This is a genomic window from Bacillus timonensis (assembly GCF_004799755.1).
Classification (GTDB): Bacteria; Bacillota; Bacilli; order Bacillales; family Bacillaceae_L; genus Ferdinandcohnia; species Ferdinandcohnia timonensis_A.
Genome location: NZ_SLUB01000015.1, coordinates 1 through 57671, shown reverse-complemented (window position 1 = coordinate 57671; position 57671 = coordinate 1). Strand labels below are relative to the sequence as shown.

At 38.2% G+C, this 57671-nt stretch carries 45 protein-coding genes and 1 riboswitch (1 of these 46 running past the window's edge); of the genes, 32 read left to right on the top strand and 13 right to left on the bottom strand.

What is annotated here, in order from left to right; translation table 11 throughout:
* The 19 genes from E1I69_RS10575 to E1I69_RS10480 all read left to right on the top strand — a co-directional run.
* Positions 1 to 1265: the 3' portion of a S9 family peptidase gene (locus E1I69_RS10575; RefSeq protein ID WP_136379578.1), read on the top strand. The gene continues 727 nt to the left of window position 1, outside the view; 1265 of the gene's 1992 nt are visible here — the last part of the coding sequence; its start codon lies beyond the left edge, outside the window; it ends in the stop codon at positions 1263 to 1265.
* A 150-nt stretch (positions 1266 to 1415) separates the two neighbouring features.
* Positions 1416 to 2042: a TVP38/TMEM64 family protein gene (locus tag E1I69_RS10570; protein WP_136379577.1), complete on the top strand. Its 627-nt coding sequence runs from the start codon at positions 1416 to 1418 to the stop codon at positions 2040 to 2042.
* 27 nt (positions 2043 to 2069) lie between these two features.
* The gene (lepB, locus tag E1I69_RS10565; RefSeq protein WP_136379576.1) at positions 2070 to 2630 is read left to right on the top strand and encodes a signal peptidase I; all 561 of its coding nucleotides are present in this window, start codon (positions 2070 to 2072) and stop codon (positions 2628 to 2630) included.
* A gap of 153 nt (positions 2631 to 2783) precedes the next feature.
* Positions 2784 to 6020: a BTAD domain-containing putative transcriptional regulator gene (locus E1I69_RS10560; protein WP_136379575.1), complete on the top strand. Its 3237-nt coding sequence runs from the start codon at positions 2784 to 2786 to the stop codon at positions 6018 to 6020.
* A gap of 117 nt (positions 6021 to 6137) precedes the next feature.
* A complete protein-coding gene (locus E1I69_RS10555) occupies positions 6138 to 6743 on the top strand; it encodes a TetR/AcrR family transcriptional regulator (protein ID WP_242634576.1) in 606 nt (201 codons plus the stop codon).
* A 15-nt stretch (positions 6744 to 6758) separates the two neighbouring features.
* Positions 6759 to 8240: an o-succinylbenzoate--CoA ligase gene (locus tag E1I69_RS10550; RefSeq protein WP_136379573.1), complete on the top strand. Its 1482-nt coding sequence runs from the start codon at positions 6759 to 6761 to the stop codon at positions 8238 to 8240.
* Positions 8241 to 8256: 16 nt separating this feature from the next.
* Positions 8257 to 9264 carry a 3-oxoacyl-ACP synthase gene (locus E1I69_RS10545; protein ID WP_136379572.1) on the top strand — a complete coding sequence of 336 codons (1008 nt, stop codon included), beginning with the start codon at positions 8257 to 8259 and terminating at the stop codon, positions 9262 to 9264.
* 84 nt (positions 9265 to 9348) lie between these two features.
* Positions 9349 to 10629 (top strand): substrate-binding domain-containing protein, encoded by a 1281-nt coding sequence (locus tag E1I69_RS10540; protein WP_431731875.1) that lies wholly within the window; start codon positions 9349 to 9351, stop codon positions 10627 to 10629.
* Between the two features lie 71 nt (positions 10630 to 10700).
* Positions 10701 to 11468 (top strand): ABC transporter ATP-binding protein, encoded by a 768-nt coding sequence (locus E1I69_RS10535; RefSeq protein ID WP_136379571.1) that lies wholly within the window; start codon positions 10701 to 10703, stop codon positions 11466 to 11468.
* Positions 11452 to 12159, top strand: coding sequence for an ABC transporter ATP-binding protein (locus E1I69_RS10530; protein WP_136379570.1), 708 nt, complete (start codon positions 11452 to 11454; stop codon positions 12157 to 12159). Before E1I69_RS10535 ends, E1I69_RS10530 begins: the two co-directional genes overlap by 17 nt.
* A gap of 176 nt (positions 12160 to 12335) precedes the next feature.
* Positions 12336 to 13196: a branched-chain amino acid ABC transporter permease gene (locus tag E1I69_RS10525; RefSeq protein WP_136379569.1), complete on the top strand. Its 861-nt coding sequence runs from the start codon at positions 12336 to 12338 to the stop codon at positions 13194 to 13196.
* 4 nt (positions 13197 to 13200) lie between these two features.
* Positions 13201 to 14208 (top strand): branched-chain amino acid ABC transporter permease, encoded by a 1008-nt coding sequence (locus tag E1I69_RS10520; RefSeq protein ID WP_136379568.1) that lies wholly within the window; start codon positions 13201 to 13203, stop codon positions 14206 to 14208.
* Positions 14209 to 14220: 12 nt separating this feature from the next.
* Complete coding sequence (locus tag E1I69_RS10515; RefSeq protein WP_136379567.1) at positions 14221 to 14400, top strand: hypothetical protein; 180 nt, start codon at positions 14221 to 14223, stop codon at positions 14398 to 14400.
* Between the two features lie 6 nt (positions 14401 to 14406).
* The gene (locus tag E1I69_RS10510; protein WP_136379566.1) at positions 14407 to 15438 is read left to right on the top strand and encodes a 3-oxoacyl-ACP synthase; all 1032 of its coding nucleotides are present in this window, start codon (positions 14407 to 14409) and stop codon (positions 15436 to 15438) included.
* Positions 15420 to 16331 (top strand): intracellular short-chain-length polyhydroxyalkanoate depolymerase, encoded by a 912-nt coding sequence (gene phaZ, locus E1I69_RS10505; RefSeq protein WP_136379565.1) that lies wholly within the window; start codon positions 15420 to 15422, stop codon positions 16329 to 16331. Before E1I69_RS10510 ends, phaZ begins: the two co-directional genes overlap by 19 nt.
* Positions 16328 to 17065 (top strand): 3-oxoacyl-ACP reductase FabG, encoded by a 738-nt coding sequence (fabG, locus tag E1I69_RS10500; protein WP_136379564.1) that lies wholly within the window; start codon positions 16328 to 16330, stop codon positions 17063 to 17065. The genes phaZ and fabG overlap by 4 nt, the downstream gene beginning before the upstream one ends.
* Positions 17066 to 17193: 128 nt before the next feature.
* Positions 17194 to 18696, top strand: coding sequence for an acyl-CoA synthetase (locus tag E1I69_RS10495; RefSeq protein ID WP_136379563.1), 1503 nt, complete (start codon positions 17194 to 17196; stop codon positions 18694 to 18696).
* A 293-nt stretch (positions 18697 to 18989) separates the two neighbouring features.
* Positions 18990 to 23945: a 5'-nucleotidase C-terminal domain-containing protein gene (locus E1I69_RS24930; RefSeq protein ID WP_242634575.1), complete on the top strand. Its 4956-nt coding sequence runs from the start codon at positions 18990 to 18992 to the stop codon at positions 23943 to 23945.
* Positions 23946 to 24095: 150 nt separating this feature from the next.
* Positions 24096 to 24635 carry a GNAT family N-acetyltransferase gene (locus E1I69_RS10480; protein WP_136379562.1) on the top strand — a complete coding sequence of 180 codons (540 nt, stop codon included), beginning with the start codon at positions 24096 to 24098 and terminating at the stop codon, positions 24633 to 24635.
* Positions 24636 to 24672: 37 nt separating this feature from the next.
* Here E1I69_RS10480 and E1I69_RS10475 read toward each other — a convergent pair whose 3' ends face one another.
* Positions 24673 to 25083: a VOC family protein gene (locus tag E1I69_RS10475; protein ID WP_136379561.1), complete on the bottom strand. Its 411-nt coding sequence runs from the start codon at positions 25081 to 25083 to the stop codon at positions 24673 to 24675.
* A 151-nt stretch (positions 25084 to 25234) separates the two neighbouring features.
* On the opposite strand from E1I69_RS10475, the gene E1I69_RS10470 reads away from it, so the two are divergent.
* From E1I69_RS10470 to E1I69_RS10455, 4 genes are all read left to right on the top strand, one after another.
* Positions 25235 to 25744: a GNAT family N-acetyltransferase gene (locus E1I69_RS10470; RefSeq protein ID WP_136379560.1), complete on the top strand. Its 510-nt coding sequence runs from the start codon at positions 25235 to 25237 to the stop codon at positions 25742 to 25744.
* 98 nt (positions 25745 to 25842) lie between these two features.
* A riboswitch (cobalamin riboswitch) is annotated at positions 25843 to 26022 on the top strand.
* A gap of 255 nt (positions 26023 to 26277) precedes the next feature.
* Entirely contained in the window at positions 26278 to 28458 is a 2181-nt protein-coding gene (locus tag E1I69_RS10465) for a ribonucleoside-diphosphate reductase subunit alpha (protein ID WP_431731874.1), read from the top strand.
* A gap of 15 nt (positions 28459 to 28473) precedes the next feature.
* The gene (locus tag E1I69_RS10460; protein ID WP_136379559.1) at positions 28474 to 29520 is read left to right on the top strand and encodes a ribonucleotide-diphosphate reductase subunit beta; all 1047 of its coding nucleotides are present in this window, start codon (positions 28474 to 28476) and stop codon (positions 29518 to 29520) included.
* A gap of 2 nt (positions 29521 to 29522) precedes the next feature.
* Positions 29523 to 29978 (top strand): flavodoxin domain-containing protein, encoded by a 456-nt coding sequence (locus tag E1I69_RS10455; RefSeq protein WP_136379558.1) that lies wholly within the window; start codon positions 29523 to 29525, stop codon positions 29976 to 29978.
* Between the two features lie 29 nt (positions 29979 to 30007).
* Here E1I69_RS10455 and E1I69_RS10450 read toward each other — a convergent pair whose 3' ends face one another.
* From E1I69_RS10450 to E1I69_RS10440, 3 genes are all read right to left on the bottom strand, one after another.
* Positions 30008 to 31138 carry an MFS transporter gene (locus tag E1I69_RS10450; RefSeq protein WP_161974878.1) on the bottom strand — a complete coding sequence of 377 codons (1131 nt, stop codon included), beginning with the start codon at positions 31136 to 31138 and terminating at the stop codon, positions 30008 to 30010.
* Between the two features lie 173 nt (positions 31139 to 31311).
* Complete coding sequence (locus E1I69_RS10445) at positions 31312 to 31734, bottom strand: universal stress protein (RefSeq protein WP_136379556.1); 423 nt, start codon at positions 31732 to 31734, stop codon at positions 31312 to 31314.
* 142 nt (positions 31735 to 31876) lie between these two features.
* Positions 31877 to 34537 carry a cation-translocating P-type ATPase gene (locus tag E1I69_RS10440; RefSeq protein WP_136379555.1) on the bottom strand — a complete coding sequence of 887 codons (2661 nt, stop codon included), beginning with the start codon at positions 34535 to 34537 and terminating at the stop codon, positions 31877 to 31879.
* Between the two features lie 208 nt (positions 34538 to 34745).
* On the opposite strand from E1I69_RS10440, the gene addB reads away from it, so the two are divergent.
* The 4 genes from addB (at position 34746) to E1I69_RS10420 (ending at position 46930) form a co-directional block, all read left to right on the top strand.
* Positions 34746 to 38234: a helicase-exonuclease AddAB subunit AddB gene (gene addB, locus E1I69_RS10435; protein ID WP_136379554.1), complete on the top strand. Its 3489-nt coding sequence runs from the start codon at positions 34746 to 34748 to the stop codon at positions 38232 to 38234.
* A complete protein-coding gene (addA, locus tag E1I69_RS10430; RefSeq protein WP_136379553.1) occupies positions 38227 to 41985 on the top strand; it encodes a helicase-exonuclease AddAB subunit AddA in 3759 nt (1252 codons plus the stop codon). Before addB ends, addA begins: the two co-directional genes overlap by 8 nt.
* 374 nt (positions 41986 to 42359) lie before the next feature.
* Positions 42360 to 43544 carry an exonuclease SbcCD subunit D gene (locus E1I69_RS10425; RefSeq protein WP_136379552.1) on the top strand — a complete coding sequence of 395 codons (1185 nt, stop codon included), beginning with the start codon at positions 42360 to 42362 and terminating at the stop codon, positions 43542 to 43544.
* Positions 43541 to 46930 (top strand): SbcC/MukB-like Walker B domain-containing protein, encoded by a 3390-nt coding sequence (locus E1I69_RS10420; protein WP_136379551.1) that lies wholly within the window; start codon positions 43541 to 43543, stop codon positions 46928 to 46930. Before E1I69_RS10425 ends, E1I69_RS10420 begins: the two co-directional genes overlap by 4 nt.
* A 34-nt stretch (positions 46931 to 46964) precedes the next feature.
* On the opposite strand, the gene E1I69_RS10415 is transcribed toward E1I69_RS10420, so the two are convergent.
* From E1I69_RS10415 to E1I69_RS10390, 6 genes are all read right to left on the bottom strand, one after another.
* Positions 46965 to 47183, bottom strand: coding sequence for a spore germination protein (locus tag E1I69_RS10415; RefSeq protein WP_136379550.1), 219 nt, complete (start codon positions 47181 to 47183; stop codon positions 46965 to 46967).
* Positions 47184 to 47248: 65 nt separating this feature from the next.
* On the bottom strand, positions 47249 to 47629 hold the full coding sequence (locus E1I69_RS10410) for a spore germination protein GerPE (protein ID WP_136379549.1): 381 nt from the start codon (positions 47627 to 47629) through the stop codon (positions 47249 to 47251).
* A 6-nt stretch (positions 47630 to 47635) separates the two neighbouring features.
* A complete protein-coding gene (locus E1I69_RS10405; RefSeq protein ID WP_136379548.1) occupies positions 47636 to 47815 on the bottom strand; it encodes a spore gernimation protein GerPD in 180 nt (59 codons plus the stop codon).
* Complete coding sequence (gene gerPC / locus E1I69_RS10400) at positions 47812 to 48441, bottom strand: spore germination protein GerPC (protein WP_136379547.1); 630 nt, start codon at positions 48439 to 48441, stop codon at positions 47812 to 47814. Before gerPC ends, E1I69_RS10405 begins: the two co-directional genes overlap by 4 nt.
* 70 nt (positions 48442 to 48511) lie before the next feature.
* Positions 48512 to 48766 carry a spore germination protein GerPB gene (locus E1I69_RS10395; protein ID WP_136379546.1) on the bottom strand — a complete coding sequence of 85 codons (255 nt, stop codon included), beginning with the start codon at positions 48764 to 48766 and terminating at the stop codon, positions 48512 to 48514.
* Between the two features lie 14 nt (positions 48767 to 48780).
* Entirely contained in the window at positions 48781 to 49002 is a 222-nt protein-coding gene (locus tag E1I69_RS10390) for a spore germination protein (protein WP_136379545.1), read from the bottom strand.
* 215 nt (positions 49003 to 49217) lie between these two features.
* Here E1I69_RS10390 and E1I69_RS10385 point away from each other — a divergent pair, with 215 nt between their 5' ends.
* Positions 49218 to 50417, top strand: a complete 1200-nt coding sequence (locus E1I69_RS10385) for a DUF418 domain-containing protein (protein WP_136379544.1) — start codon at positions 49218 to 49220, stop codon at positions 50415 to 50417.
* A 15-nt stretch (positions 50418 to 50432) separates the two neighbouring features.
* On the opposite strand, the gene E1I69_RS10380 is transcribed toward E1I69_RS10385, so the two are convergent.
* Positions 50433 to 50600, bottom strand: a complete 168-nt coding sequence (locus tag E1I69_RS10380) for an aspartyl-phosphate phosphatase Spo0E family protein (protein ID WP_136379543.1) — start codon at positions 50598 to 50600, stop codon at positions 50433 to 50435.
* A 228-nt stretch (positions 50601 to 50828) separates the two neighbouring features.
* Here E1I69_RS10380 and E1I69_RS10375 point away from each other — a divergent pair, with 228 nt between their 5' ends.
* The 3 genes from E1I69_RS10375 to E1I69_RS10365 all read left to right on the top strand — a co-directional run bounded on the left by E1I69_RS10375 (position 50829) and on the right by E1I69_RS10365 (position 53796).
* Positions 50829 to 51734 carry a fumarylacetoacetate hydrolase family protein gene (locus E1I69_RS10375; protein ID WP_136379542.1) on the top strand — a complete coding sequence of 302 codons (906 nt, stop codon included), beginning with the start codon at positions 50829 to 50831 and terminating at the stop codon, positions 51732 to 51734.
* 132 nt (positions 51735 to 51866) lie between these two features.
* Positions 51867 to 52235, top strand: a complete 369-nt coding sequence (locus E1I69_RS10370) for a YisL family protein (RefSeq protein WP_136379541.1) — start codon at positions 51867 to 51869, stop codon at positions 52233 to 52235.
* 127 nt (positions 52236 to 52362) lie between these two features.
* Positions 52363 to 53796, top strand: a complete 1434-nt coding sequence (locus E1I69_RS10365) for a putative bifunctional diguanylate cyclase/phosphodiesterase (protein WP_242634574.1) — start codon at positions 52363 to 52365, stop codon at positions 53794 to 53796.
* Positions 53797 to 53832: 36 nt separating this feature from the next.
* Here E1I69_RS10365 and E1I69_RS10360 read toward each other — a convergent pair whose 3' ends face one another.
* Together E1I69_RS10360 and E1I69_RS10355 are read right to left on the bottom strand one after the other, a co-directional pair.
* Positions 53833 to 54396 carry a DUF2777 domain-containing protein gene (locus E1I69_RS10360; RefSeq protein ID WP_161974877.1) on the bottom strand — a complete coding sequence of 188 codons (564 nt, stop codon included), beginning with the start codon at positions 54394 to 54396 and terminating at the stop codon, positions 53833 to 53835.
* Positions 54397 to 54546: 150 nt separating this feature from the next.
* Positions 54547 to 55917, bottom strand: coding sequence for an MATE family efflux transporter (locus E1I69_RS10355; RefSeq protein ID WP_136379538.1), 1371 nt, complete (start codon positions 55915 to 55917; stop codon positions 54547 to 54549).
* A gap of 201 nt (positions 55918 to 56118) precedes the next feature.
* Between E1I69_RS10355 and E1I69_RS10350 the strand changes: the two genes are divergently transcribed.
* Entirely contained in the window at positions 56119 to 57507 is a 1389-nt protein-coding gene (locus E1I69_RS10350) for an alpha-amylase family glycosyl hydrolase (RefSeq protein ID WP_136379537.1), read from the top strand.
* The last annotated feature ends 164 nt before the right edge of the window (positions 57508 to 57671 follow it).

Sequence of the window (57671 nt, the reverse complement as noted above, 5' to 3'; positions counted from 1 at the left end):
GCACAGGCAACTTTGGCTTACCGTCTTGGTCACCAGATGGCAAATATATTGCAATCATTGGACATGAACAGGAATTTGCAGGTGCAACATTGCCGAAGATCTGGCTTTACAGTGTAGATAGCTCTGAATTCACTTGTTTAACAAGTGAACTCGATGCATATGTTGGGGATTGTGTTGCAGCAGACTTCCAATTAGGCGGTTCAAATCCTGGTGTTATATGGAATGACGATAGTAGAAGTTTTTATTTTTTATTGACTAACCATGGCAATACGGGAGTCTATTACGGTTCCATTGAAGGAGAAATGTATCCGTCCTTATTTGAAAATCAACACGTGTTTGCCTTAGCGGTACATAATCATAAGGCTGTGGTAGGAATCAGTAAACCGACAGAGCCTGGCGATCTTTATTACTTGGATTTGAGTACGGGTGAATTGAATCGTCTTACACATGTGAATGAAGCATTTTTACAAGAGGTTGAATTGTCCGATGCCGAGCCCTTTACGTTCAATGCCCCAGACGGTTGGGAAATTAATGGATGGGTCATGAAGCCATTTGGTTATGAAGAGGGCAAAAAATATCCGACCATTGTCGAAGTGCATGGAGGTCCTCATGCGATGTATGCAAATACATATTTCCATGAGTTTCAGGTATTAACAGGTAAGGGTTTTGTCGTTGTCTTTACGAATCCGCGTGGCAGTCATGGATATGGTCAGCAATTTGTTGATGCTGTTCGAGGTGACTATGGAGGAAAAGACTACTTAGACGTCATGGCAGCAACTGATTATGCTGTCGAACATTTTGATTTTGTCGATGAAACAAAGCTTGGTGTAACAGGTGGAAGCTATGGTGGTTTCATGACAAATTGGATTGTTGGACATACAAATCGATTTAAAGCAGCGGTTACACAACGCTCCATCTCAAACTGGCTCAGCTTTTATGGAGTAAGTGATATTGGCTACTTCTTTACTGAATGGGAGCTAAAAGGCACTCTTATTGAAGATGCCGAAAAGTTATGGAATCATTCACCATTAAAATATGTGGGAAATGTGGAGACACCACTATTAATTATCCATGGTGAGCGTGATTTCCGTTGTCCAATCGAACAAGGAGAGCAGTTTTACGTGGCATTAAAGCATCAAAAGAAACCAACAAAATTTGTTCGTTTCCCAGGTAGCAACCATGAATTATCACGAAGCGGAAACCCAAAATTACGATTATCACGACTTAACCATATTAAAGACTGGTTTGTTGATTATTTAGGATAGATTGAAAGGCACTAGTGCTTGCTAGTGTCTTTTTTCTATCTAATTAAAGTGAATTTTTTTGGTAGGATTGCCCAAATGGGTGTACAATATGAAGTAAGATAATATTTTTGTATTCCCTAAGCTGGAATTGATTTTTGCAAGGAGAGACCTATGGATATTGAAACACTCAAAGAACTTATTACGTTGAAAAACATTGAAGACTTGTTAAGTGAATACCGGTCGTTTGGTCCATTGCCTGGAATTGTTCTTCCAATGTTGGAAGCGTTTCTTCCGTTTCTGCCGCTGGTCGCATTTGTTGTTGCCAACGCAAATGCATTTGGACTTTGGCTTGGATTTTTATATTCATGGATAGGAGCCATTGGTGGTTCTTTGCTTGTCTTTTTCCTAGTTCGTAAATATGGTCAAAAACGCTTCTTTTCATTTGTCAGTCGCCATAAAAAAATAAAGAGTCTTATCACTTGGGTAGAAAAGCACGGATTTGGACCTTTATTTCTCCTATTATGCTTTCCATTCACCCCGTCTGCAGCCATTAATTTAGTAGCCGGGTTATCTAGGGTAAGTACTCCCCAATTTGTTTTAGCCGTTTTATGTGGAAAATTAGTCATGATATTTACCATAAGCTTCATAGGCTATGATATACGAGCTCTTTTTCAACAACCCGTTCGCACGATTATTGTGGTCATCATCATATTTGTGCTTTGGATTGTGGGAAAAAGAGTGGAAGCATGGTTAAAGGTAAAGCCCAATTCAAATCTTCTTAAGGAGGATGAGGCTTGACACGATAAAACGAAGGGTGGAGTTGCAATGGAGGAAACCCCAGCGAAGAAGAAACATCATTTTTCTTTTATGAAATCTTTAGGAATTAGTCTGATCATTGTTGTATTTTTACGAGCCTTTTTTTTTACAAACTACATAGTAGACGGTGAATCAATGATGCCAACCCTTGAGGATGGTAACCTTTTAATGGTTAACAAGATCGGAATGAAAATAGGGGAGCTTGACCACTTTGATATCGTTGTATTTCATAAAAATAAAGAAGAGGATTTTGTAAAAAGGGTGATTGGTTTACCTGGCGACACACTTGAATACCGGGATGATGTACTTTATATAAATGGGAAAAGTGTTCCCGAACCATTCTTAGACAAATATAAACAAGAACTAATTGTAGGTCAACTAACAGGCGACTTCACGCTTGAGGAAGTGACAGGGGAATCAATCGTTCCCGAAAATCATATTTTCGTTATTGGAGATAATCGCTTAGACAGCTGGGATAGTCGCCATTTTGGATTTGTTAGAATGGAACAATTTGTTGGCAAGGTAAACATAAAATACTGGCCATTCGACAAAATGGAATTATTGAATTAAGGAAAAATGAATCAACATCATAAAACAATGTCAAAGAACTCAACTGAATTTCGAGTTCTTTTTTGGCTTGGATATGTTAAAATAGTACCAAAATTATGAATTGGTTTGGCATAAAAATGCATGGGTGCATTTGATACGAAGGGAGGTAATGCAATGGGGATTAAGATACAGGTTCTGCAAACAAAAATTACTCCCCCCAACTTAAAGGACATCATTTTACAAAGGCCGTCTTTAATGAAGAAAATGAAAACGATTCCAAGATATCCGCTAACCATTCTACACTCGGGAGCCGGTTACGGAAAAACAACTGCACTTGCATCCTTTATTCATGATCAAAAAAATATGCCATGCTGGTATAGTGTGGGGACGAATGATGACGATATTATTCCTTTTCTAACATATGTGGTCTATGCCATTCGAAAAAATCACCACGGATTTGGGACGGAACTACTTCTTTATGTTGAGAATATTGAAAGATATGTACGGGATGAAGAAATAAGAACACTATGCTCGCTGTTTATCAATGAGATAATTCTGCTAAATAAGAACGTTATGCTTATCATTGATGATTATCATTTAATACAACACTCTTCATCAATAGACCATTGGATGGCGTGGTTGATACAACATCTTCCAATGAATTTAAATCTTGTTATCTCAAGTCGGATAAAACCAAGCTGGGATTTCTTAACTTCGATGACGGTGAAGGGAGAACTCCTTGAACTTAAACAGCGCGACCTCGTATTTTCGTTTGATGAAGTTGAGGTACTATTAAGTGATTTATATGAGGGAGATATGACTGATCAAGATATAAAGAAAATTTTTTCATTAACAGAAGGATGGATCATTGCGATTGGAATGATTCGAGGGCAGCTTTCCTCTGATGGAGGATTGGAGGCAATTCTAAATAATAAATCGAAATCACTTGATGAATTGTTTCGCTTTCTTGCAATGGAAGTGTTCATGAAACAGCCACCGATGGTTCAACAGTTTCTTGAGAATACGTGTATTTTTGATGAATTGAACGGTAAAGTGTGTGATGAAGTTTTAGGTATCAGAAGCTCAGGCGAAATGTTAAAGGAACTTTCCGACCATAATCTTTTTTTACTTTCTATTGGAGAAGGACAATATCGCTATCATGCTTTGTTTAAGGAGTTTCTCGAACAGCGCCTGTATTCGACGAATGAACGGCATTTTTATAATTTACATATTCAAACCGCACGATATTTTCAAAGAACAGGAGATTTTAATCAGGCAATCTATCATCTTGAGAAGTCCTGTGATTTTGAAAGAATTGCGGAAATTCTCCACCATTATGGAGAAAAGATGATTCAAAATGGACAACTTGAAGGCCTCCTCGATCGGATTAAAAAGATCCCGGAATCGCTTATGAACCATTATTATCTATTATGGCTCTATAAGGGAGAAGCGTTAAGATATCGCTGTTCCTATAAGGAGGCTGAGGATTGTTACATAAAAGCCATTCACTTTGCTCATTCTGCTGGGGACCTAGAGGGGTTAAGCAAAGCCTATGAAGGACAAGCGAAAATTTATCTTGATACAATCCAACCCGGGAAAGCTGAGCGGTATTTATTACAGGCAATTGAAGCACTCGAAGAAAATGCTGCTTCATCAAGTGAAGATAAAAGTAGGGTATATCAATTAATGGCTGAAAATCTGGCCAATGCTGGTCATGCGAATAAAGCGAAAAAGTGGTATGAAAAAGGACGCGAACTCAATATTCCATTATTGGATGGAAACTTGGAATCAAGATTATTTTTGCGGACTGGAAAGCTAGTTGAAGCGAAAAAAATTCTGATTCAAAAGAAAGTAGTGGAACAGGATCAAAAAACAGTCCATTTACAGCAATCCCACCGTGAAACGGATTTGTTGTTATCGTTAATTGAGTCCTTTATGGGGAATGGGCAAGATGCCAAGGAACTGGCGGAATCAGGTATTAAACAAGGGGTTCAATTTCAAGCACCATTTGTTGAAGCATGTGGCTGGATGCGCATGGGACATGCGGTCCAATTGCTCGATAAATATGACGCTTCCCTTGCGATACAATGCTATGAAACGGCGCTTGAAATCATGGATGAATTAAATGTTGCAAGGGGTAAAGCAGAGCCATTAATGGGCTTATGTATATTATATGGAAATCGAGGCGTCTACGATCGTGCCATTGAATTTGGGAATAAGGCCTTGGAGGAGACAGAAAAGGTAAAAGATGCGTGGCTCTCCGCACTTATTTTACTTTGTATGGGTATTTCTTCTGTTCATAATGAAAAATGGGAGGAAGCGAACAAATACTTAACAAGATGTGAAGCGTTGTATGGAAATTGTGGTGACCAATATGGGATTGCCTTAACACAGCTTTGGTTTGCATTTCTCTATTATCACCAGAAAGATAAAGAGTCATTTAACGGAGTTATTACTAGTTTTCTTAATAAAGTGCAGGTTGGTGGCTACGATTTTATCTTGACGAAACGCACAACTTTCGGACCACTAGATTTATATAATGTCGTACCATTGTTACTCGATGCACAGAAGGAAGGCATTCATCTTCCATATGTAAATCAACTCTTGAATAATTTAGGCTATTCAAATATTACGTCACATCCTGGCTACACCCTACGCATACAAACTTTGGGTAGATTCCGAGTATGCCTTGGGAGCCAAGAAGTGGAGGAATCTGATTGGCAGCGTGGAAAAGCTAAAGAATTACTCGAGCTTTTTGTGACAATGCGACATACATTAATTGCCAGGGAAGAAATATTTGCCACCCTTTGGCCGGATCATGACGAGACGGCGGCAGCAAGGGATTTTAAGGTGGCTTTAAATGCATTGAATAATGCATTAGAACCAAATCGAGTGGCAAGATCAACACCATTTTTTATTCAACGTATTGGTTCGTCCTATGGACTTAATCAACAAGCAGGCTATCAACTCGATATTATTGAGTTTGAGGAATGGATACATGCGGGACTTCATGAAAAGGATACCGAACAAGTCATTAAATGCTTAAGACGGGCATTGGAGTTTTACGAGGGAGATTATTTACCGAATCGCAGATATGAAGATTGGTGCATAAGTGAAAGAGAACGGCTTCAAGTATTATTTTTACGTGGAGCTGAACGTATTGCACAAAGCTTTGTCCAAACGGAAGAGTTTGACGAAGCCATTTATTGGTGTGAACAAATTATAGCCAAGGACCGAACATGGGAGGAAGCATATCGCTTGCTGATGTTCTGCTACTATCATAAAAACAACCGGCCTCAAGCAATCAAATGGTATAAAAAATGTGTATCAGCATTGGAGGACGAACTAGGAGTCGGGCCAATGCAACCAACAAAACAAATGTACAATTTGATTCTCCAACATCAAAATTAGTTTAATAGACTTGGAAATAAACCATTCCCCGTCGGGGATGGTTTATTTTTTTTATTTTTAAAAACATATTGAAAAGTCTGTTATTATGTATATAATAAAAGTTGAGAGGTGATTCAGGTGTCAGGAATAACAAACGCAGATCAAAAAGTATTGAGCCCTAAAGGCTTAGAGACAAGAGAGAAACTATTACATGCAGCAGAGGAGGTATTTGGACAAAAAGGATACTATGAGACTTCAATTGTAAATATTTCACAAGAAGCAAATGTAGCACAGGGAACCTTCTATAATTATTTCCCATCGAAAAAAGATATTTTTGATGAACTCATTCGTCAATATAGCCGGGAGCTTCGTTTAGCCATTAAGGAAGAAATGGGTAAAGCTAAAACGTTCGAGGAAGCACAACGGAAAGGATTTAAAGCGTTCTTTACTTGGGTCAAAAATCGCAGAAATTTATATAGTATCGTTCAACAAGCCGTAGTTGTCGATAAGGATCTTTATCGCTGGTATTACGATAAACTTGCAAATGGATTCTTAAAAAGTTTATCTGCTGGAATTGGCGTAGGTGAATTTAAGGAGATTGATCAAGAAACGGTTGCCTATTGCTTAATGTCAATTGGTCAGTTTCTTGGAATGAGATGGGTGTATTGGGAACAGCAGGACGTTCCTGAAGAGGCTTTTGAAGCAGCAATGACACTTGTTTTTGAAGGGCTAAAAAAAGGATAGAAGGGAGAGTACATCATGCAAGGCATAGCTTATTGGATTGAAAAAAGAGCTGATTTACATCCGAAGCGTATTGCCATTATCACTGATAAGGAACAAATCACCTATAAAACGCTTAGTGAAGATGTAAACAATTTAGCTTCTTACTTAAAACTTAAGTTGGGAATAAAAAGAGGAGACCGTATCGCGATTTTGTCTCAAAATAGATATGAATACATGGTATTACTATTGGCAATCGCAAAGCTGGAATGTATTGCAGTTCCACTTAATATTCGTTTAACAGTAAATGAACTTGTTTATCAGCTAAATGATAGTGAGACAGAGGCGCTTTTTATAGAAGACATCTATCAACAAACATCCAATGCTTTGGAAGAGGAATCTTGTCTGAAAAAAATCATATCCATTGACACAATAAGATATCTGAAATGTGGTAATGAGAAGGTTTCAGTTGAAATAAATGAAAGCGCTCCCTATTTAATTTGTTATACTTCCGGAACAACTGGAAAACCGAAAGGCGCTGTTTTGACACAGAATAATATGTTTTGGAATGCGATTAATAATTCGCTCGCAATTGATATCACATCTAGTGACCGTTCCCTATTATTACTTCCGCTCTTCCATATAGGAGGTATAGGCTTATTTGCATTTCCAACTTTGTATGCTGGTGGGACCATCATTCTGCCTGAGGGGAAATTTGATTCTGAGAGAGCCTTAATGATGATTGAACAGCACCAAGCGACAATCGTAATGGGTGTTCCTACAATCCATCAGGCGATTTTACATAGTCCGTCATTTGAACAAACAAATTTGAAATCTGTTCGCTGGTTCTACAATGGCGGTGCTCCATGTCCACTTGAAATTATCCAGGCGTTTTTTGATAAGGGGTTCTTATTTGGTCAAGGCTTTGGGATGACCGAAACATCACCTACCTTGTTTATGCTTTTGAAAGAGGATGCCAAACGAAAAATGGGTTCGATTGGAAAGCCTGCTCTGTTTTGTGAGTATAAATTAATAGATTCGGAAGGGTCGTTGGTTAAAGACGGCGATGTTGGAGAGCTTCTCGTTCGTGGACCAAATGTGATGAAAGAATATTGGAATAGACCGGAAGCAACAGCTGAGGCTCTTAGAGATGGTTGGTTATATACCGGCGATCTAGCAAAGGTTGATGACGAGGGATTTTTGTATATTGTCGGAAGGAAAAAAGAAATGATTATTTCTGGTGGAGAAAATATATATCCTTTAGAGGTTGAACAAATCATAGGGAAGCTAGAAGATGTTGAAGAAGTGGCTGTTGTTGGAGTTGTCGACCAGAAATGGGGAGAAGTTCCGGTAGCTTTTGTTGTAAAAACGAAAGAGAGTTTGTTAACAGAAGAAGAAATAATCGAATATTGTAATCAGTTTTTAGCAAAATACAAGATTCCGAAAAAAATCGAATTTATTGATCAACTCCCTAGGAATGCGACGGGGAAAATCCAAAAGAACCGGCTTGTCAAAATATGAAAGGACGGTAAAACAGATGAGAACAGAAAAGATTGGAATTGAAGCAACAAGTGTTTTCTTTCCAGAAAGGATAGAAACAGCAAAGGATTTATCGAAAAAAACAGGAATCCCTGAACAAGTCATTATAGAAAAGTTCGGCTTGCATCAAAAGCATGTGTCGGATGATTCCATGCAGGCAACAGACCTAGGGATTGAAGCAGCCCGAAAAATCCTATCAAAGATAGATCCTCTATCGATTGATGTCGTGATCTATTTTGGAAGTCCTCATAAGGATTATTTAGTTTGGTCATGTGCACCTAAACTTCAATATGAGCTGGGGACAAAAAATGCCTATGCATTTGAATTAATGAATGTGAGCTCTTGCTTTCCAATTGCGTTAAAAGTAGCAAAGGATATGCTACGCTCGGATGAAAAAATTAAAAACATTTTACTTGTTGGAGGCTGTAAAGAATCTCAAATAATAGATTATGAGAATCCTCGCTCCAGGTTTATGTTTAATTTTGGAGATGGCGGGACGGCGGCATTACTAACAAAAAATTCTTCTAATAGTGAAATTCTAGAAAGTTCAATCATCACGGATGGTTCATTCTATGAAGATGTTCGTGTACCGGCCGGAGGTTCCAAATTGTTCCCAAGCCTGGAAACAGTAAAAAATCGACAACATTATATCGACGTTCTTGATCCATCTAGCATGAAAGAACGGCTTGATCCTGTATCGATTCCAAATTTCGAAAAAGTGATTCGACAAGCAGTCCAAAATAGCGGATATTCACTTCAAGACATAAAAGTTCTTCTTCCACTTCATACGAAACGCTCCATGTTTAGAGAACTACTTCACACATTACAAATTCCAGAAGAAAACACAATCTATTTAGATCATCATGGCCATATGTCGGCACTTGACCCTTGTGTTGGTCTTCATTTTGCACAGGAGCAAGGAAAATTAAGAGAGGGTGACATTGCTGTAGCTGTAAGTGCCGGAACAGGTTATACATGGGCAGCTACTACTATTCAATGGGGTTAACAGAAATTACACAAAAGATATTCTGTAACTAAAATGTAACTATCACCAAGTACGATTATCGCAGGAGGTTTTACAGTTTTTATGATGAAAAAGGGGGAAGGAAAATTGAAGAAATTCTCATTTCGTAAAATGCTTTTCTTAAGTCTGCTTGCCATGCTTATGGTAGTTGCAGCAGCTTGTAGTTCAGGATCTTCAACTACAGAAGAAGAGAAACCAAGCTCAGGTGATTCAGACAAACCCGCAGAAGAAACAAAAGCAAAGGATCCGATCAAAATCGGTGTGCTCGCTTCATTAAGTGGTGGACTTGAATCATACGGAAAACAAACAACACAAGGATTTGAACTTGGTCTTGAATACGCAACAGACGGAACAATGGAAGTCAATGGACAAGAAATTCAATTTATTGTAGAGGATACTGAAACAAAACCAGAGGTTGCAATTCAAAAAGCTACTAAATTAATTGAGGAAGACGGAGTCGATTTCCTAGTCGGTTCTTCAAGCTCAGCGGATACATTAGCCGTTCTTCCACTAGCAGAGGAATACGAAAAAATCATGATTGTTGAACCAGCTGCAGCAGATAGTATTACAGGTGCGGACTGGAACGAATACATTTTTAGAACAGCTCGTAACTCTTCACAGGATGCCGTTGCAGGTGCAGCAGCAATCGCTAAAGAAGGGGTGAAAATTGCAACACTTGCTCCGGATTATGCATTCGGTCGTGATGGAATAGCAGCCTTCAAGGAAGCAGCAGAAGAACTTGGTGCTGAGATTATTCATGAAGAATATGCAGACCCTGCAGCAACTGACTTTACATCTAATGTTCAAAAGATTATTGAAGCAAAGCCTGATTATTTATATGTTGTTTGGGCTGGTGCAAACACACCTTGGAACCAAATCGCAGATATGAAGGTCCAAGAAAATGGTATTAAAATCTCGACAGGTGCTCCAGATATTCCGGCACTTGCGACCATGGATGCTTTAATTGGTATGGAAGGATTCACAGTGTACTATCATCAACTTCCAAAAAATGATATTAACGATTGGTTAGTTGAAAAACATAAAGAAAAGTTCAATGGTGAGGTACCTGACCTATTTACTCCAGGTGGTATGACCGCGGCATTAGCAATTGTTGAAGCAATTAAAAAGACCGATGGTGATACAAATGCAGATAAGCTCATCGAAGCGATGGAAGGCATGAGTTTTGATACTCCAAAAGGAAAAATGACGTTCCGTGAAGAGGACCACCAAGCCCTTCAAACTTTATATGCGATTCGTCTAGAAAAGGTTGATGGTGTGGATTATCCAGTACCAGTCTTAATGAGAGAGTTAAGTCCTGAGGAAACAGCACCACCAGTTCGCAACTAAAGTCAATTAAGGAACTTCGGTAGTGTATGTTTCTACCGAAGTTTCCTTTTAGAAAAAAGAGGTGAGACTACGTGAAAAATATTATTGAAACGAAGGAACTGACAATTGCATTTGGAGGACATGTTGCTGTTGATAAGGTGAATTTTACAGTCCCTCCAAACCACTTCAAATCCATCATCGGACCAAATGGTGCAGGTAAAACAACTTTTTTCAATCTGCTAAGTGGTCAGCTTTCACCAACCAATGGCCAAGTTTTCTTAAAAGGTGAAGATATAACAAAACTTTCTCCCACTGCACGTACACGTAAGGGAATCGGCCGTTCTTTTCAAATTACAAATGTTTTTCCAAATCTAACAGTATTAGAAAATGTCCGTTTGGCCGTTCAATCCGTGGCAGGAGTTAGGTATCAAATGTTTAAGCACTTCCGTAAATATCGACAATTCGAAGAAAAAGCTTTACACATTCTATCGCTTGTTCTTCTTGATAATAAAGCAAATGCAATTGCAAAAAACTTGGCACATGGCGAAAAACGAAAGTTAGAAATTGCTATGCTATTGGCATTAGAGACGGAGGTTCTATTACTAGATGAACCAACTGCCGGAATGTCGCTGGAGGAAGTTCCTGCAATCCTTGAGGTCATAAAAAAGATAAAAGCGGAAGGGGATCGTACCATTATTTTAATTGAACACAAAATGGATATGATTCTCGATCTATCTGATAGTGTAATGGTTTTATTTAATGGGAGATTGCTTGCGGATGGGACACCTACAGAAATCATGGACAATGAAACAGTTCAATCCGCGTATTTAGGAGGTTTGTACGATGACACTGCATCTTAAGGTAGAGGGAATTCATACGTATATCGACCAATTTCATATTTTGCAGGGTGTTTCATTTGAAGCGAAAAAAGGAGAAGTAACTGTTCTTTTAGGAAGAAATGGTGCAGGTAAAACGACGACTCTGAGGTCCATTATGGGACTTAATCCACCGGCTAAAGGAGCAATTGAATATAATGGGGAAAACATTACCGGTCTTGCAACCTATCATATTGCGGCAAAAGGGATTGGCTACGTACCCGAGGATCAAGGCATATTTGGAGAGTTAACAGTAGAAGAAAATATGAAGGTCGCGATCAAAAAGGAAAACGAAGAAACAAAGGACCGTCTCGATTATATATTGAACTTATTCCCTGACCTGAAGAAGTTTTGGAAAAGAAAAGGGGGGAACCTAAGCGGGGGGCAAAAGCAAATGCTCTCGATTGCAAGGGCTTATGTCAATAATAATGATTTACTTCTAATAGATGAACCGAGTAAGGGTTTAGCCCCAATTGTAGTAGAAAAAGTGATGGAATCTATCCAAGAGATAAAGTCTAAAACATCGATTATACTTGTTGAACAAAATTTTATTATGGCAAGTACAATTGGAGACCGCTTTTACATCATTGACGATGGAAGAACCGTTCATCGTGGCGAAATGAAGGAGTTAAAGGAAAATGAACAACTCCGCAAACAATATTTAGGAATTGCCTAACAGGAAGTTCATCGTCATTCTGAACTTAGTTTCAGTGTCTAGCTCCAGGCGCCATCGGCTCTCTGGTCTAAGCCAATCGCTTCGGAAGGTAAAGTGCACCTTCTGTCAGCGCTCGTCTTATGCTTGTCACCGAAGGCAGCGCGCCTTGCGCTTTTCTTATGGGAGGAGGAGAATTTGTGGATGCAATCATTAATTTAACGATCAATGGACTTGCTACAGGTATGTTGATTTTCCTGCTTGCAGCAGGGTTAACCTTAATTTTTGGACTTATGGATGTCTTAAATTTTGCCCATGGTGGTCTATTTGCATGGGGAGCATATGCTGGTGTTTGGTCTTATGGGCAAACCGGCAGTTTCTTAGTTGGAATCATTACAGCTTTGATTACTGGATTAATTTTAGGGTTGTTGATTGAAAAGTATATTGTTACACCTGTTTACGGAAATCATGTCCAACAAATTTTGATAACACTTGGGGTCATGATTGTCCTTTCCGAAATGTTAAAGGTCGTTTGGGGACCAAATCAGTTAAGTGCGAAAACCCCTCCATATTTGAGTGGAAGCTGGGAGTTTGGCGGGGTTATCCTCATAAAATATCGTTTATTTATTATTTTAGTTGGGTTCTTGGTTTTCTTCCTTATTTACTACATTTTAAAAAATACAAAGATTGGCTTAATCGTTCGTGCAGGCGTTATCAACAAGGAAATGGTCCAATCGCTTGGAATTAATATTAAAAAGATTTTTATGCTCGTTTTTATGGTTGGTGCAGCAATGGCCGCACTTGGCGGTGTATTACTTGGGCCTTATTCCGGACAAATTTATGCGGAGATGGGTATGGAATTTGCGATTCTCGCATTTATCGTTGTTGTCATTGGTGGAATGGGAAGTATTACAGGATCTCTATTTGCAGCGATTTTAGTCGGGTTATCAGGTGCTTACATGGCATACTATGTCCCAGAATTATCATTAGCAGTCAATATGCTGCTGATGGCCATTGTATTAATTTTTAGACCACAAGGATTATTCGGGGCAAAGGGGTGAGGAAATGAGGCTTCTAACTAATTCTTCAAAAGCGAACATCATATACATTGCGGCGGCAGTATTTCTTCTATGTTATCCACTTATTAATGACACTAGGAGCATCTTGATTTTATTTACACAAATATTTATCTTTGCTGTTTTTGCTATGAGTTATGATATTTTACTAGGTTTTACAGGGATTGTTTCATTTGGGCATGCAATGTTTTTCGGAATTGGTGCATATGCGACAGGTGTTCTTTTACATCGATTTGAGCCAACAGTTCCTATTTTTCTGCTATCCATCCTAGTTGGAATGATTCTATCAGCCATCTTAAGTTATATTGTAGGTTTGATCTCGCTACGGTTAAAGAGTCACTTCTATGCCATGCTGACGTTGGCGTTTTCGGGCTTGTTTTTAGTAGCAGCTGAAAAATGGCGATCATTAACGCGAGGAAATGATGGATTTACGTTCCGCATTCCTGATGTATTAAAAGACCGGATGACTCTCTATTTTGTCACATTGATTTTAATGATTATCGTATTTTTAGTGTTAAAAAGATTCACAGAATCTCCTCTTGGCAGGGTTCTCCAAGCCATTCGCGAAAATGAGCCACGAACAGAGTCACTAGGCTATAATGTGATTCATTATAAAATTATTGCAAGTATAGTTGCAGGAGTAATCGCAAGTGTTTCCGGCTCCATGTATGTTGTCACATTACGGTTTGTCAATACATCGGTATTTGCTCTTGATGTAACCCTTGATGCTCTTCTTATGACAATTATCGGAGGAGTTGGAACATTAGTTGGGGCCATCATTGGAGCGGGGCTTATCGAATTTGCCCATCACTGGCTAACTGGGCTTGCAAAGGTGCATTGGATTTTTGAACGATGGATGATCTTCTTTGGCATTTTATATATATTAGCTGTCATGTTCTTCCCAATGGGAATCGTTGGAACAGTGAAGTCATGGTTTTATAAACGAAAAGGGACGAATAAAGCAAAAGACTATAAAAAAGAAAAAATAGCCGGCTAAGGAGAGAGGTCCATGAATGATAATCAACCCATTACTTCCTTCGTTGTCCGTTGTGCGCTAGTTGATGTCGATAAAAAGACAATGAAAAAGCACTGGCGTATAAAGGTTAGTCATGTTCAGGGGGAAGATGAGGCAGTTGTGACAGATTTAGATGATGCAGTAGAGTTTATGAAACGTGTAATAGAGGAGTGACCTACTTTGCAATCAGTTGGAATTTTAAGTACAGGGACATACATCCCGGAAGACTTTTTAACTTCAGAAGACATTTCAAAAAAAAGTGGGATACCCAAGGAAATCATTGAAACCAAGCTAGGTATTTTGAAGAAACCGATTCCTGGACCTGATGACCATACATGTGAAATGGGGATAAAAGCAGCAAGAGAAGCCATTAAAAAGGCAAACATCAATCCATTAGAAATTGATTTAATCATCTACATCGGGGAAGAGCATAAAGAATATCCTTTGTGGACAGCAGCCATTAAAATGCAACAGGAGCTCGGCGCTTCAAATGCGTGGGGCTTCGATGTGGCAATGAGATGTGGTACGACGATCATGGCTATAAAGGTTGCTAAGGATTTGATGAAATCAGATGACTCTATAAAAACGGTGTTACTCGCGGGTGGTTATCGAAATGTCGATTTTATTGATTACGAGAATCCTAGAACTCGCTTTATGTTTAATTTGGGAGCGGGTGGCGGTGCCATCCTGCTACAAAAAGGGATTACTAAAAATCACGTCCTAGAGAGTCATATTATCACAGATGGTGCATTTTCTGAGGATGTCGTTGTCGTTGCAGGTGGAACTAAGAACCCGATTACCAAAGAAGCCCTCGAGCAAAAATTAAATATGCTTGATGTTCTTGATCCAGAAGGGATGAAACAGCGACTTGAAGAAAAGTCGATGCAAAACTTTCTTCAGGTGATTCGAACATCCGTACAAAAAAGCCGGTATACCGAGTCGGACATTGACTACTTGGGCATTCTCCACATGAAAAAGTCAGCCCATGATTATGTGTTAAAAGAGTTAGGTCTTACCCAGGACCAATCCATATATTTAAATGAATTCGGACATATAGGTCAGATCGATCAAATACTTTCTATGGAATTGGCGGTAAAAAAAGGTAAAATAAAAGAAGGGGATCTTGTTGTTCTCGTAAGTGCCGGTATTGGATATGCATGGGGTGCCACGACAATTAAATGGGGGGATTGTGAATGTCAGTCATTGAGCTAAAAACGGTTAATCTCGCAAATGGAGAAACTTTGGGCTACAGGGAACGTGAAGGGGGAGAAAAAATAGTTCTACTCATTCATGGGAACATGTCATCATCGAAACATTGGGATGTTGTCATCGAAAACCTTGATAGCGATTACAAGGTATATGCGGTGGATATGAGAGGCTTTGGTATTTCAACTTATCATAAACCGGTACAATCGATTAAGGACTTCTCAGATGATATTAAATTATTTGTTGATGAAATAGGTTTATCAAATTTTATTATTGCTGGTTGGTCAACAGGTGGAGCTGTAGGAATGCAGTTTGTCGCTGACTATCCTGGACTTTGCTCAAAATTACTATTACTAGCATCAGCATCAACAAGAGGTTTTCCAATCTATGGTTTAGGTGCTGACGGACAACTGGATTTTTCAAATCGTTTGAAGACAATGGAAGACATTCATAGTGATCTAGCACGAACAATCCCAATTCAAACTGCCTACGACAATCGAGATAAAGAAGTCCTGAAAGCAATCTGGAATGCGGCTATATACACTAAAAATCAGCCTGAAGAGGCCCATTACGATGAGTATTTAGAGGATATGATGACTCAACGAAATCTTGCTGATGTCTATTATTCACTAAATACCTTTAATATCAGTCATCATCACAATGGGTTAACAGAAGGAACAGGCCAAGTTGAAGAAATCAAAATCCCAGTCTTAGTATTACGTGGGGATCGGGATTACGTAGTAGTAGAAAGTATGGCAAAGGAAATTATGGAAGATCTAGGAGAGAACGCTACATTTTTTGAACTTGAAGACTGTGGACATTCTCCATTAATTGACAACTTAGAGCTATTGTTAAAACATATGCATGAATTTATCGGAAAAAAGGAGCATACAAAATGAGATTAAAGGATAAAGTGGCAATCATTACTGGAGCAACAAATGGGCTTGGACTAGAAGCTGCTATTACATTTGTACGTGAAGGCGCTAAGGTTGCCTTAACAGACTATGATACAACAGGCGCTGATAGAGCTAATGAACTGAAAGAACAAGGTGCAGATGTTGAATTTTTCCAGGTCGATGTAGCAAACAGAGAGAGCGTTGATGAAATGGTTTCCGCTGTTATGGAGCGATTTGGAAAGATTGATATTTTAATAAATAATGCAGGGATAACTCGGGATGCAATGCTGACAAAGCTTTCTCAGGAGGATTTTCAAAAGGTTATCGACGTAAATTTAACAGGTGTTTTTAATTGCACTCAAGCTGTCGTTCCTCATATGATTGCTAACGTCAAAGGGAAAATTGTCAGTACCTCGTCTGTAACTGGGGTATACGGGAATGTTGGTCAAACCAATTATGCGGCATCAAAGGCAGCGGTAGTCGGAATGACAAAAACGTGGGCAAAAGAACTCGGTAGAAAAGGAATTAATGTAAATGCAGTTGTACCAGGATTTATCGAAACAGGGATGGTTTCATCCGTACCTGAAAAGGTCATCAATCAAATGAAAATGATGATTCCTCTGCAAAGGCTAGGAAAGCCTTCAGATATTGCGAATGCATATTTATTTTTATCTTCCGATGAATCGGATTACGTGAACGGAACAACCTTACATGTTGATGGTGGAATAATGATGTAATTTAAAGAGGAGCTGATATGATGGCTCCTATTTTTTTGGCTTTAAAACAAATCCTTCAGTGTAACTTCTATGTAACTACTATCTTCTATAGTAATAATAGAATTAAGTAGACGTAAGGAGAGATAGTTGTGAGGTGGGAACTGGATTGGATCGCAAATCGGGCTCGACTATCACCTGATTCGATTGCTGTTGTAGATGGTGAGAACGGAAGCCGTTTTACATTTCAAGAATTAAATAAACGTGCGGAAAATATCGCCTATTATTTCAAAACCATCGGAATCAATAAGGGAGATCGGATTGCACTACTGTCTCCGAATGATATTTGTTATTTCGATTTGTTATTTGCCTGTGGGAAAATTGGGGCCGTTTTTGTACCGCTAAATTGGCGTTTATCAAGTGAAGAAATAGACTATATCCTTACAAATTCATCACCAAGACTAATTGCATTATCCAGTAATTTGGAGGGCTTATTACGGGACAAATCATCTAAAGAAATTATAAACATTAATTCAGAGAAGTATCATCAAATTGCGAATGAAACAAGTATCTCCTATGTCCAGGAGGAACTGGTTCAAGAAGATGATGCCTTAGCGATTATTTATACTGGTGGAACAACAGGTAAACCAAAGGGAGTGGTTCTATCCCATCGATCAATTATGTGGAATGGGTTAAATACGATCGTAAGCTGGAATTTATCAGCAGAAGATGTGACATTAACGTATATGCCGATGTTCCATACGGGTGGGCTCAATGCCTTATCCATTCCGATTTTAATGATGGGTGGCAAGGTTGTACTGGCGAATAACTTTGAGCCGAATCGAGCAATCCAGATTATCAATCAAGAGGGCTGCACAGTCGTATTACTCGTTCCAACGATGTATCACATGATGGTAAACACTCCATCCTTCAAGGATGTGAAATTTCCAACTATGCATACATTCTTGTCAGGAGGAGCTCCGTGTCCACTAGAAATTTATCAGGCTTTTGAAGAAAAGGGACTATCCTTTAAAGAAGGATATGGATTAACAGAGGCTGGTCCAAATAATTTCTTCATCGACCCTAAGATTTCAAGATTTAGAAGGGGATCTGTTGGGAAAGCAATGTTTTTTAATGATGTGAAAATCATGACTTCCGCTGGGAGAGAAGCAAAGGCTGGAGAGGTAGGAGAGCTTTTAATTCGTGGAAAGCATGTATTCCATCATTACTGGAATAACCAAGACGCGACAAAGGATGCGTACCATGATGGATGGCTCCATACCGGTGATTTGGCAAGATGTGATGAGGAAGGTTACCACTATATTGTTGGTCGAAAGAAAGAAATGATCATTACTGGTGGGGAAAATGTCTATCCTTTAGAAGTAGAACAGTGCATTAGTAAGCATCCGGCAATCAACGAAGTTGCGGTGATTGGTGTCCCGCATCAAAAGTGGGGCGAAATGGTAATTGCTATTGTCTCGTTAATGCCAGATCAACAGGTTTCTATGTTGGAATTAAAAGAATTCTGTCAAGAAAAAATCGGTAAATACAAAGTTCCGAAAGAGTTTATCTTTGTAGAAGATATACCAAAAACACATGTTGGAAAGATAGATAAGAATCATTTGCAAAAAACATATGAAAATTTAGTTGGGTGAAAAAATGAATATGCAAAAACGACTACTAGTTTAATTGGTAGTCGTTTTTTAGTGTCAGAGGATTATTCAGAGACTGCTAAGAAATATATTATTCAATGTATTTGCGAATACCAAATAAATAGTAAAAAAATACTAACATTAAATCGTGACTTTTTTCCTATCGTTCGTGTTTTATAGGTAAAATAGGTTGAAGTTTTGTTTAATTTTCGTAAATTATATTGACCTATATTTACTTTGCCATTATCCTGTAGGCGAACCAATTTCTACTAATTTAAAAGTGAGGGGAGAAAGCTGTGAAAAAAGTCATAGTGAAAAAATTACTATCAATCTTATTTGTGCTTAGCTTAATAGTGCCTACTACTCTATTAAACTTTGCACCTGCTGTAAGTGCGGCAGAAGAAAATGCTAGTACGACTGAACAACAATCATCCTTTATAACAGTAGCAGAAGCGATTGCAAATAATACGGGGATAGCTACAGTGCAAGGATACATAGTGGGAACAGCTAAGAGTGGATCAAGTTATGATCAAGTTGTACCATTTGAAATTGCTACTAACCTTGGTTTAGCAGATGATCCAAACGAAACAAATCCAGTTAAGATCTTACCGGTCCAGTTACCAAAAGGAAATGTTCGTACAGATTTAAACTTAATGGACCATCCAGAAAACTTTCAAAGAAAAGTAGCTATAACAGGCAACCTTGAGCAATATTTTAGTGTGCCAGGATTAAAAAGTGCCTCATCTTATGAATTTCTTGATGGTGACTCCAATCCTGGTGAACCAGAACAACCAACTGTTATCAGCATTGCTGAAGCACGTGCTCAGGGTACGGGTTCAGCAACAGTTAAAGGAATTGTAACAGCAACATTAAAAAATACAATTCATATTCAAGATGAAACGGCTGCAATTGCTGTTCGTCCAACATCCTTAGATGTTCAACTTGGCGATGAAATCACTGTAAGTGGTTCATTACAAGAATATAGAGGGTTATTACAACTAGATTCTGCAACATTGACTCAAAAAACCGAAGATATAGGAGTACCTGCGCCAATTGAATTAGCAGGAGCAAATGTTAATGAAGAAAATGAATCTAAGTTAGCAATTGTTAAAAATGTTGAACTTGTAAAAGTTAACGAAGGCAGTGGCTGGGCAAATTACACGGCTAAAGCTGAGGATGGTACAGAGTTCTTAGTTCGTGATGAAAAAGGTGCATTGGAATTATCTGTAGGAACGACATATGATTCGATAACTGGTATCGTTCAACAATTCGACCAAGATTATCAAATCATTCCTCGTGGACAAGCAGATATCATTGAGGATGCAACAAAAGTTCAATCCGTTAATGCATCTCATCCTTCAGGTACCGTTCCTGCAGGAACTCAAGTAACATTATCTACTACAACTGAAGGTGCAGATATTTACTATACTATAGATGGAACTGAACCAACAGTTGAGAATGGTCGAAAGTACAGCGAACCAATTACTATTGACCAAGATACAACAATCAAAGCGATTGCTGTAAAAGAAGGCCTAACAGCTAGTGAAGTGAAAGAATTTACTTATAAAGTGTACGATGCTGATAATATCAATATCCATGATATTCAAGGAGAAGCCCAAGAATCTCCACTTAAAGGTGAACCTGTTGAAAATGTTGAAGGTATTGTTACGTATACCTACAAAATCGGAAGCGGCAACTACTTTCATATGCAAACGCCAGATGACCAAAAGGATAACAATCCAAAGACATCTGAAGGGATTGTCGTTTATACAGGGAACCAAGCGAATGTAAAAGTTGGTAATCTAGTAAGTATAACAGGTACAGTAGATGAGTATCATATCGATGGATATAGTAATACAAAAAGTGATACTGACCTGCCAGTTACTCAAATCAATGCAAGAGATGATCGTGGCGGTGTAGTAACACTACTTGAGGAAACGGTTGAATTACCTGAACCAATTAAAATAACAAGCGAGAACCTTCCAAACCAAGTAATCGATAATGATAGTTTTGCTGAGTTTGATCCAGAAGAAGATGCAATTGATTTCTGGGAAAGCATTGAAGGTATGCTGGTTGAAGTAGGAACCGTGAAGGCTGTTGCACCCCAAGAGCATGGAGATTTAATTACAGTTCTTGAAAATAGAGAAACAGATACAATCCATGGTGGCGTATTACTTACTGAAGACAATGCTAATGCGGATCGTATCCAATTCAAAATGTATGATAATTATGAAGCAAGAGACTTCGAAGTAGCAACAGGAGACATATTTACTGGCCCAATTACAGGTGTCGTAAACTATGGTTTCCAAAACTATAAGATCTATGTTGATTTAGCAGACATGCAATCAAAACATGTTGAAGGCAATACGAAACCTGAGACAACAACGATTATTAAAGAAGATGATAAGCTAACGATTGCTTCTTATAATCTAGAAAATTTCTCGAATAACACAAAAGAAACATCAAACGATAAAGCACAGAAACTAGCAAGAGCATTTGTTCAAGATATGGAAAGTCCTGATATTATCGGGGTAACTGAAGTTCAAGATAACAACGGTCAAGACGCAGGTGATTCAGCTGCAAATGAAAGCTATGAACGTCTAATTCAAGCCATTGTTGATGCAGGCGGTCCTAGATATGAATATTTAAACATTGACCCTATTTATAATGAAGATGGTGGAGCACCAAATGCCAATATCCGTGTTGGATTCTTATATAATCCAGAACGAGTTTCTTTACCTGAAGGAATTCCAGCCGGTGATGCTACAACTGCAGTGGGTTATGAAAGTGGGAAATTAACACATAACCCTGGACGAATTGATCCTACAAATCCTGCATTTGCTAACAGTCGTAAACCTTTAGCTGCTCAATTTACCTTCCAAGGTGAAGATGTAGTTGTGATTGCAAACCACTGGAATTCCAAATCCGGAGACACTCCTTTATTCGGTTCAACACAACCACCGGTATATGGTAGTGAGGTGCAACGTAAACAAATCGCCAATATCGTGTATGACTTTGTAGAAGAAATTAAAGCTGATAACCCGAATGCAAATATTGTATCTGTTGGCGACTATAATGACTTTCAATTCTCTGACTCTATGAAAATTTTTGAGGGCGAATTGATGACCAACATGATTAACCATGTTGAACAAAGTGATCGTTACACATACTTGTTCCAAGGTAATTCACAAGTTTTAGACCATATTGTGGTATCAAATAACCTAGTGCCAAAAACAAAGATTGATATTTTACACATCAATGCAGACTTTACAGATATGGCCGGACGTGCAAGTGATCATGACCCGGTAATGGTACAAGTAGATTTAAAAGACAAGATAGATAATTTCGACTTAACGGTTATGCATACAAATGATACACATGCAGCCCTAGATAATATGCCTAAAACAGTGACTGCAGTGAAAGAAGAAAGAGCCAAAGATCCAAATGCACTTCTTCTACATGCAGGGGACGCATTTACAGGAACCTTGTATTTCAATGAGTTCCAAGGTGCAGCAGACTTAGCGATGATGAACTTAATGGGCTTTGATGCAATGACCTTTGGTAACCATGAATTTGATTTAGGTTCATCAGGTGAAGGACATCAAAAATTAGCGGACTTTATCCGAGGTGCCACATTCCCATTTGTTAGTGCCAATGCTGACTTCTCAAAGGATGATACATTCGCTGGAATTTTCAATGATTCTATCGAAGCTGACTTTAGTAATGGTCAAATTTACAATGGGATTATTAAAGAGGTTAACGGTGAAAAAGTAGGAATCTTCGGTTTAACAACAGAAGAAACAGCCGATATCTCAAGCCCAGGTTCGATTGAATTTGAAAACTATCTAGAGAAAGCTGAAATGGCTGTAACGGCTCTGGAAGCACAAGGTGTTAACAAGATTATTGCATTAACCCACATTGGATATGACGATAATGCAGCTGTCGACAACGACTTAACTCTTGCTGAAGAAGTAGAGGGCATTGACATAATTGTTGGTGGACACAGCCATACAACATTATCTGAACCTGTAGTTGTTGCAAATGACGAAACACCAACAGTAATCGTTCAAACAGGAAATGCGAACAGCAATCTTGGGGTTTTAAATGTTGAATTTGATGAAAATGGTGTAGTAGTAGCCCATGATGGTGGTTTAGTACCAATCGGTAATCAAGTGGATGATCCTGAAGCAGCCGAAATATTAGCACCCTTCAAAACGCGTGTCGATGAGGTAGCTCAGGAAGAAATTGGTGTAGAAACCCCAATTGAATTAGAAAACCCTCGTACAAATGGTGATAATTCAAAACCAAGCGTACGTAAGAACGAAACGATTCTTGGTAACTTGATTACAGATGGTATGCTTACAAAAGCAAGAGAATTCACTGGTAAAAATGTCGTGATGGCATTACAAAACGGTGGTGGTATCCGTTCAGCTATAAATGCTGGCCCAATCACTGTTGGTGAAGTTATTACTGTTCTTCCTTTTGGAAATACGTTAGCGACAATGGAGATAACAGGTGCTGAGCTTAAAGAAGCGTTTGAAATTTCGTTAAGCAAGTATCCAGGAGAGAATGGCGGCTTCTTACATGTTGCAGGAGGTAAGGTCGAATTTGATTCGTCCAAACCAGCAGGGGAGCGTGTAGTCGAAGTTTACATTAACGATTCCAATAATAAACTGGTTGCAGTTAATGATGATACAACGTACACCATTGCTACAAATGCCTTTACTGCTAAAGGTGGCGATGGCTATGATGTATTTGCAAAAGCGTATGAGGAAGGTCGTGTAACAGATCTTGGACTTTCTGATTGGGAAAACTTCCGTGACCATTTAATAAGCCTTGGTAGTGAAGGAATTCCAACTGAAATTGAAGGCAGAATTGTTGATATTTTAACAACACCAGGTGAAGAACCTCAGATTGTTGTTGTAACTCCAGACGTTGAGCGAGGAAACAAGTATGTTGTTACCGCAAATGATTTAGGTGATTTAACAGATGGAGCTACTGTTAGAGTTGAAGTACCTGAAAAGAAAAATACAATTTTTGTATCATTGAGTTCTGAAGCTGTTACAAAGCTTAAAGAAGCAAATGCAACAATCGTAATTTCGAATAGCGTTGTTGATCTTCAAGTTCCTGCTGCTGAATTACCTGATGGTGAAATTGAAATTAAAGTGCAGAAGAACAATCGTAAGGGTGCTTTAGATGCTTATGATTTCTCAATGAAATCCAAAGGTAAAGGATTTCAAAAGTTCAATTAAAAAATAATAGGAAGGCCATAGAACAGGTTTCTATGGCTTTTTATAATGCGAACTACTCGGTAACATATGACAATTAAAGAATGATTGAAAAAGGAAATCAATGCGAAATGTTGAATTACTAAATTAGTCGATAATGAAGGGGTATATCATATGATTACATATAATCTACTAAAAGGAAAAAAGGTTGAACTTGTAAGATTTAAGGATGAGGATGTTCCAACAATTGTGAGTTGGTATGAAGATCAGGAGTTTCTTAGAAATTTAGATACGTTACCATCCTTCCCAAAACATCCTTCTGACTTCAAGGAATGGGTCGAGCAGAAAAATGAAAAAGCATTCGTGTTTGGAATTAAAGAGTTAGCTACTGAAAAATTAGTCGGCTTTGTTGACATTGATAGTATTATTTGGCCACATCGAAATGCATGGCTCGCCATTGCAATTGGCGGAGATGGTAACCGAAATCGAGGGCTTGGACATGAAGCGTTGCAGCTTGTGTTAGATTTTGCATTTCAGGAATTAAATCTGCATAGAGTCCAATTAACTGTATTTCAGTACAATGAAAGAGCCATCGCTTTATATGAAAAACTAGGCTTTGTCAGGGAAGGAACTTCTAGGGAATTCCTCGAGCGAGACGGCAAACGTTTTGATATGTATTTTTATGGTCTGCTAAAACACGAATGGAAAAAATAATCTAGATCCCCCCTGATGGTTGGGGGGATATTCACAATTACTGTTTTTCGAAGTTTAAATCCCAAATAATCCCGAATGGGTCTTTTACTTTTGCATATTTGGCACCCCAGAAAGTATCCTGTAATTCCATGATTACTGTTCCTTTTTCCTTTAAATCATTAAACGTTCTTGTAATCTCTTCTTCACTCTCGAATTCAATAACAAGCGAGATGTTGTTTCCGATCGTAACTGTTTGGTCTGGAGAATCATCGGATACCATTAATAAGAAGTCATTCTTTTTAAATTTACCATGGATGAGTCTATCGTTCGCCCAATCCTGGTTCTCATAACCCGCCTTAGCATATGTTTGCACATCCAAAATTTCCCCTTCAAAAATTTCCTTGTAATAGTCCAAAGCTTCCTTTGCATTTCCGTTAAACATTAAATACGGTGTTGCTTGTCCTTTCATTCACAAAACACTCCTTTTAAATTTCGTATCGTTACACTATGTTATCTATTTCCTAAAGAAGTCATACGTTTTTGTATATTTTTTCCTTAAGTACCATTATAATTAAGTAAAATAAAAAATACAAGAACAAATGTTCTTAAGGAGGGATACTATGAATATTAGAAAGCTTATACCAGAGGATGCTGAGGGCTATTGGAAGCTACGACTAAAAGCATTAACAACTGATCCAGATGCGTTTTTAGTCACCTATCATGAAGCAATTAGTAAGGAAAACCCGATCGAAGAATACAAGAAAAGCTTTCAATCTGAATATATATTGACATTTGGCGCATTTGAAAAAGCCCAATTAGTTGGTGTGGTAACCTTAGTAAGGGAAACACGTCAAAAAATAAGGCATCGGGCTAATGTTGTCGCAATGTATGTTGATGATGAAAAAAGAGGAAAGGGAATTGCAAAATCTTTGCTAACTGAAGCGATCAAAGTAGCTGAAAATATTTCTGAAATTGAGCAACTTTATTTAACGGTGGATGCTGAAAATACACCTGCAAAGCAATTATATGAAAAGGTAGGATTTCAAACATTTGCTGTTGATAAAAAAGCAATGAAATACAACGGACAATATCGTGGCGAAGAGCATATGGTATTATTTCTTGAGAAATAATTTTGTCAAAGTTTGTCTTGCTAAAAGTATTGGAGTCGTTTATTATTAATTTTAATAGCATATATTGATAGTATTTCGGTTTATATAACTACATATTGTGTTTTGCCTTAAGAAAGAGATGCCGTATAGGCTTAATAGGGAATCTGGTGAAAATCCAGAACTGCCCCCGCAACTGTAATTGCTGACGAAATGAACAGACCACTGTATAACTTATATGGGAAGGGTTCAAAGTAGAGTGACGCATGAGTCAGGAGACCTGTCTTTTCTTAAGATGTTTCACCTTCTTCGGGGATTGGGAAGATGAAACGGTGGCGACAGGTCGGCTCTATTTTTATGCTCTCTTGGTGTTATCGTTTCATCCGCTCAATTCGTTTGAGCGGATTTTTTCTGTTTTAACAAAAAAATAGATAAGGGAGAGAAATAAATTGAATATCACAACACAAGGAGAATTAGATTCAGTTCTACACTCGCTTGATTATGCTAAAAAGGTATATCAGCTTGATACAACCGAATTAAGAAATAGACTACAAGGGATGAATTTCTCTACTTTTGAGGCAAACCAACATGGACTTTTTTATTCCCTTAATCGCATTGCCATGGACCAGCCTAATTGGACATATTTAGCGGCCCATCTGTATTTAAATGAGCTCTATGAAAAAGCTGCCACGAGTCGGAATTACAAAAGTACCCTAAAATACGGGAACTTTCATGAGTTAATTGAAGAACTAACGAACAAAGGAATTTATTCCAATGATATAGTAAACTCCTATTCCAAAGATGAAATTTTTGAACTTGAAAAGGTAATTGATCCTACTAAAGATCATCTATTTACATACATCGGTCTGTTTTTATTAGCGGACCGATATCTTGCTAGAGATTACGAACGGAATATTTACGAACTTCCACAGGAGCGTTTCATGATCATTGCTATGACATTGATGCAGCATGAAAATAGGGATGTGCGGATTGAGTTCGTCAAGGAAGCTTACTGGGCATTAAGTAATTTGTATATGACCGTTGCTACTCCAACATTATCAAATGCGGGTAAAAGCTTTGGTCAGTTGTCCTCTTGTTTTATTGATACAGTTGAGGACTCACTTGATGGCATTTATTTAAATAACTGGGATATTTCTAGATTATCAAAAGATGGAGGGGGGATAGGTGTCTATTATGGAAAGGTTCGTGCACTCGGCTCCGATATTAAAAAGTTTAAAGGGAATTCCTCTGGGGTTGTACCATGGATTCGTCTAATTAATGATACAGCAGTAAGTGTTGACCAATTAGGACAACGCCAAGGAGCAATTGCTATCTATCTTGATTTATTCCATAAGGACATTATGAATGGTTTCCTAGATTTAAAAACGAATAATGGGGACGAGCGCCGTAAGGCTCATGATATTTTTACGGGAGTCTCCGTCCCAGATCTTTTTATGAAAAGGCTAGAAGAAGTTGATGAAAATGGAAGAAGCATCGGGGAGTGGCATACCTTTTGTCCACATGAAGTAAAGCAATTCATGGGCTGGAAGGATGAAAAAGGAAACCCATTAGGACTTGAAGATTTTTATGATGAAGAGGATGAAAAATATTTCACATTAAAATATTTGGAAGCTGTTAACCATCCACTTTTACCACGCAAATCCTACCGTGCGATGGATGTCATGGCACGAATCATGATTGCGCAGTTAGAAACAGGAACACCATATATGTTCTACCGTGATGCAGTCAACCGTCAAAATCCAAATAAACATCTGCTAGGAAAAGGCCGAACAGCGATTTTCTGCAGTAATTTATGTACGGAGATTGCACAAAATATGTCAGTAACCACGATTACAAAAGAGTATGTGGATGATGAAGGAAATATTGTGATCATTCGAAAACCAGGTGATTTTGTAGTTTGTAATTTATCATCTATTAATCTGCCAAGGGCTGTTCAGGAAAATGTACTAAAACGATTAATCCGCATTCAGGTAAGAATGCTCGATAATGTTATTGATTTAAATACCATCTCTGTTAAACAAGCAGATATCACTAATAAAAAGTTTCGTGCGGTTGGATTAGGGACATTTGGGTGGCATCATCTTTTAGCACTTAAGGGGATTTACTGGGAATCAGAAGAGGCTGTTCAACTCGCGGATGTATTATACGAGAACATTGCCTATTACGCAATACAATCCTCCATGGAGCTTGCCAAGGAAAAAGGAGCTTACCCGAAGTTTAAAGGATCCGATTGGGAAACAGGAGCCTATTTTACCCGCAGAAAGTACACATCTGAACGATGGAACAGACTTAAAGAACATGTTTCTCAGAATGGACTGAGGAATGGTTGGCTGATGGCGGTTGCTCCTAATTCATCGACAGCTAAAATTGGCGGCTCTACGGATGGGATTGATCCAATCTACGCAGTCGAGTATGCAGAGGAGAAAAAGAATTTTAAATTTAAAGTCACCGCACCAGATATTAACCATAGAACCTATGAATTTTACCGAAAAGCACGTCATGAAGTGGATCAAATTTGGAGTATAAGACAAAATGCAGCACGCCAGCGTCATATCGACCAAGGCATTAGCTTCAATCTATATGTCAGACATGATATTAAAGCAAAGGATCTCTTGCAACTCCATTTAGAGGCTTGGAGACAAGGGTTAAAAACGACATATTATGTAAGAAGTACCTCACAAGCAGAAATTGAAGAATGTGAACTATGCCATAGTTAAGGGGGAATAGAACGAATGACAAACAACCAGCCGTTAACAAAAATAAAATTATTTAATCCGGAGTTTCCGAATAAATCAACAGGAATAATAAATGGAGAAACCTCGGGTTTATTGAATTGGAATGATATTGCCTATCCCCAAATGTATACTTTATATCAAACCTTGCTTTCGAATTTTTGGAAAGCCCAAGAAATTAATATGCAGGATGATATCAAGCAATGGGACCAATTAAGCCTTTCTGAAAAGGATGTATTTTTACGAATAAACACTCAGCTCGCTTCACTAGATAGTTTGCAAACACCTACGATGAACCAGGTCATGGACTATGTAACAGATTCTAGTTTTAAAGCTATTTTCGCAGTGATCTCACAGCAGGAAGCCGTTCATAATGAATCTTATTCCTATATTCTCAGTTCATTGGTACCCTTACAAGAACAAAAGGATCGCTTTAATCAGGCGAAGGAAGATCCGATAGTTCGAAAAAGAAATCAGGTAATCCTAGAGGCTTACGAGGGATTCAGGCAGCATCCGACTCCAGTAAATTTGTTTAAGCTTGCAATCAATTCAATTAACCTAGAGGGAATTTATTTTTATGCTGGCTTTGCCTTTTTCTATAACCTTGCGAGACAACAAAAAATGCTTAAAACGAGCACAATGATTAGCTATATTCAGAGGGATGAAATGCAGCATGCGTATTTTATCGCTCAATTTGTACGAATTCTTTTATCAGAAAACCCAGAACTTAACACCGCAGAAAACAAGGATTATGTCTTTAAGGCAATCGGACAGGCAGTGGAGCTTGAAAAGGAATGGGCACGCTATATTTTGAAAGATATTGATGGAATTGATTTAAAAGAATTTGAAGAATATGTTGAATATCTTGCTAATAAAAGGCTTCGCCAGCTGGGGTTCCAAAACTTATATGAAGAGAGAGAAAACCCAATGCCCTGGATTCAAGTGTTTAGTGATGAAATGATGAATGATACCAAATCCGATTTCTTCGAACAAAAATCACGAACCTATACCAAGGTATCCCAATCCAATGGGTTTGATGAGCTATAAAAATGAAGATTGCCATTGTGTATACATCAGTTACTGGAAATACAGAGGAAGCGATGAATATCATCTACAAGTATATGAGTAGATACACTAGCAGGTGTAATGTCTATCAGCACGAACATTTTCCATTATATGAATTAGATTCATATGATGCGATTATTATAGGTACCTATACTTGGGGAAATGGGGATATTCCGAATGAAATGATTTCCCTTTATCGAGCATTTGAGAACACATCCAATAAGGATATCGTAACAGCTGTATTTGGGACTGGGGACCAATGCTATCCCCATTATTGTGGGGCAGTTGATGAATTTCGTGATATGCTTTTTGTGCATTCAAACTTAGCAGCAACCTTGAAAATTGAATTAATGCCTCAATTTTTAGATGAACATCGGTTTGAGCGCTTTGTAGAGGTTATCATGGAACGTGTAAAAAATGAAAAGGGTATCACTATCTAGTTTTACCCTTTTCATCCTTACATCGGTTTCTACATTTTTAATTTAAAACTTAGAATTATATTTAGGACAAATAACCCAATTAGACTTCTAAGTAATATCGGAAACTCTAATACAGATGATATCAGTGCTCCAAGGCTTCCTCCAGTCATTAAAGTAAATGAATATAATGAAATGGCGGAACCTCTTGCCTCTTCACCAAGTTTACCGATGATCGAAATAAGGGAAGGGTAGAGGAGAGAAATAGCCGCAATAAAAGGAATGGATAGGATCGCGATCATTGCAGGTGTATTTATAAAAAGGAGAAAACTTAAACTAATTGCTACAAGACATAGACCGATTAATAATGTTCGACGGTCACCCAAATACCGTACGAATCTCCCTGTTAACAATGAAAAAGATGCACCAATGAGACCAATTGCCCTTATTTTAAATAAAGTTTGTTGGTCAATTGAATATTTTTCATGTAAGTATTGGCCAATTCCGTCATAAAACGAAATAAATGTCAGTAAAATCGAAAAGGTAATCATATAGCAGGTGACTAATGAGGGACTCTTCATCATTTTACAAATGTCTTGAAAAAATGGTGCGTTAGCTGGTTTAGTGACCGGGACTGTTGAAAGGATAAACAAACCGCAAATAAACAGGACTAGATAAATAATGGCAAAGCAAAATAATACATACTCCCATCCATAGAAATAAGTAATGCTCGAACTAATAAGTTGACCGAGGATTCCCGCAATTAAGAAGCCGCAGTTAATAAGGGCTAGCACGAGCGCACGGTGTCGAACGGGAAATACATCAAAGATATATGCAAACGCAACCGGGGGAAAACTCCCTAAAGCAAAACCTTGAAGACTCCTGAAAAGATACAGTGATTGTTCATTAAATGAAAAACCCACTAAGCCAGTTGCAAAAAATGAAAGGATTAATCCAAGAAGAATGACTTTTTTTCTTCCAATTTTCTCAGAAATAGGTCCAAAGAATAACAACCCGCATGCATAAGTAAAGGAAAAAATGCTCCCACCAACCACCACTTGTTCAACAGAAATATGGATTGAATTCGATATACTTTGATAAATAGGAATAAACGTATAAATATTTGATGCAACAAAAATCCCTGTAACGATAAGAAATAACGCGACAAGATATAACCTCTTCAACCGGACCACCACCCTTTTGTAACATATGCTTACTGGCAAGGTCAGGTTAAAAATGGAGGTTGTCGAAATCGATTATAAGAAAGAACCTTAATAAACAAAAAAGCGAGAAAATACCTTGGTTATCTTCTCACTTTTTCTATATATAGATAGCGCCTTCATCTGTAAAAATAGTTTTAAGGAACGATGGTTACTGGGCAAGGAGGTTCGTGTAATACCTTATAGCTAACACTACCGAGAACTGTTCGTTTAATTGCACCTAAACCCCTATAGCCCATGATAATTTGAGACACCTGACTTTCGCTTGCTTCAGTACAAATTTCAATTCCAGGTTCTCCAATTCGTAATTTGGTTTTCACTGGAACAGAGAAGTTCTCCGTTTCAGCTAAAGCTTTATCAAACGCGATTTTACTTTCTTCATGTTGATACGCTTGAATTTGATCTTGCCGAACAAAGCGCTTTACATTTGGAGTGTTATAACTTGGTTGAACATTGAGGAGAATGATGTCAGAACCGGTTTCAACCGCTTGATTTAAGGCGAAATGTAAAGCTTTAATAGAATGCTCAGAACCGTCAACAGGCACTAGTAATCTAGGCATATGAATGACCCCCTTCAAATTGACGGGATTGATGACCAAACAGTGTACAAAATGTCATCAATCCCTACTTTCATTATAAGTCTATATTAAGAGTTTGGTATAAAGTTAACTAAAATGTCGAAATAATAAAAATGTCGAATTCTCAAAAGATCCGTTTCCATGCTTTAGCAAATTCATTTCCAATAATCGGTATAAGGGATAGCCCAAGAATGAAGAGCCAATCATTCACAGAAAGAAAATGAATTCCAAATACATTGTTGAAAAACGGAATGTAAACAAGTCCGACTTGAATGGCAATACCTAAACAAATCGCGCCGATTAAATATTTGTTTGTTAACAGTCCAATCTTAAAAATAGATTTCTTTGTACTTCTAAGGTTCAAGGAATGAAACAATTGTGAAACACTTAATGTGATAAAAGCCATTGTTTGAGCGTGAACTAATGCATCTGATGTAATGCTGCTATAATCGATTGAAAAGATGGAGCTTGCTCCAGAATAGAAACGCAAACCTTCTACAAATGCAAATAATGTGATAAACCCAATGAGCAACCCATTTAATACGGTGAAGCTTCCATTTCCCTTTGCAAAAATACTTTCCTTTGGATTACGTGGTTTTTCTTTCATTACGTCTGGATCATCAGGGTCCATCCCTAATGCAATCGCTGGAAGGGTATCTGTAATCAGATTCACCCAAAGAATTTGTACGGCTGTAAGTGGAGCAGGTAAGCCAAGTAATATACCAATGAATAAAGCTGTAATTTCTCCAAGGTTACAAGAGAGTAAGAATAAGATAGATTTTTTGATATTTTGATAGATATTTCTGCCATGCTCTACTGCCGATACAATCGTGGCGAAATTATCATCAGTAAGGATGATATCTGCAGCTCCTTTTGCGACGTCCGTGCCGGTAATCCCCATTGCAACTCCCACATCTGCCTGTTTTAATGACGGAGCATCATTTACACCATCACCAGTCATGGAGGCAATGTGACCATTTTCCTTGAATGCTTTTACAATTCGTACCTTATGTTCAGGAGAAACCCGCGCAAATACGCGAACATTTTTTACCTTCTCTTGAAGCTCTGTATCACTAAGCTCATGTAATTCCTGGCCCGTCATCGTCTGTGCTTCATCCTTAGCAATTCCTAGTTCAGAGGCGATTGCCAATGCTGTCTTTTGATGGTCACCGGTAATCATTACCGTTTGAATACCTGCATCCGTACAATAAGCAATTGATGCTTTGACTTCCTCACGTGGAGGATCGATCATACCGATTAGCCCTAGGAAAATAAACTCTGATTCTAAGCTGCTATCGAGATGGTCATTTTCTGATACATTTTTCATAGCAACAGCTAAAACACGTAAGGCCTTGTCAGACATTTTTTCTGATGCTTCCTGAATACCTTTCTTCACGTCATCTGTAAACGGTATAACATTCCCATTCCTATAAAAAGCTGTTAGCCTTGGCAATATGCTTTCCAAAGCTCCTTTAGTAAACGAAACTAAGCTTTCATTTTCCCTATGTACAGTCGTCATCATTTTTCGATCGGAATCAAAGGGAAGTTCGAAAATTCGTTCGAACGTCTTTTCAAGTTCCTCTTTTTGCAAACCACTATTCAATCCGGCCTGAACAAGGGCAATTTCCGTTGGATCTCCTGTACTTTGATCACCTGAAACTTGGGCATCATTACATAAAGTAATCCCATGAAAAAATGGGTGGCTCTGTGCAAATTCTGCTGGGATGTCATCAATCTCTTGAAGATGATCATCCATAAATACAGTAGTAGCAGTCATTTTGTTTTGCGTAAGCGTCCCTGTTTTGTCAGAGCAAATTACACTGACAGCACCAAGGGTTTCCACGGTAGGAAGCTTGCGAACGATCGCATGGTGCTTAATCATTCGTCCTACACCCATGGCAAGCACAATCGTTACAATAGCAAGGAGACCCTCTGGAATAGCAGCAACCGCCAAACTAACAGCAATAAGGAACATGTCCAACGGTTCTCTACCTTGAAAGAAACCGATTAAAAAGATAACGATTGAAACTAAGATTGCTCCTATCCCTAAAAATTTACCAAGTTCATCTAATTTCTTTTGGAGTGGTGTAGTTTCCTTTTGTTGCTGTCCAAGCATTCCAGCAATCTTTCCGATTTCTGTATCCATTCCAGTATGTACAACAACGCCTATTCCTCTTCCATAGGTTGCAAGTGTTGTCATAGAAGCCATATTTTTTTGGTCTCCAATTGAAGCTTCTTGATTGGTTATTAAGGATCCATCTTTTTCAACTGGAACAGATTCACCTGTTAATGCAGACTCTTCGATTTGTAAATTTGCTGTTTCCACAAGACGTAAATCAGCCGGAACATAGCGTCCAGCGTCTAAAATGATGATATCGCCCGGGACAATTTCCTCAGATGGAACTTCTCTTAGGTTTCCATTCCTTTTGACTACTGCCTTTGGGGTGGACATCTTCTTTAGTTCTTCTAAAGCTTTTTCAGCCTTTGACTCTTGAACAACTCCGATAACTGCATTGAGCAGGATGACAATGAAAATAATGGCAGCATCAGTGATTTCACCAACAAAAGCTGAAATGACGGCTGCAGCAATAAGGATGTAGATTAACATGCTATTAATTTGATCCCAGAACATTTTTAAAATCGAAACTTTTTTATGCTCGTCAAAGGAATTAGGACCAAACCTTTGAAGTCTTTCCACGGCTTCACTTTCATCTAGGCCTTTTTCAATATTGGTAGATAGTTCTGTTTCTACTTCGGTTATTGTTTTTTTATACCATTGTGACATTTACATCACTTCTTTCTAAAAAATGACTTCTTCTATTAAAAATATATGGGAGTGCTTACAAAAATTATATCATCCTAAAAATAAAAGTTTGTGAGTTTTCTTCGACATTTCTAAAATATGGATAGGACAGGAATTACATGTTCGACAAATTTTTTGATACAATTAGAGGATAAGAATGAACGAATTCACTCTCTTAGGAGGTTAAAATATGTCTCTACAATTTATACTGGGACGTGCTGGTACTGGGAAATCATATACTTGTCTTGAAGCTATTCGGTCAAAGCTTCTTGACGATCCAACAGGTTTTCCGATTGTGTATTTAGTTCCGGACCAAATGACGTTTCAATCTGAATATGATTTAATCAGTACCCCTGGAATTGGCGGAATGATGAGAGCCCAAGTATTCAGTTTTACGCGTTTGGCATGGCGTGTTCTGCAGGAAACAGGGGGAATGAGCCGTTATCATGTCAATAATGTTGGGGTGAATATGCTCCTTCGTAAAATTATTGATTCCAAAAAGCAGGATCTGAAGATATTCTCACGTGCTGCTGATAAAAATGGGTTCATTACCCAAATGGAAGAAATGGTCGCAGAGTTTAAACGATATTGCGTCACTCCCGAAATCCTAGAAGAACAAAAACAAACCATTGCACCTGAAAACAAAGCACTTTCCGATAAATTACATGACTTACAGCTTTTATATGATGAATTAGAAAAACATTTATTTGAGAAATACGTGGATTCCGAGGATTATTTACGACTTTTAGCAGAAAAGATTCCTCAATCTACCTATATAAAAGAGGCAGAAATTTTAATTGATGGGTTCCACAGCTTTACCCCACAGGAGCTTGAAGTATTAGGTCAACTCATGAAAGTCTCTAAAAAAGTAACGATCGCTTTAACGGTTGATAAAGCTTACGATGTTCCACCGCATGATTTAAGCCTATTCCGAATGACTGGAAAAACCTATCAATCTATTATCCAATATGCGAATGAAAATGGGATTAAGATCGAAGAGCCGATTTTGTTAACTGAGCAGCATCGGTATTCCTCAGAACCTTCGTTAGCCCATTTAGAACGTTATTTTGACGAAAGACCAACTGTTCCATATCATGGTCAGGCATCGATTACGTTAAGCCAAGCGGTGAATCGGCGTGCTGAAATTGAAGGAATTGCACGTGAGATTCAAACATTAGCAAGAGATAAAAACTATCGATATCGTGATATCGCAATTATGATACGTAATGCTGGTGATTATCATGAAATCATTGAAACCATTTTTCAGGATTATCACATTCCATTTTTCATTGACCAAAAGCGTTCGATGTTAAATCATCCGTTAATTGAACTGATTCGTTCAAGTCTTGAGGTTGTTAACAGCAATTGGCGATATGAATCTGTATTTCGTTGTGTCAAAACAGATCTTTTATATCCATTTGGTCAAGAAATTTCCACACTCCGAGAAGATATGGACAAGCTTGAAAACTATGTGCTTGAATACGGGATTCAGGGCTATAAATGGACTAATGGTGAACGCTGGAAGTATAAGCGCGTAAGGGGATTAGAGGATTCAGACCTGCCGCAAACAGATAAAGAACGTGAATACGAGCACAAGCTTAACGAGCTTCGTACGATGATTGTAGAACCATTAGTTGTTCTCGGGAAACGACTTCAAAAGGCGAAGGATGGTAGGACCATGTGTGAGGCGCTCTTCCTATATTTAGAGGAGCTTGAAATCCCAGCAAAAATGGAAGAGATGAAGCTGAATGCAGAGCTTGCCGGAAGGCTTTCAGAAGCTAGGGAAAACGACCAAGTATGGAATGCTGTTTTAGAACTGCTTGATCAATATGTTGAAATTATTGGTGACGAAAAAGTGTCGCTAACGATGTTCAGTAATATGATTGAAACAGGACTAGAGAGCATGAGATTTGCGCTTGTGCCACCGGCAATTGACCAGGTGCTTGTGGCAAGCTTGGAGCGTTCTCGGTTTTCAAACATCAAATGTACCTTTATTATTGGCGCGAATGATGGTGTCTTACCTGCCCGCCCGAATGAAGAAGGTGTATTTTCTGAATCAGACCGTGAAGCCCTTGGAGTTGCAGGACTACAATTAGCACCAGGAAGTAGGGAAACATTATTAGATGAAAATTTCCTGATTTATTGTGCACTAACAAGCTCCGAGGAGGCTTTATATATTAGCTATCCACTGGCAAATGAAGAAGGAAAATCACTTCTTCCATCACCCATTATTAAGCGCCTAAAGGATATTTTTCCAAGTGTACAAGAAAAATTTTACATGAATGAGCCATCAGAGCTCTCAGCAAACGAGCAGTTAGAATATATCGTTAATCCCGATGTCGCCTTATCTTCTTTGGCTACACAATTACAGTCATGGAAAAAGCAGTATCCAATTCAGGATTTATGGTGGGATGTTTATAACTATTTCGCCAATCACGATGTAATGAAATACAAGAGTCAGCTTGTATTAAGCAGTTTGTTTTATAAAAACAAACCGAAAAATCTATCAAAAGAAATAACAGAAGCCCTATACGGCGATCATATTCAAGGTAGTGTATCACGGATGGAAGTCTTCCAAGGCTGTCCTTTCTCTCACTTTGCTAGCTATGGGTTGCAGCTAAAAGAGCGCAAAGTATTTCGCTTGGAATCACCAGACATCGGTGATTTATTCCACGCCGCCCTTAAGAAAATTGCTGATTCTTTACGAATCAATGGGATTGACTGGCGTGATCTAACAAAAGAACAATGTGATAAGCTTGCTGCACAAGCGGTGGAAGAATTAGCACCAAGATTACAGAAGGAAATTTTATTGAGCTCAAATCGCTATCACTATATCATGCATAAGCTTCAAAAAATTATTAGCCGTGCATCGAAAATCTTAAGTGACCATGCGAAAGCAAGTGGCTTTGCTCCAGTAGGGATTGAGCTAGGCTTTGGTAAGAAGGGACCACTTCCACCGATTCGATTTAATTTAGATAATGGAAGCACAATGGAGCTCGTGGGTCGAATCGACAGGGTTGATAAAGCAGAAAGCTCAAAAGGTGTACTGTTACGAGTGATTGACTATAAATCAAGTGAAAAGGCACTCAATCTTTCAGAAGTATACTATGGGCTCGCCCTGCAAATGTTAACTTATTTGGATGTGATTATTACACATTCTAAGGATTGGATTGGAACGACTGCAAAACCAGCAGGTGTTCTTTATTTCCATATCCATGACCCATTGATTCATTCAAATAAAGTGCTTCCTGAGGATAAAATTGAAGAGGAAATTTTTAAGAAATTTAAAATGAAGGGACTCCTATTAGGAGACGAGGAATCGGTTCGTCTAATGGACCAATCGCTTGGAACAGGATACTCTCAAATTGTCTCGGCTGCGATCAAGAAAGACGGTAGCTTTTATTCTAATTCACAGGTGGCAAGCGAGGAAGAACTTGGTTACCTTCGCAATCATGTGCGTGGCGTCTTTAAAAACACCGGTAACCGGATTACAAATGGTGAAATTGATATTGCCCCATATAAACTTAAGGATAAAACACCATGTACGTTCTGTTCGTTCAAATCTGTTTGTCAGTTTGACCAAAGCTTAGAAGAAAATAACTATCGAGTTCTAGCAAATGAAAGCAAAGATGCCATCCTTGAAAAAATTCGGAATGGAGGTGTGAAAATTCATGACTAATCTCATACCAAAGCCAGAAGGAAGTCAGTGGACTGATGATCAGTGGAAAGCCATTGTCTCAAGTGGGCAAGATATTTTAGTTGCAGCAGCTGCAGGGTCGGGTAAAACAGCAGTACTTGTAGAACGGATTATCCGTAAAATTTTATCGGATCAACATCCTGTCGATGTTGACCGTTTGCTCGTTGTGACGTTTACTAATGCGTCTGCAGCAGAAATGCGCAATCGAATCGGAGAAGCATTGGAAAAAGCATTAAAAGAAGATCCAGCTTCTCTTCATATTAGACGTCAACTTAGCTTGCTTAATCGAGCTTCTATCTCTACTATTCACTCTTTCTGTTTAGAAGTCATTCGAAAATTTTATTATATAATTGATATTGACCCAGGCTTTCGAATTGCTGATTCTACAGAAGCTGAACTTTTACGTGATGAAGTAATGGAAGAGTTATTTGAAGAACATTACAGCAATCTTGAAAACACAACATTTTTTGATTTAGTTGACCGCTTTACAAATGATAGAACCGATGTTGAATTACAAAATATGATTCGGAAACTATATGAATTTTCACGAGCTCATCCAACACCTAATGAATGGCTGAAGCAAATTGTAGAGGATTACCGAGTGGATGATCAAACATTGGATCAAACACCCTATATTCCATATTTATTAGCCGATATTTCACTTCAGCTTGAAGGTGCAAAAGCCAATTTAGAACAGGCGATGGAATTCATTCGAATGCCTGGTGGACCAGCCCCTCGAGCAGAAAATATTGAAGCAGACCTGGAACAAATAAACCGACTTTTACATGCAAAGAATCACTCCTGGACGGCACTCTACCATGAAATGCAAACTCTTGTCTTTAGTAGAGCAAAGCCTGTTAAGGGTGACGAGTATGATGAATATCTAAAGGACCAGGTAACAAAATTAAGAGATGACGCGAAAAAGCTGGTTGAAAAAATAAAAGAAGATTTGTTCAGTCGAACTCCGGAAAGCTATATAGACAATATTAAAGAAATGCAGCCTTCGATTGAATTGCTGGTTCAGCTTGTGATTGAATTTGGCGAGAGATTTCAGAAGGTGAAAGAAGAAAAAGGACTTGTTGACTTTTCAGATTTAGAGCATTATTGTCTGGAAATTCTTCGTAAAGAAGACCCGTCTGACGAGCTTGTCCCATCCGAAGCAGCCCTTCAATATCGACTTCAGTTTGAAGAAGCATTTGTGGATGAATATCAGGATACGAATATGGTGCAGGAATCGATCTTAAAACTAGTAACAAAAGACGGGGAAGCAACTGGAAATATGTTCATGGTTGGAGATGTGAAGCAGTCGATTTATCGCTTCCGTCTGGCGGAACCGATGTTATTTTTAAGTAAATACAAACGGTTTACCCCCTCTGGGGAAAATACAGGATTAAGAATTGATTTATCGAAGAACTTCCGTAGTCGAGCTGAGGTCTTGGATGGAACGAATTATTTGTTTAAACAAATTATGGGAGAAGCTGTTGGTGAAATTGAATATGACGATGATGCGGAATTAAAGCTAGGAGCTGCTTATCCCGAAAGTAATCAAATGGCTGCAGAATTAGTGTTAATTGATAAAAATGGACAGGAAACCGAAAGCTATAAAGCAGATGAAGAATCAGAAGATGAGGAGAGCATCGTCCTATTTGATGAGGCGGAACTAGAAACAGCCCAGCTTGAAGCGCGAGCGATGGCAAAGCAAATCAAGGATATGATTTCTACCGGATTCCAAGTGTTTGACCGTAAAGAAAATCGAATGAAAAGCATTACGTATCGTGATATTGTCATTCTGATGCGCTCGATGCCATGGGCTCCGCAACTTATGGAGGAGTTTAAACAGCAAGGAATTCCGATTTATGCGGATCTTTCAACAGGCTATTTTGATGCAACTGAAGTCGCGATTATGATGTCCTTGTTGAAGGTGATTGATAATCCATTCCAGGATATTCCGCTTACATCTGTTTTACGTTCACCAATTGTTGGACTTGAAGCGGATGAGTTGGCTAAAATCCGAACCTATGAAAAAAATAGCCCTTACTACGAGGCGTTGAAGGTATTCTTGGAGGAAGCATCTTCAGATGATGCTACACATGATAAGGTAGCTGAATTTTATCATAAGTTAGAAAGCTGGCGTACTCGAGCGAGAACAGGTTCCTTATCAGAATTGATTTGGCAACTATACCGAGAGACTTATTTTTATGATTTTGTTGGGGGCATGCCAGGAGGGAAGCAACGACAGGCAAACCTTCGTGCACTCTATGACCGTGCCCGACAGTATGAAGCGACTTCCTTTAGAGGTTTATTCCGTTTCTTGCGTTTCATCGAAAGAATGCAAGATCGCGGTGATGATTTAGGTACGGCAAGGGCACTTGGGGAACAAGAGGATGTTGTTCGCCTCATGACCATTCATAAAAGTAAAGGACTTGAATTCCCAGTTGTGTTTGTTGCGGGACTTTCAAAGCAATTTAATATGATGGATTTAAATAAAAAGTATTTGTTAGACAAAGAGCTTGGATTTGGAACAAAATATGTAAATCCAAGACTTCGGGTAACGTATCCCACTCTTCCAATGCTTGCCATTAAGAAAAAAATGCACCTTGAACTGATTTCTGAAGAAATGCGTGTTTTATATGTTGCACTGACGAGAGCAAAGGAAAAGCTTTATCTAGTAGGTACTGTAAAGGATTTAGGTAAGCAACTTGGTAAATGGCAGGCCACACTTCAAAATAAAGAATGGTTGATTGCTGACCATACAAGAGCTGGAGCTAAATCATATTTGGATTGGATTGGCCCCGGCTTGATTAGACATAGGGATGCTGAATTACTTCGTGGAGATGAATCAGTCGACGGGCTTCCTGCCGATATTGTTAATCACCCAGCAAAATGGGAGATTCGGACAATCCCGGCTGTGGAATTACAAAAAATTGAGGTTGGAGAAGAAAGCAAGCATGAACAAATGGAGGCTGCACTAAAGGAAGGAAAACCAATTCCGGTTAGTAGTGATGCATCTGATCAAATTGAACATCAATTAACATGGCAATACCCATATAAATCTGCGGCAAATAAGCGTTCAAAACAGTCTGTCTCAGAGATAAAAAGACAACGAGAGAACAGGGATGAACATAGTGATGTGGCTTTTCTTCCTCGTTTCAGAGCTGCAAGTGCAGATCGTCCACGATTTATGCAGCAAAAATCATTAACACCTGCTGAACGTGGGACCGCAATGCATATGGTGATGCAACATGTTAATTTCAGTGAACCAATTAACGAAGATTCCCTTCGCGAACAAATTCAAAAAATGGTTCATCATGAATTGTTAACGCAAGAACAGGCAGATGTTATCGATGTAGCAAGTATTCTGGGATTTTTTGAATCCGGGATTGCGCAGCGCATGATAGAGGCTAAAAGTGTAAGACGAGAGGTTCCTTTTAGTGTTGCCATTCCTGCAGTTGAAGCCTATGCAGATTGGTCTGATGAACAACAGGAACATGTCCTCATTCAAGGGGTTATTGACTGTATTTTTGAGGATGAAAAAGGAATTGTTCTGATTGACTATAAAACGGACACCATTACAGGTAAGTTTAGAAGCTTTGAAGATGCAAAGCCTGAACTAGAAGACCGCTATCGCGTCCAGCTTGAATTATACAGTAAGGCAATCGAATATATATGGAGAAAACCACTAAATGAAAGATATTTATACTTTTTCGATGGTGGGCATTTGTTAGAGGTGTAAGTGGGAAGTACTGCTCATATTAAGGGCAGTACTTTTTTTCGCGTTCTAGGATATTATAAAATTTTTCGTTGTGGATTCTTCTTAATAAGTGTATCCAAGTCCAGCTCCAGCGCCTAGACCCTCGAGGTCATAAGCCAATCTGTCAAGAAGGATAAAAGGCATCCTTCTAGCTAGCTTTTCTTATGCTTGTCGGACTTGCACAGGAAGTGCTGACATCGACGTTTGCCACAGGACGTGGCAGTAGTTAGTCGATGTTCCACTTCCAAGGCGCTTGCGCTTTTGTTTTTTAATTTCCAGTTAACATTATCAATCTCAGACCACCTCCTATGTTAAAATAATAATACTAGATTTCGGTAAAGGAAGGGGAGTTTCAAATGAGAATTCTTCATACTGCGGATTGGCATTTAGGTCGATCCCTTGAGGGAAGAAGTAGATTAGAAGAACAAGCGCAATTTTTGGACGAGCTTGTAAAAATTGTCGAAGAAGAAAAAATCGATGTTGTTTTAATGGCAGGTGATGCATTTGATACAGTGAATCCACCGGCAGCAGCTGAAAGCTTATTTTACGAAAGTATCGCCCGTTTAGCTAATGGTGGCAAACGACCTGTATCGATTATCGCAGGAAACCATGATAACCCAGACCGCCTGTCTGCAGCCTCACCACTTGCTCAAAAACAAGGAATTCAACTACTTGGCTTGCCGACAATTGATGTCCAGACCATCTATGTTCCTACAACAAATGAAACTCTTAAACTAGCAGCTTTACCATATCCATCTGAGTCACGTTTAGCCGAAGTGTTATCAGATTCCCATGAAGAATTAATACTTCGCGATAAATATGACCAACGCATCCAAGGAATCTTTGAAGAAATGAGTAAAGCTTTTACACCGGAAACCATTAATATCGCAATGAGCCATATTTATGTAACAGGTGGAAGTAGCTCAGATTCTGAGCGACCAATTGAGGTTGGTGGGGCTTACACGGTAGCTGCTACTAGTCTCCCGGAAGCAGCACAATACGTAGCGTTAGGGCATCTACACCGTCCGCAAATGGTCTCCAGAGCGAAAACGATGGCGAGATATTCAGGTTCTCCATTAGCGTACAGTTTTTCTGAAGCAGGGTACGCGAAATCTGTAACGATTTTAGACGCGAAACCTAACCAGCCCATTGAAATGTCTGAGGTGTTTTTATCAAGTGGAAAACCACTTGTAAGATGGAAAGCGAAAGAGGGGTTAGCTCAAGTCTATACTTGGCTTGATGAAGGTAAGGATGCGAATGCATGGATTGACCTTGAAATTCACGTGACAAACGCCCTTTCAATCGAAGAGATTCATCGATTACGAAAGCATCATAGTGGTCTCATTCATATTCGCCCTGTTTTTGAAGAGCTTGAAAAAGAAAGAGCAGAGCGGATAGTGAATACAAATACCCCTATAGATGAACTTTTTGTTCGCTTTTATGAAAAACAAACAGGCGGTGCGAAACCAGAACCAGAACTTACGAAATTATTTTTAGAGCTGATTTCTGATGATGTAGACGAGGATGGTGACGAAGCATGAAACCTATCACATTAACAGTAGCGGGACTTCATAGCTTCCGCGAAAAACAAACGGTTGATTTTGGTTCCCTTTGTGAAGGTGGAGTATTTGGGATTTTTGGACCGACAGGAAGTGGTAAATCGTCCATTCTTGATGCGATGACTCTTGCCTTATATGGCAAAGTCGAGCGCGCATCCAATAATACGCACGGAATATTAAATCATGCAGAAAATCTGCTTTACGTTTCTTTTACATTTGAGCTAGAAAACGCCAAAGGAGCAAAGCGTTATACCATAGAGCGCAGCTTTAAACGCCAGGATGAATTAAAGCTTAAATCATCTGTAAGTCGAATTATTGAAGTGGGTGAGGAATCGGTAGTTCTTGCTGATAAAATTGGTGAAGTCAATCAATGTGTCCAGGATCTCTTAGGGCTAACGATTGATGACTTTACGAGAGCAGTCGTCTTACCACAAGGAAAGTTTGCTGAGTTTTTATCACTAAAGGGTGCAGACCGCAGACAAATGCTCCAACGCTTATTCAATCTTGAACAATATGGAGACAAGCTAAATAAAAAATTAAAGAATAAGCTAACCACAGCAAAAAGTGAGTTAAACGAAGTAGCAGCTGAACAAGCAGGTCTAGGGGATGCATCAACAGAAGCAATCAAAAGTGCGGAGCAAGAACTAAAAAATGCAGAGATACTTCTGGAAAAACGACAAAATGAGGTCAACAAGATTGATGCTGATTTTGAAAAAAGTAAGAGTATTTGGCAGTGGCAATTAGAAAAAAGTGAGCTATTAAAAAAATCGGTTGAAATCGAGCAAAAGAAACCATATATCCTTCATCTTGAACAAACAGTGAAGAATGCCGAAACAGCTGCTCTTATCCTTCCGTATTTAGAGGAATACGAGTCTGCAAAACAAGCATTAGACAAAGCAACCATACGTTATCAGTCTTTACAAAATCAATTAAAAACCAAAAAGCAAGAAAATGAAGCAAAGGCAACTAATTATCATCATGCTCGTCAGGAAAAGACGGAAAAATTACCATATTACGTAACAAAAAAACAACAGCTGACTGATGCTAAGGTCATTCAGGAAAAAGCAATTGTTCTAGAAGGAGAAGCGAATGGGCTCCAAGCTAAGCTGAATAGCTTACAATCACTAGTACGTGAAAAACAAAAGATAATTGAAGCTATTACTGCATCCATAACGGATGATACAGAGAAACAAAGGGATCGAAGAGAAAAGCTATCGAAATTAACTGTTACAGCAGAAGTACGGGACGAGCTCCAGAAAGCCAATCAACTGAAGCAGACGATCCTATTTTCTAAGTCAAATATAAACGAGCAAAAAAAAGAGCTTGAAAATAGTCAAATACAACTTGAACAATTAGAGAAAATACTGAACTCACAAAATGAGGTGCTCAACCAGGCTAAACATAGAATGGAAGTGCTGTTTTTAAAGAATGCATCCAAGTATGAAGCTGTTTGTGATTCTGAAAGAGATAGTGAAAAGCTTATTGCTTTTGCTGAGGCTAAACTTTCTATGCTTAAGCAAAAACTGGAGGATAATCGGAAAATGAATCTTGCTATTCAACTTGCGGATAAGCTTGAAACCGGAGAGCCATGTCCAGTTTGCGGTTCTACCCATCATCCGAATCCTGTATCTAGTCTTGAAGATCATGGAGATGAAATCGCAGCGCAAATCGAAAAACTCAGCAATGATATAACCATTGTAAGGGAGCTAAAACAAGAATTTTCAACACTCAAACTTAAGCTCGAGCAAATCTCTGGGGGACTTATCGGGGAATACCCTGGGGAAATGAATGCTCCTATCCAAGCTAAGAAGACAGTTAGTGATGATGAGTTTGAAGATGTGGATGGAAAGCTTCAAGCGCTTGTTGTTGAACAAAAATCATTGCAACAAGATTATTTAAAGCTTCAAGAAATGGGTAGAAAAGTCATTCAAGACCTTCGTGCATCATTAAAACAAGTGAACCAGCTTGAACAGACAAAGGAAATCAATACAAAAACCTTTAATGAGCTTACGTCTCGAGTTTTAAACTTACAGGAAAAAACGAAAGAACAGTACTTGCACTGGAAACAATCCTTTCCACAGCTTGATTTTGAAACAATCGAATCAAAGCTGGAAGACATCTCAAAAAATGACAAGTTGGCGCAAAGTCTTTCTGTTGAAATTGAAAATAGCACCACTTTACTTGAACAAAAAGAACAAGAAAAACAAAAGCATCAACATGAAAGCAATGAGCTTGAACGTCAAATTGTTGAAGTCAATTCTACATTAAAAAGTAAACTTGAAGCTTTATCTGAAGCACGTGAAAAACTTTTAAGAGAAATTGGAGACAACAACATCCCTCAGTTATTAGTTGAAACGGAACAAATGATAAAGCAGCTTGAGGACAACGAATCAAGAGCTTACGAAGCTTGGCAAAAGGTCCAAGGGGAATGTCAAAAACTTGAAAACGAAACCCATGCGGCCTTGCAAGCATTTCAGGACGGGAAAAGCAGAAGTGAAAAAGCTACAAGTAAATGGGCTGAGAGACTTGAATCAACAAGCTTTTTACAAAGTTCGGATGTAATGGAATCGGTACTTTCAAAACATGAGCAAGAGGAGCTTGGTTCACAAATTGAGCGATATTGGGATCGCCACAAGCAAGTACAAACCGATTTGCAAAAAGTAAATGATCTCCTAAAAGGTGAAGAACTAACACAAGAAAAATGGGACGAAATCCAAAGGGTTCGTACGGAAATGAAAGAGATGCTTAATCAAGCGGTTGAAGCGAAGGGAGCAGCTGTAAATGCCCTTCAGGTGCTGTTAGAAAAACATGAGCGATTCAACGAGCTTGAAAAACGACGAAACGAGCTTGAACAGTCAGTGGAGCAATTTAACAAGCTTCAATCCGTTTTTAAAGGGAATAGTTTCGTAGAGTTTATTGCAGAGGAACAGCTTGTTCAAGTAAGTCTTGACGCAACAGAGCGTCTTGGCATTCTTACTAGACAGCGCTATGCTGTTGAGGTGGATTCACAGGGTGGATTTATTATGAGGGATGATGCAAATGGTGGGGTTAGACGTCCTGTTACAACACTTTCCGGTGGAGAAACCTTCTTAACATCATTGGCGTTGGCACTATCCCTGTCCGCTCAAATCCAGCTAAGGGGTGAATATCCGTTACAATTCTTCTTCTTAGATGAAGGATTTGGTACATTGGATGCAGACCTTTTAGATACGGTTGTGTCAGCTCTTGAAAAATTACATTCAAAACAATTAGCGGTAGGTGTTATTAGTCACGTCCAGGAATTAAGGGCTAGGTTGCCTAAACGCTTAATCGTGGAACCAGCTGAACCATCAGGTAGAGGTACGCTTGTAAGATTAGAAACATTATAAAATGTAAAAAGGCCGTGTTTCGGCCTTTTTATTTTTACGCATTATTTTTCATTAATTGATCTGCGAAATCTTCGTCATTTGTATTTGTGGAGTTTAATCCATTATTGGTACAAATAAAATCTCCAGTATTAAATGATCCTGACCCTGAGTAGGTCTTTGCTGTATCTTTAGGTGAAACATAGAAGGAGTCACCGAAATTAACGACTCCACCACCGACATTCACAATTTTTATAGGTCCAACAATAGAAGGCATATAGCGTCATCCTTTAAAAAACATTTTCATGCTATTACTTTATGTGAAAATACAAAATTAGTGAACTATCTTTCAATGGTCTGATGTTCTAATAACTTTCGAATATGTTTTACTTTAGATTTTGACTCTATCTCAACAGTTGATCCAATCTGGAGTACAGATGAAGAGGAAATCCCTAGTATTCTAACAGTATTGACTTTGATAACAGGATTTTGATGGAAGATATTCATCGTTATTTTGTCTTCAATTGTAACCTTGGGGAGCTCCCTTTTAAAAAAAGGAAATGCAGAAAGACTTCCTTCATTTGAAAAAAATAGTGGGACTTCTTTTTGAAAAGCAAGTGCTTGCGAAAAAGGAGCAATTCTTCGAGAATCACCAACCTCTACTATACTACTAAACAGAACAGTATTTATCCGAATATAGTCTACTACCGATAGTCTTTTCAATGTACATCAACTCTCTGGGGCTAGCGGAACAAATGGTCCAATGATTAAAGATTCAGGTGGAGTGTCAAAAGCAGAAGTCATAGAAATGGTTTGTGCATCTCCAATAATAAAAACAGCCGATGTTGAAACACCGACAATATCAATATGTCCAACTTGTAATTCCTTATTTACAACCGTAAAGTTCACGTCTCATTCTCCCTTTTCGTGTTTTTTGGCAAATTTTGAATATATCCAGTAACTGAATTTTTGATGTCGTTTTTAATATGGCTGATAATGTTTTGGTACACTTCCGCTTCTCTTGATGGGTTTTGTAACTCTCCATGATATTGACCTAGATAATGGACAATTCGGTCAGGAATTTGTTTCTGAATATCCTCAATGATAAAGCCTGAGTGTCCTTCTTCTAGAACCGTTCTTTCCTGGTTTGCAATTCCTTCAATAAGTACCGGACCTTCATTTGATAAATACTCATCTATATTGTCTTGTATCTCACCAAGTATTTCTTTATGGACATGCCGAATATCCGGAATGTTCATTTTTCCTTGAGCTACGGAGAAGTCCTCAACTGGTTCCCCATTTAATGGATTTAAACCAATGTTTAAAGTTCCTTCTAGAGTTTCAACTTTTAGTTGATCAAATTTATATTCAACTTTCTCAATATGGGTGGATGGTTGCTTTTTTATTTCTCCTATTTCCGTTTGAAGTTGTTGAAGGGATTGCTCTAATTGATTAATCCGTACGTTTTGTTGTTGGATATACTGATAAAGATTCTGAATATATGAGGAAGACACACAATGATAATAAGGATACATAGCATTCACCCTTTCTAAAACTCTGTTATAGATTACTTTATGCAGATAAGAACGATTGGGTGAATGCCCATTATCTTACTCCTGTTGCACCAATTACAGGGGCTACTCCTGCTGTTCCTGATGCGCCAGCTAATGGGACAGCAGGTGCTTCTAGCAAATTTTGTTCTGTAATTTGTGGTGCTGGTTTAGTAAAACCACCTGTATTATGCAGATGTGCAGATGGCCGAATAATGCCCGCACTTCCAATCTGTAAGACCGATGAGTTTGCAACACTCCCGACTCTTAACGTTTGTATACAAATACTTTGATTTATATAAAAATTCATTTACGTATACCCCCTTAGGCGTTTCCAATATTGACACTATCGATTGTATCCACATCATATGAGTTGGTTACACTCTGATTATTAAAGATACGAAGTCCATTCCCGGTATTGAAAGAGCCAGCTCCAGCGAATGTTTTGGCAGTAGAAACAGGGGCAATTTGAAAAACATCCCCTACATTCATTACACTGCTATTCCCAATGCTATTTATTTTTATTGCTCCAACAATTGCTGGCATATTGAACACCCTTTTAAAAAATCAAATTAAAAAATATACGAAATAGTAAGTTGCTACATGTAGATGCGATTACGATATTCTATGATAAACACCCAGAAGGTGTGATTTCGAGTGTGAGGGAATAACGTGTTAATTCGATTTTTGGAATATAATTCTAGAGATTTCTAGACGCTTCTCTTATAATCGAATATAGGAAAATTAAAGGAGTTATACGAATGAATAATGAACGATTAACACCTGTAATGGGTGCGGAGCGCATTCAGTCGCTTGATGTTATAAGGGGGCTGGCAATATTCGGTATTTTTTTCGTGAATATGCCTTCGTTTTTTTCACCAATTTTGTATGTAAGCCCTAAAGACTGGTGGAGTGGGGAATTGAATCAATGGACAAATAGTTTTGTTGACATTTTTGCACAAGCAAGCTTTTATACCCTATTTTCGTTTCTTTTCGGGTTTGGGATGATTCTATTTAAGGAAAGAGCACTAGCCAAAGGGTATTCTTTTTATCCGTTGATCACAAGAAGATTAATTGTGCTATTACTGTTCGGGTGTTTACACGCTTTTTTTGTGTGGCATGGGGATATTTTAATTACATATGCATTTGTCGGAGTCATTTTTCTATTGTTTCATAAGGCAAAACCAATCACGTTACTTATTTGGGCTTTAGTCCTTATTTTCGTACCCAATCTATTTCTTGGGGGTATGATGTTTCTAGCTGTCATGTTCGAACCAGAATTAAGTGCCATTATGTTTAATGAACAACTTGCTCAAAAATCAGCAGAAATTTATGCTACAGGCGGATTCTGGGAAATTACGATTCAAAGAATCCAAGATTGGTACTATGTTAATAATGCAGGGAGCATTTTTATCTTAGTCATTACATTGTTACCGATGTTTCTTCTAGGTGCTTTTATTGCAAAGAAAAAGTGGCTGGAAGGCCGTGATAAGGATATAAAAAAAGTAAAAATCTTATGGCTGATTTCACTAGCTATCGGGGTTCCCATGAAATTGCTTCCATATTATACGTCTAAAAATGCAGCAACTGATTATTTACAGGATACGATAGGCGGTCCTGGGACTGCCGTACTATATGCAACATCTATTGTCCTGTTAATGAGATTACCAGTTTGGAGGAAACTGCTTTCACCGCTCGCATTAGTTGGACGACTTTCTTTGAGTAATTATTTATTCCAATCGATTGTATGTACGCTCTTGTTTTACGGCTATGGTTTTGGATTGTATGGAAAAGTGGAGCTGTATACGGGGTTCCTTCTTACGATTGTAATTTTTATTATCCAAATCGTGTTAAGCTATCTATGGTTAAATAAATTCAGATTTGGTCCATTCGAATGGATTTGGAGAACATTCACATATGCCCAAAAGGTAGAAATAAGAAAAAAGGCTATTCGCGAATAATGCGAATAGTCTTTTCTAATTCACCATTTTTAATTTTTTCTGTTTGGTTTTTTGATAAATATTCAATAATTGGTCTAACTCTTGACTACACTTTACTGTCTCCCTAGCAGTAAAGCCATGCCGATCAGCTAAAACTGTCATTTTACGGCGCTTTAATTCAATAGCAATTTTCAACATGAACATTTTCATTTCTCCATTTTTTTAGTACATTTTCTATACATTCATTAGACTAAAGTAGTATATACAAGGCTTGTACTACTATTATACCTGCCTTTACAGACAATAAAACAGGTTCGCTAAAACCTCTTATAAAGTTACAAAATAATACAAAGTTCTACAAAATGTTAATAGAGGAAAAAGGACAACAAAAGTAGAATTAAATAAAGGATTAAATAAGAGGTGATGATGATAATGAGGTTTGTAACTGCCGAAAAGAATGGAAAACAATTTATTGGGATGGTTAACGAAGCACTTGACCAAGTATTTGATCTAAAAGCTATTGAAGTGCAAATGAATAGTTCATCCAGCATACCAGAAACAATGATTGAAGCTATTTCACAAGGTGAAGTATTTCTTGAGAGGGTGTCTCATATTACGGAGTGGGCTCTTCTACACCCTGATGCAGAAGGCATATTTCCGATTGAGGATATTACATTAAAGGCACCCATTCCAAAACCTAGTAAGAATATTTTTTGTGTTGGCAAAAATTATGCGGACCATGTGATTGAAATGGGAACTGCAAAGGATATTCCTGAGCATGTCATGATGTTCACAAAGGCGCCAACGACAGTTGTAGGGCCAAATGAAGTCGTTATGAGTCATAAAAATATTACAGAGCAGCTAGATTACGAAGGGGAATTAGCCGTTGTAATCGGTAAAGAAGGTCGTGGTATTTCAGAAAGTGAAGCATTAGAGTATGTGTATGGGTATACGATCGTAAACGATATTACAGCTCGCGACATCCAGTCAAGACATAAACAATTTTTCCTTGGGAAAAGCTTAGACACCACTTGTCCAATGGGACCCATGTTGGTGCATAAATCGTTGATTCCCAATCCTAGTCAATTATCAGTAACAACTAAAGTTAATGAAGAAGTACGCCAAGCTGGTAACACAAGCCAGTTTATATTCTCAATTCAAAAAATAATTTCAGTGATCTCCCAAGGAATGACTTTAGAGCCTGGTGACATTATTGCTACAGGTACTCCAGCAGGAGTAGGAAAAGGCTTTAACCCACCACGATTTCTAAAGGCTGGAGATGTGATTGAAATTACCATTGATGGCCTAGGAACATTGAGAAATAAAATTGAGGATTAAAAGGAACAATGCGACACAAAAATGACATATTTACTATGTGAATAGTGGAAAAGGGCTGATTGAATCTTTTTTTTTTCATCATAAACATGCTATGATAACCATGAATGAAAAAGAAAAAGGAGGAAGTAGTACATGACATACAATACTCATGCACATATTACTTCTTGGGCAGTTGCTATTATTCTATTTGTTGTAGCAGCAACAATCCTAAACAAGGCCGGCAAAGAAAAATCCCAAAAAATTGTTAAAATGATCTTGCGTTTATTTTATCTATTCATTTTAGCGACAGGTCTGCTACTTTTATTTGGTGGAGTAGAAATCGACGGTGAATACATAGGTAAAGCAATACTAGGGGTGCTAACAATCGGATTTATGGAAATGATTTTAGCACGTTCTAGTAAACAAAAATCAACTGGATTATTCTGGGGATTGTTCATTGTTGTCTTGATCTTAACAATTGGATTAGGAATGAAACTTCCGTTAGGTATTTGGAGATTCTAAACGTTTTGTGAAAAAGCTGCCATTTAAGGTGGCTTTTTCACTTTTTTCTGTGTTTTTCGACAAGAAATTATGCTATCTTTATGAATATACATCCTTCATGAGTGAAAAAAGAGTGGTGAATCTCGTATTGAGAACAAATAGCTTTGTATATAAACAGTTGAAAGATATCACTGAATTAATCGAGCAAAACCAACTTACTATCGAAAAAAATAAAAAAATAGAAGCTGCTTATGAAAAGAAAGCAGAGGAAAAAGTTGCATGGTTAGCCTATTATGATGCAGAAACTGGTTTGCCGAATCGTTTGCATTTTACAAATCAAGTAGAGGACTTTGTTAAGCGTTTTTCAAAGAAAAAGAAGCATCATAAATTAGCAGTGTTATTTATCGACCTAGACCGATTTAAAATGATTAATGATACAGTTGGTCATTATGCGGGAGATATAATTCTAAAGCAACTTGCCAAACGAATTCAAGGACTGCTCCCCAAAAAGAGTTTTCTTGCAAGATTTAGTGGTGATAAATTTACAATCCTTATAACCGAGGAAGTTGAAGTTGAAAAAATTGCCGACCTTGGACAGACATTATTGCATGGTATCACTAAACCAATTATGTACGAAGCACGTGAGTTCTTTTTAACTGGAAGTATAGGAATTAGTTTCTATCCTAATGATGGAATTACGACAGAGTTATTATTTAAGCATGCCGATACAGCAATGAACCTTGCAAAACAGCTTGGCGGCAACAAAATGAAATTCTACTCAACAGAAATGAATCAGCAAGTATTATATAGACTTGAGCTTGAAGGCTATTTGCGAAAAGCGCTTGAGAAAGATGAGTTTCACATATGCTTCCAACCGTTGATTGATTTAGCGTCTGGAGAAGTATATGGCAGTGAAGCATTAATCAGATGGGAGCATCCAAAGCTTGGACTCGTATCACCTGGTGAATTTATACCTCTTGCAGAGGAAACGGGGCTAATCCATGAGATAGGGAAATGGGTCTTAAAAAAGGCTTGTCAAGAGAATAAGAAATGGCATGATATGGGATATGATTATTTAACCATTTCTGTTAATGTATCAGCAGACCAGTTCCAGCAAATTAGCTTTATTGATGTGGTCAAAGAGGTGTTAGATGAAACGGGGCTACCTCCTCAATATTTAACCCTCGAGCTTACTGAAGGCGTGATGCTTAGAAACATTACCCATAGTGTCATTGTTATGAAGGAACTGCAAAAGCTTGGTGTAAAGGTATCAATTGATGACTTTGGTACAGGCTATTCATCATTAAGCTATTTAAAGGATTTGCCAATCAATACGTTAAAAATTGACCGGTCTTTTATTAATAATCTCAAAGTTAATACGACTGATATCGCGATTGTGAAGGCTATCATTACGATGGGGCACGGACTTTCGGTAAAAGTGGTTGCTGAAGGGGTTGAAACAGATGAGCAAATAGCGTTGCTTAAGGAATTACAATGCCATTATGCTCAAGGTTTCTACATCGATCGGCCGATGAAAAGTGAAGAGTTTGAAAAAGGATTAGCAAAGCTTAAAGCATTGTAAGGATAAGGGGCTGTTCGCTTGGGAACGCCCCTAATTTTATTTGCATAATGTAGAAAGAATTGCCCTTTTTCCATTCGCTAGTGTAAATTCAAATCGATCCTTCTTTAGTTTTCCACGAGAAAAATGATGGTGAACAGACAAAAGCAATTCCGTATTATCAAATAAGATAAAATTGACACCTTCATTTTCTCTATTCTCTTCTTGAAACATTAATTGATTATGACAATGGATACAATCATATAGTGAAAACGAAAGTTTATTTAAAGTTGATGTAAAACGAATAAACTGGTCCTCTGTAAAACCTTCTAGCCATTCCTTATACGCCAAGGTTAATTTTTTTCGAAAACGAAGGCAATCTCCATTATCGAGCTTATAAAAATATCCATTCATCTGAATTAAACCATCTTCTACAAAAATGCCTTTTTCCCATTTATTTAGAGTGAATACTTCTACTTCCTTCCCAATCATTTCTTCAAGCATTGAAGCCTCGTCTGTTTCGGCTTCGAAGAAAATCCATTGGTCATTTATGCATTCTGTCGTACCGGTTATAAAAGAACGTTTTTGTTCAGTTATGCTGCCTAGACGTTGTTGTAAATCCAAAGCAAATCCTCCATCCATAGCTGTTTATTTGTAAGTAGTTTGTATCCTCTTTTTAGACAAAAGTAGGAGAATTTATAACTAAGACTTTTTAGTGAGATGTTACCCTGATTTTAGGGGGAAATTGACAACAAAAAAACAGCCTGAACTTTTTCAGGCTGTAATGTCTGCATTTTCAACTGGTGAAACAAATGACTTTTTCTCCCATGCCCGTGAACGCCATCGCCACAGCATGACGATACCACGGATCCATTCATCGACAATAAAAGAAATCCACACTCCAACCAATCCGAGTTCAAAGTGAATGCCAAGTACATATGCAATCGGCACACAAATTCCCCACATTGAGAGGATTCCCATGTACACCGGCAATTTTACATCTCCCGCGGCTCTTAATGCATTTATAAGGACAAGGTTAAATGCACGCCCAGGTTCAAGAATGATGGTTAAAAGGATAAGGACACCACCTGTTTTTATGATGGCTTGATTATCTGTGAAAATGGATAAAAGGGGTTCTTTAAAGAATGAAAAAACAATCGCCATTGCCGCTGAAATAAAAATGGCGAGCTTTAAGCTTTTTAGCGCTCTTTTATAAGCGTGATTTATTTGACGGGCTCCAATCATTTGCCCAACTAAAATTTGTGTTCCTTGGCTTATGGCAATACTAAATAGGAAGATGAACATCATTAAATTTTGTGCGTATACCTTTGTCGTAAGTGCCTGCGTTCCCATAATTGTAATAAAATACGTGATGATCATTTGGGAGGAGTTGTAAGAAAGCTGTTCTCCGGCAGAAGGTATTCCAATTTTAAGCAGATTTTGCAGATGTATTCTCGGTAAACGAAAAATCTTTTTAAAATGGAGCCCATGTTTTACTCGTCTTATTAATAGATAGGAGATGACCAATAAGCCAATCAATCTACTAAAAGAGGTTGATATCGCAACTCCTTCAACCCCGAGAACTGGTAAACCAAATGGACCAAAGATAAAAATGTAATTCCCAATGACATTAAGGATGTTCATACCGATTGTGACGTACATCGTATCCCGAGTAAAACCATAGCTTCGGATGACTGCTCCAATTGTCATAATTAATGCTTGGAGAAACGAGAATAAACCTACGATTTTAAGGTAACTATCCGCTTCGTCTAATAATTCAGTTGGCAAATCCATTAAAAGCAGGAGGTCTTTGCTCCATACAAAAACAATAAGACTCAAAATAAGACCAAACACAAAGTTGGTAAAAATAGAAACGACTGCAACTTCAGCAGCACTTTTTTCATTATTAGCACCAAAATGCTGGGCAACAAGAACGGCTGTACCGGTTGCAACGAATCCAAACATGACGATGATTAATGATAAGATTTGGTTTGATACCCCGACTGCTGCAACAGAATTATCGGAGTACATACTTAGCATTAAGGTATCTGCATTCCCCATTAGCATATGTAACAGCAATTCAATAAAAATGGGCCATGTGAGAGCAAACAACGTTAATTTTTTTGTATGGATAGAAGTATCCAAGCTGTCAACCCCTCTTATTCCGTAATGAAAAACTATATTAGTTTATCACAGAATGTGGTAAGAAAGAATAGTCATTTTACACAAAAAAGAAAACGGTATAAATATGTACAAAATATGAACAAACTCCTGTACTATTTGACTTTTAAGAAGGGATAAGGTTACTTTAAAGAGTGAGATTACTAGGAGGATTGGAGTTACGTGATGAAGAAAAAGATATATATGCTGGCTATACTGATTCCGTTATTACTGTTGGCATCCCCTCCAGCTTTTGCTGAGGACACTCAAACAATAGCGGAAGAAAGCATTTATTACATAGTGGTTGACCGTTTTAATAATGCAGACAGTTCAAATGATTCTGCTGTGGACCTTTCGAATCCTACATCTTATCATGGGGGAGACCTTAAAGGAGTCATGAGTCGGCTTGATTACCTGAAGGACATGGGGTTTACAACGATTTTATTATCACCTATATTTGAAAATGAAACCGATACATTTTATCCGTATGTGGTAAAGGACAGAAGTGTCATCAATAAGCATTATGGAACATCTGAGGATGTAAAACAGCTCGTGAAAGCGGCGCATGACAAGGGAATAAAAGTGATTCTTGACCTAGGCATCAGTTCAAATGATGGTCCTTTAAATGATGAGTTTATTGAAGATGCGAAGTCATGGGTACAAGAGGCAGACATTGATGGATATAAACTTGACCTTGTTGATAGTGTTTCAGCTGATTTGATCACGGCATTATCAACGGAACTGAAAGTGGTAAAAGCCAATTTTCGCTTGATTGGACAATCTTCAGGGGTTGATAACCTTGGTGAGCTTGAAACTAAGGGACTCGATTCCGTTTTTAATACCATGCCATACGAAGGGATCACTAGTTTTAGTGTTCCAGATCAACCTTTTAAAGATATTGAAAAAACATGGGAACAAGCTAAACAGTTTGAAAATCCGAATTCCATGATTAATTTCTTTGATAATCCAAATACGGTACGATTCACTCATCTTGCTACAGAAGCGAATGAACATCCTGCACCACGCATTAAGTCGGCATTAACGTATTTGTATACTACACCGGGAATTCCAACCATTTTCTATGGAACAGAAATCGCCTTAAACGGAACTGAGCCACCGGACAACCTCGGTTTAATGGACTTTCGAACAGACAAAGAGCTAGTTGATTATATTACATTGCTCTCTAAAATTAGGTCAGGTGTACCTGCTCTCACAAAAGGTTCAATCGAATTAGTTAAAAATGATGCAGGTTTGCTTGTTTTTAAGCGAGAATATGAAGGGGAAAAAGCTTTTGTGGCAATTAATAATACAACGAAAACACAGAGCTTTACCTTAACGACTGACCAGGTTGGAGAGGACAAGGAGCTAACTGGACTAATTACGGAGGACCTTGTTCGAGCAACTGACGATGAATTTCATCTTGTTGTAAATCGCGATATTTCGGAAGTGTTTGTTGCTCGAGACACGACAAAAATAAATTATACATTGTTCGTTTCCGTCTTCATCATACCGATTTTGATGATTGGCTTTATTTATCTAAGTAAAAGAAGACATGGAAATAAGAAGCCTGAATAGAAATAGCATCATCCTGCGTGGATGATGCCATTTTTTTTTTGTATGTTTTGAAAACCCCTGGCTATGCCGGGGGTTCCATAGAGCTTATAGCGTGGTATTAAAAAAAAGCCTCACTTCGTGATAAGATATAGTTGGTTTCCCGACCACTACATCAAATATACGAA

Excerpts from the sequence above, each read along its gene's own strand:
- E1I69_RS10440 (WP_136379555.1), bottom strand. The coding sequence starts at position 34,537 with ATGTCACAATGGTATAAAAAAACAATAACCGAAGTAGAAACAGAACTA.
- E1I69_RS10545 (WP_136379572.1), top strand. The coding sequence starts at position 8,257 with ATGAGAACAGAAAAGATTGGAATTGAAGCAACAAGTGTTTTCTTTCCA.
- E1I69_RS10425 (WP_136379552.1), top strand. The coding sequence starts at position 42,360 with ATGAGAATTCTTCATACTGCGGATTGGCATTTAGGTCGATCCCTTGAG.
- E1I69_RS10370 (WP_136379541.1), top strand. The coding sequence starts at position 51,867 with ATGACATACAATACTCATGCACATATTACTTCTTGGGCAGTTGCTATT.
- lepB (WP_136379576.1), top strand. The coding sequence starts at position 2,070 with ATGGAGGAAACCCCAGCGAAGAAGAAACATCATTTTTCTTTTATGAAA.
- E1I69_RS10415 (WP_136379550.1), bottom strand. The coding sequence starts at position 47,183 with ATGCCTTCTATTGTTGGACCTATAAAAATTGTGAATGTCGGTGGTGGA.
- E1I69_RS10550 (WP_136379573.1), top strand. The coding sequence starts at position 6,759 with ATGCAAGGCATAGCTTATTGGATTGAAAAAAGAGCTGATTTACATCCG.
- E1I69_RS10385 (WP_136379544.1), top strand. The coding sequence starts at position 49,218 with ATGAATAATGAACGATTAACACCTGTAATGGGTGCGGAGCGCATTCAG.
- E1I69_RS10520 (WP_136379568.1), top strand. The coding sequence starts at position 13,201 with ATGAGGCTTCTAACTAATTCTTCAAAAGCGAACATCATATACATTGCG.
- E1I69_RS10350 (WP_136379537.1), top strand. The coding sequence starts at position 56,119 with ATGAAGAAAAAGATATATATGCTGGCTATACTGATTCCGTTATTACTG.
- E1I69_RS10460 (WP_136379559.1), top strand. The coding sequence starts at position 28,474 with ATGACAAACAACCAGCCGTTAACAAAAATAAAATTATTTAATCCGGAG.
- E1I69_RS10390 (WP_136379545.1), bottom strand. The coding sequence starts at position 49,002 with ATGCCAGCAATTGTTGGAGCAATAAAAATAAATAGCATTGGGAATAGC.
- E1I69_RS10470 (WP_136379560.1), top strand. The coding sequence starts at position 25,235 with ATGAATATTAGAAAGCTTATACCAGAGGATGCTGAGGGCTATTGGAAG.
- E1I69_RS10465 (WP_431731874.1), top strand. The coding sequence starts at position 26,278 with ATGAATTTCTCTACTTTTGAGGCAAACCAACATGGACTTTTTTATTCC.
- addA (WP_136379553.1), top strand. The coding sequence starts at position 38,227 with ATGACTAATCTCATACCAAAGCCAGAAGGAAGTCAGTGGACTGATGAT.
- E1I69_RS10445 (WP_136379556.1), bottom strand. The coding sequence starts at position 31,734 with ATGCCTAGATTACTAGTGCCTGTTGACGGTTCTGAGCATTCTATTAAA.
- E1I69_RS10395 (WP_136379546.1), bottom strand. The coding sequence starts at position 48,766 with ATGAATTTTTATATAAATCAAAGTATTTGTATACAAACGTTAAGAGTC.
- fabG (WP_136379564.1), top strand. The coding sequence starts at position 16,328 with ATGAGATTAAAGGATAAAGTGGCAATCATTACTGGAGCAACAAATGGG.
- E1I69_RS10475 (WP_136379561.1), bottom strand. The coding sequence starts at position 25,083 with ATGAAAGGACAAGCAACACCGTATTTAATGTTTAACGGAAATGCAAAG.
- E1I69_RS10530 (WP_136379570.1), top strand. The coding sequence starts at position 11,452 with ATGACACTGCATCTTAAGGTAGAGGGAATTCATACGTATATCGACCAA.
- E1I69_RS10570 (WP_136379577.1), top strand. The coding sequence starts at position 1,416 with ATGGATATTGAAACACTCAAAGAACTTATTACGTTGAAAAACATTGAA.
- phaZ (WP_136379565.1), top strand. The coding sequence starts at position 15,420 with ATGTCAGTCATTGAGCTAAAAACGGTTAATCTCGCAAATGGAGAAACT.
- E1I69_RS10560 (WP_136379575.1), top strand. The coding sequence starts at position 2,784 with ATGGGGATTAAGATACAGGTTCTGCAAACAAAAATTACTCCCCCCAAC.
- E1I69_RS10380 (WP_136379543.1), bottom strand. The coding sequence starts at position 50,600 with ATGTTCATGTTGAAAATTGCTATTGAATTAAAGCGCCGTAAAATGACA.
- E1I69_RS10515 (WP_136379567.1), top strand. The coding sequence starts at position 14,221 with ATGAATGATAATCAACCCATTACTTCCTTCGTTGTCCGTTGTGCGCTA.
- gerPC (WP_136379547.1), bottom strand. The coding sequence starts at position 48,441 with ATGTATCCTTATTATCATTGTGTGTCTTCCTCATATATTCAGAATCTT.
- E1I69_RS10420 (WP_136379551.1), top strand. The coding sequence starts at position 43,541 with ATGAAACCTATCACATTAACAGTAGCGGGACTTCATAGCTTCCGCGAA.
- E1I69_RS10540 (WP_431731875.1), top strand. The coding sequence starts at position 9,349 with ATGAAAAAGGGGGAAGGAAAATTGAAGAAATTCTCATTTCGTAAAATG.
- E1I69_RS10480 (WP_136379562.1), top strand. The coding sequence starts at position 24,096 with ATGATTACATATAATCTACTAAAAGGAAAAAAGGTTGAACTTGTAAGA.
- addB (WP_136379554.1), top strand. The coding sequence starts at position 34,746 with ATGTCTCTACAATTTATACTGGGACGTGCTGGTACTGGGAAATCATAT.
- E1I69_RS10455 (WP_136379558.1), top strand. The coding sequence starts at position 29,523 with ATGAAGATTGCCATTGTGTATACATCAGTTACTGGAAATACAGAGGAA.
- E1I69_RS10375 (WP_136379542.1), top strand. The coding sequence starts at position 50,829 with ATGAGGTTTGTAACTGCCGAAAAGAATGGAAAACAATTTATTGGGATG.